We start from the raw sequence: 56,194 nt of genomic DNA, 5'->3' as shown, positions 1-56,194 counted from the left end.
GAAACGCCTGCGTCACAGACGCTGGTGTTGCATGAAAAATGCCGGCTGGTGTTGACGCTGACACAAGGGGGTGACGCCATCACCATGGCCGGGCGCATTGCGCATCTGGAGGGTGCCCACATTGGCGTTGAATGCCAGGAAATTGATATCAACAGCTTGACCCTGTTGCGCCGGTTGATTGAGCTCAACACAGGTGACTCTGCGCGGGTCAATCGCGAGCTCTCCCACATGTTTGCCGGCACCTGGGTGGCCTAGGAGAACAGCATGCCTGAATCGCCCCTTTCACAACGGCTTGAATTGGGGTGGATGACCCGCATGCAATGAATGGCCTGCCGCGTGATGCATCCCCCAAGATCAACGCTCTGCACGCTCATTGCTGAGCGCGCAGGATGAGTAAAGGTGCAGCTCAGCGCATTTGGGTGTAATTGACTGGGATCCACTGGTATGACTTACCTGTGGCGTGCAAATGCCCCAGTCCTGGGAACTGGATGTGGGCTGCGCCAATGAGGGTGCCATTTTTGGCCGCTTGGGTGAACACCCGACTGCGGGCCGTCATCGCTGCTTTGGGGTCGGTGTCGAAGGCGATAGTGACGGCGGGTTTGTCCAGTTGGACGGCCGTCACATGAATCAAATCACCCACCACCATCAGTTTTTGACCCTGGCTTTCGACTAAGTAGGCCGTGTGGCCAGGGGTATGGCCGTGGGTCGGTATGGCGGTGATGCCCTGCATCAAAGAGACGTTGCCCGTGAATGGCCGGTATTCTTGGGCGTCCACATAGGGGTTTAATGAGGCCATTGCCCCTTGGAAAAATCCTTTGCCACCTTCGGGAGCCTTATTCAGCTCGGTTTGGCTGAGCCAGAGGTCCGCGTCGGCTTGATCGGAGCGCACGATGGCGTTCGGGAAAGCGAGTGCGCCGGCGCCGACCATGCCGCCGACGTGATCGGGGTGCATGTGGGTCAGATAGATTTCATCCACTTGGGCAGGCTCGTAGCCTGACGCCTTGAGGTTTTGCGTCAATTTTCCCAACGTAGGGCCAAACAGGCTCCCTGCGCCTGCGTCAATCAGTACCAGTTTGCTCCCGGTGTTGACCAAGTAGGCGTTCACTGATGTCTCCAGCGGGGCCTTGAGAAATGATTTCCCCAGAGCTGCCTTTGTCATGCCTGGTTTTTCGGAGAGCAGCTGGTCCACCGGAAGATCAACAGTGCCATCGCTCAGTGCTGTGACCTCAAAATCGCCCAACATGATTCGAAAGTAGCCGGGGGCTGGGGTTTTTGCCATGGGCGCCGCAGCAAAAACAGCGGAAGTGCCCAGGCTGGCGCAGGTCAGTGTTATTGCCATCGCCAAGGCGCGGGGCAGAGAGGTCAGAGGGGCGGACTTCATGGGATGTCTCCAGGGAAATGAAAAGCGGGATGGGAGAGCGCCTGGTGGGGGGTATTCACGGCGAGTAAGCGCTCCGTCGAGATGGATTGTGGAGTTTTTCATGTGGCGCAACAATAATGAAATATGCAATCTATCTTTGCAAATTTCTCAATAAGGTAGCATGACCAGCATGACCAGCATGACCAGCATGACCAGCATGACCAGCATGACCAGCATGTTGGATGCGATGAAGATGTTTTTGGCGGTCGCGGAATCCGGAACCTTATCAAAGGTGGCCTGGGAACGGACCATGGCCGTCTCTTCGGTCACACGGCGAATTGATGGGCTGGAGGCCGAGTTGGGGGTGCGCCTGTTTCATCGCAGTTCTCGACAGCTCTTGCTGACTGACGCGGGCGAGAAATTTCGGGTCAGTGCCTTGCAAATGGTCAGTGACCTGGAGGGTGTGAAAGCGGAGTTATCGGCGTTGCAAACAGATCCCCATGGCCTGCTGACGGTGACTGCCCCTTCGGGCTTTGGCCGACGCCATGTGGTGCCAGCGGCGATGCGGTTTCTCCAGTTGTACCCTCAAATTCAGCTCAATCTGCACTTAAGTGACGATTTGGTGGATTTGGCCGAGCGCAGGATTGATGTGGCGATTCGCATTGGAAAACTGCCTGACAGCGATCTGGTGGCCACCAAGTTGGCGCAATACAGCCGCCTGGCATGTGCCAGCCCAGATTACCTGGCGCGTGCCGGTTGGCCAGCCACCCCGGAAAATCTGCTGAAACACAATTGCCTGACCATCGCAACCCCGCCGTTGCCAGCCGGTTGGTGGAGCTTTGCAGGCACGCTTGGAGGCTCGCCATTGCCGGTACGTGGCAGCTTTCAGTCGGACGATACTGAAAGTCTTCTGCAAGCTGCGCTGCATGGCATTGGCATTGTTCATCTGGCCAGTTGGCTGGTTGGCTGGTTGGCGAGTTGATCGCCGAGGGCCGTCTGATCTCGCTATTTCCGCAAGCCGCGACTCTGTCACCCAAACAACTGACAGATATTCATGCAGTTCGGCTACCGGGGCGTTCTCACGCCACCCGGGCGAGGCTGTTCATAGACCATTTGAAAACAGAGTTTGACGCTCCGTCGGGTTGGCATCATCGATCAGGGTCTCGTTCCGACGAGCCGGAGTCACCCTCCATCAGCTTGTTTTGATCATCCCTTTGGTCTCAATAAAGGCAATGACCTCGGCCAGCCCTGAATTGGTTTTCAAATTGGTCATGACAAAGGGTTTAAGCCCCTTTGCCGTGGTGCGCATGCGAATGGTGTCGGCTTCCATCACTGCCAAATTGGCACCCACGTGCGGCGCCAGGTCGGTCTTGTTGATGACAAACAGGTCACTCTTGGTGATGCCGGGGCCCCCTTTGCGCGGGATTTTTTCACCCGCTGCCACGTCGATCACGTAAATCGTCAGGTCGCTCAGCTCGGGGCTGAAGGTGGCCGCCAGATTGTCGCCACCGCTCTCCACAAAGACGATGTCGGCGTTGGGGTGCTCCACCAGCATGCGGTCAATGGCTTCCAGGTTGATGGAGCAGTCTTCCCGAATGGCGGTGTGCGGGCAGCCACCGGTTTCCACGCCCATGATGCGATCCGCTTCCAAGGCACCGCTTTCTGTCAGCAGCCGCTGGTCTTCCTTGGTGTAGATGTCGTTGGTGATGGCGACCAGGTCGTACTGTTCGCGCATGGCTTTGCACAGCATCTCCAGCAACGTGGTTTTTCCGGAGCCAACGGGGCCGCCAATGCCCACGCGCAAGGGGGGGAGTTTTTTGGTGCGGTTGGCAATGTGGTGCAGGGCGTTAGTCATGGTGATATTGCTTCTAAATTGATAGCTTCTTGCGCAGACTGTACCGGCGCTAGGACCGGAAAAGACGTGAATACTGCACTTCATGCTGGGCGCTGAGAATCGCCAGCATGGGTGAAAAAGCCTGGCGCTCGTCGTCGGCCAGCGACAGGGCGTGGTCCACGGCGGCGGGAATTTCGGCGGTCAGCGCGGACAAAATGCGTTGACCCGCACTTTGCCCCAGTGGCACGGACTTGATGGCGGCTTGCACCATGTTCTCTGCCCAGCCGAAGGCATAGGTCAGCAGGCAGTCGCGCAGCGGCGCAGCGCAGGCGCTGGCGGCCAGCGAAAACGCCAGCGGGTAGGTGGGTTGCAGGGACGCCAGCGCGCCGATCTGTTCGCCACGCGCCGTGGTGTGGTTGCGCAGCCACTCCAGCAGGGATCGGCCCATTTGCTCGGCCTGGGCGCGCAATTCGCTGCTTTCTCGGGTTTGCAGCACCCATTGGTTGAGTGTTTCCATGCGCGTCATGTCATTCGCTTGCCAAGCGGGAATCGCCTGCGCGACCACCGCCAAGTCACCTCGCGAAAAATTCAAGTGCAACTGGTCAATGAGCCACAACGATGCTTCTTTTTCTGTAGCTACCCGCGCACTTTCTACGGCCGCTTCAAGGCATTCCGAGTATGAAAACCCACCAATCGGCAAGGCCGGTGAGGCCAGCCACATCAGCTGCATCAGGCTGGTGTCCGTGCGGTGCGGGTTGGCCAGGGCGGCCGCGTGGTCAACCATGGTCAGTGGCTGTGTCCGTGGTCATGGCCGCAACCGGGGCCGTGCACATGGGGCGTGCTGGCGGTGGCAATGGGAATGGCGCTGAGTTTGGACTTGGCGGTGCTGGGTAGCTTGACCACCGTGGCCGTGTCATGCGCGTGGCCATGTTCATGGTCGTGCCCACCATGACTGTGGCTGTGGCCAGCCGCGTGGTGACCATAGGCACCGTTTTCTGGCTCAAAAGGCTCGTCCACCGCGTTCACGATCAGGTGCATGGCTCGGAGCATATCGGCCAGCACATGGTCGGGCTCGATTTTCAGATGGTCGGGCTGCAGCTCGATGGGCACATGGCGGTTGCCCAGGTGGTAGGCGGCGCGAATCAAATCAAAGGGCGAGCCATGGTTGGCACAGTGCGTGATTTTGAGCACGGCTTGGGAGGCGGCAATGACCCGAACCAGCGAACCGTCCTCGGCCACCAGCACATCACCGCCGCGCACTGCAGTGCCCCGTGGCAAAAAGACGCCCAGTGCGCGTCCGGTCGAATCCGTCGCATCAAAGCGACTTTTCTGGCGCACGTCCCAGTCCAGCTCGACGGTGGCGGCGCGTTTGAGTAGGACAGGGGAGAGGCCTTGGCCTTGAGAGAGGAGTTTGTTAGCAGTCAGCATATGGCGTTGATTTTTGCTTGAAAAATTGAAAGCTTACATGCACCATTGCATTTGTTGTGTTGATAGCCTTGGAGGGCGTACCGTGAAAAAACTCGAAGTGATTGAAGTCGGGGTTGATCTTGGAGTCATATTTCCTCCTGACCTCCTTAAGCCACTCGATTGCCAGGAGGGTGACACGGTATTCATCACCGAATTGACTAATGGGTTTCATCTGCGTAAATGCACAGCTTCGGAGGCGGAGCAGAGTGATCTGCAACGTATGCCGTAGCGGAACGTGAATATGACACGGGCCGCTTTCTTCGCTTTTCAACCGACGTCGGTTTGGGGAGATCATCAACCCGGATCTCCATCACACTCAAAACAAGAAGTAGCGTTGCGACATGGGCAAGGTGACGGCTGCCTCGCAGGTCAGCAGCTGGCCGTCGGCGCGCACGGTGTAGGTCTGGGCGTCAATCTCCATCTTGGGCAGGTAGTGGTTGTGCACCATGTGTTGCTTGCGCACGCCCCGGATGTTCTTCACGGCACTTAATGTCTTGTGCAAACCAAACTCGTCCTGAATGCCTGCGTTCAAGCCGGCTTGCGAGACAAAGGTGAGCGAACCCCGGGTGAGCGCGCTGCCGTAAGAGCCAAACATGGGGCGGTAATGCACCGGCTGCGGCGTGGGGATGCTGGCGTTGGGGTCGCCCATGGCGGCCATGGCGATGAAGCCGCCTTTCAAAATCAACGCCGGTTTGACGCCGAAGAACGCCGGTTTCCACACCACCAGATCGGCCCACTTGCCGACCTCAATGCTGCCCACCTCATGGCTGATGCCGTGGGCAATGGCCGGGTTGATGGTGTACTTGGCCACATAGCGCTTGGCGCGGAAGTTGTCGTTGCGGGCGTTGTCCTCAGGGAGGGTGCCGCGCTGCTGCTTCATTTTGTGCGCGGTCTGCCAGGTGCGAATGATGACTTCACCCACCCGGCCCATGGCCTGGCTGTCGCTGCTCATCATGGAGATGGCCCCCAGGTCATGCAGGATGTCTTCGGCCGCAATGGTTTCCTTGCGGATGCGGCTCTCGGCAAAGGCCAGGTCTTCGGCAATCGAGGCGTTCAGGTGGTGGCATACCATGAGCATGTCCACATGCTCATCCAGCGTGTTCACCGTGTAAGGCATGGTCGGGTTGGTGGAGGAGGGCAAAAAGTTGGCCTCGCCCACCACGCGCAAGATATCCGGGGCATGGCCGCCGCCCGCGCCTTCGGTGTGAAACGCGCACAACCCTCGCCCTTTGGTGGCCGCAACGGTGTCTTCCACAAAGCCGGACTCGTTGAGCGTGTCCGAGTGCAGGGCCACCTGAATGTCAGTCTCTTCGGCCACGTCCAGGCAGTTGCTGATGGCCGCCGGCGTGCTGCCCCAGTCTTCGTGCAGCTTCAAACCAATCACGCCGGCGTTGATCTGCTCGTGCAGCGCGGCAGGTTGGCTGGCATTGCCTTTGCCAAAGAAGCCCAGGTTCATCGGGAAGGCGTCGGCTGCCTGCAGCATGCGGGCGATGTTCCAGGGCCCTGGTGTGCAGGTGGTGGCAAAGGTGCCGGTGGCGGGGCCGGTGCCACCGCCCATCATGGTGGTGATGCCGCTGGCCTGGGCCTCTTCAATCTGCTGCGGGCAAATGAAGTGAATATGGCAATCAATGCCCCCGGCGGTGACGATGTTGCCCTCGCAGCTGATGACCTCGGTGCCGGGCCCGATGATGATGTCCACGCCGGGCTGGGTGTCGGGGTTGCCGGCTTTGCCAATGGCCACAATGCGCCCGCCTTTGAGGCCAATGTCGGCTTTCACAATACCCCAGTGGTCCAGAATCAGGGCATTGGTCATGACGCAGTCCACGGCGCCTTCAGCGCGTATACGCTGGCTTTGCGCCATGCCGTCGCGAATGGTCTTGCCGCCGCCAAACTTCACTTCTTCGCCGTAACCGCCGGCACCTAACGTGAAGTCTTTTTCGACTTCAATCAGTAAATCGGTGTCGGCCAGGCGCACCCGGTCGCCCACGGTGGGGCCAAATATTTCGGCGTAGGCGCGTCGTCCAATCGTTGCCATCAGAGCTTTCCTTGTATGTGTCCGCGAAAACCAAACACCACGCGGTCCCCGGCGAAGTCCACCAGTTCCACGGTGCGTTGCTGGCCCGGTTCGAACCGCACGGCCAGGCCAGAGGCGATGTTCAGGCGCATGCCTTTTGCGGCGGCGCGGTCAAAGCCCAGCGCGCCATTGGTTTCTGCAAAGTGGTAGTGCGAGCCGACCTGAATGGGCCGGTCGGCCGTGTTCTGCACCACCAGCGTCAGGGTGCGCCGCCCGGGGTTCAGAACGTGGTCCGGGCCGTCGGTGATGAGTTCGCCTGGGATCATGGTGAGTCTTCGTTTTATTTACTTGCCACCACGGCTGAGCCAGATGCCCAGTGCCACCATCGCGCCCAAGGCCACCAGGCCCCAGGCATCGGTGGCGTGGCCATGGGGCCCGGTCAGCCCATGGCCGTCATGGGCCAATACGCTGTTAGCGCCGGTCCACAGCGCGCAAGCTGCTATTGTTTTGATATTTTTCAGGCGAGAGGCTGGCATGGAAGGTCTCCGTTCAATGGGCGGTTAAACAATGGGCTGGTGCACGGTGACCAGTTTGGTGCCGTCAGGGAAGGTGGCTTCGACCTGAATGTCGGGAATCATCTCGGCAATGCCGTCCATGACGTCGGCCCGGGTGAGCAGGGTGCGGCCCTCGCTCATCAACTGCGCCACGGTTTTGCCGTCGCGGGCGCCTTCCATGACCGCTGCGCTGATGAAGGCAATGGCCTCCGGGTAGTTGAGCTTGAGCCCACGCGCCTTGCGGCGCTCCGCCAACAATCCGGCGGTGAAGATGAGCAGCTTGTCTTTTTCACGAGGAGTTAGTTCCATTTCGTTTCGCTTCGCTCAATAGTTAGCTCGTGCGGCCGCAAATGCCGGCCGAGCACGAGGGGTAAGTTCCATACCCTTGTTATGCAAATCCCGTGCCGTGGCATGAAAACTGCACCGTGACTGGGTCATGACCGCCGCCATTCCTCCTGTTTCATCCCCGCACAGCGAACCCGTGCAGCGCATCACCCTGGTGCGGCGGGACTACAACGCCTGGGTGGGCAGCGAGACGATGGAGGACTACGCGCTGCGCTTCACGCCGCAGCGCTTTCGCAAGTGGTCGGAGTGGCGGGTGGCCAACACGGCGTTTGGGGCGGCCTCGTTTCTGATTCTGGAAGCCGTGGGTGCCACGCTGCTGGTGCAATACGGGTTTGCCAATGCCTTCTGGGCCATTCTGGCCACAGGGCTGATCATCTTTTTGGCCGGGCTGCCCATCAGCATCTACGCCGCCCGCTACGGGGTGGATATGGATTTACTCACTCGGGGCGCGGGCTTTGGCTACATCGGCTCCACGCTCACCTCGCTCATTTACGCCTCCTTCACCTTCATCTTCTTCGCGCTGGAGGCTGCAGTGATGGCCTATGCGCTGGAGCTGGCGCTGGGTGTGCCGCCGCGCTGGGGGTATTTGATTTGCGCCTTGGTGGTGATTCCGCTCGTCACCCATGGCGTGTCCACCATCAGCCGCTTGCAGATTTGGACGCAGCCGCTGTGGCTGGTGATGCTGGTGGTGCCGTTTGCCTTTGTGCTGGTGCGCGATCCTGGTGCGTTTTCTGGCGTGGTGCACTACATCGGTGAGAAGTCCAGCACGTCGGAATTCAGTCTGCTTCATTTTGGTGCTTCCCTGACGGTGGGGGTGGCCTTGATGACCCAAATGGGGGAGCAGGCCGATTACCTGCGTTTCATGCCAGCACGCACCCAGTCGAACCAATTGCGCTGGTGGGGAGGGGTGCTGATGGGCGGGCCGGGTTGGGTGTTGTTGGGGGTGCTGAAAATGCTGGGCGGGGCGCTGCTGGCGTTTCTGGCCATCAGCCACGCCGTGCCACCCGATCGGGCAGTGGACCCGAACCAGATGTATTTGGCCGCCTATGAGTATGTGTTTCCCCATTACGGTTGGGCGGTGGCGGCCACGGCGCTGTTTGTGGTGGTGTCGCAACTCAAGATCAATGTCACCAACGCCTACGCAGGCTCGCTGGCCTGGTCCAACTTTTTCTCGCGCCTCACCCACAGCCATCCGGGGCGGGTGGTGTGGGTGGTATTCAACACGCTGATTGCCTTCATGCTCATGGAGATGAACGTGTTTCAGGCGCTGGGTGACGTGCTGGGGCTGTACTCCAACATCGCCATTGCCTGGATGATGGCGGTGGTGGCCGACCTTGTCATCAACAAACCGCTTGGCCTGTCACCCCCGGGCATTGAGTTCAAGCGCGCCCACCTGTATGACATCAACCCGGTCGGCGTGGGGGCTATGGCGCTGGCCTCCGTGCTCTCCATCACCGCGCATCTGGGGGTGTTTGGCCCCTTGGCGCAGGCGTTTTCCGCACTGATTGCGCTGGGCACCGCTCTGGTGACCTCGCCCCTGATCGCCTGGGCCACACAAGGCAAGTACTACATCGCCCGTGAGGCCGCACCCGCGCCCCGTTGTGGCGGCTCGGCTGGCCATGCCTTGCAGCGCTGTGTGATTTGCGAACGCGAATACGAAGGGCCGGACATGGCGCATTGCCCAGCCTACCAGGGCGCCATCTGCTCCCTGTGTTGCACCTTGGACGCGCGTTGCGGTGACTTGTGCAAACCGCACGCCAGCCTGTCCCGTCAGTGGCAGGGTTTGTTGCACTGGCTGCTGCCCCGGCGAAGTTGGCCTTACTTGGATACGGGGCTGGGCGCCTTCATGTTGCTGATGCTGGTGATCGCGCCGGTGCTGGCCAGCGTGTTTGGCCTGCTGTACCGGCAAGAACTCAACGCCTTGTTGGCGCTGGCAACCGATTCCGACTTTCTACAGGCGCCACAAGCGGCCCTGCGTTCCGGCTTTGTGAAAGCCTACATGGCGCTGCTCGTTATTGCCGGCCTGGTGGCATGGTGGGTGGTGCTGGCGCACAAAACCCGTCAGGTGGCGCAGGAGGAGTCCAACCGCCAAACCCATTTGCTCATGCTAGAGATTGAATCTCATCGTCAGACGGACCAGGCCTTGCAAACCGCCAAGCGCGTGGCCGACCAGGCGCGCCACGCCGCTGACCTGGCCAACCAGGCCAAGAGCCGTTACATCAGCGCCATCAGCCACGAGTTGCGCACGCCACTCAACAGCATTCTGGGCTATGCCCAACTCATGGGCGAGGATGCCACCATTCCCGCGCACCGCAAACAGGCGGTCAGCGTCATCAAACGCGGTGGCGAGCATTTGTTGTCGTTGATCGAAGGTACGCTGGACATGGCCCACATTGAGGCTGGCAAGCTTTCGCTTAACGTCAAGCCCATGCACTTTGGCAGCTTCATGCAGGAAATGGCCAGCATGTTCGAGCTGGAAGCCGACGGCAAGGGGCTGGTCTTTCACTATGAAGGAAACGGCACGCTGCCTACGCTCGTGCGGGCGGACGAAAAGCGGGTGCGCCAGATCCTGATCAACCTGCTGGGCAATGCCGTCAAGTTCACCCAAACCGGGCGGGTCGTGTTTCGCCTGCGCTATGCCCGGGAAATGGCTTTCATCGAGATCGAAGACACCGGGCCGGGCTTGTCCACTGACGAGATGGAGCGCATTTTTGAGCCCTTCACCCGTGTCAACACGCCCGGCTCGGCCGTCCCTGGCGCGGGGCTGGGCTTGACCATGGCCAAGATGCTGACTGATTTGATGGGCGGTGAAATTAAGGTGGTCAGCACGCCGGGCCAGGGATCGGTGTTCAAGGTCAAGCTGTTTTTGCCGGAGGTGCATTTGGCGCCCGGTGGAGTCGGACAGAACCTTGTGCCACGAACCAGCCCGCCGCGCCACGGCTATGTGGGGCCACGCCGGAAAATTTTGGTGGTGGACAACGAAGAGGCGGACCGGGAGCTGTTGGTGAAGCTGCTGCAACCATTGGGTTTTGAGCTGCGCACGGCGGCCAGTGGGCACGACTGCCTGGACTTGCTCACGGCTGGCTACCAGCCCGATGTGATCTTCATGGACCTAGCCATGCCCGGTATTGACGGCTGGGAAACCATTCGCCGGCTGCGCGGGCTTACCAAAGACGGCTCGGTGCCGTTGCCTCACATCGCCATCGTCTCCGCCAACGCGTTTGACAAGGGCTTGGACAACGATGTCGCCGTGTCGCCTGATGACTTCATACTCAAACCCGTGCGCCACTCTGAAATGCTTGACTGGCTGGCCAACCGGCTTCAACTGACCTGGCTGGAGGCCCCCGCCGCAGCCACCCTTGTGGCACCGTCCAGTGCAACCGCCACCAGGGTTTGGCCGCCCACGGCCCAACTCGATGCGCTGCGGGAAGTGGTGGCCCTGGGCTATTACCGGGGCATATTGAACAGGCTGGACGACATTGACGCAGCGCAACCCCAGTGCGCTGCCTTGGTGGAGGAGTTGCGCGGGTTGGCCCGGCAGTTTCAGTTTGAAGCCATGTTGAAAAAACTGACTCTGGCAAACAGCCCATGAGCATAAGCAGTTCACTTTCCCGATCCTACGAATGACACAAAAGACGCTCGACAAAACCCTGGACCGCGCCAACAGCGACGTGGTGCTGATCGTGGACGATGTGCCCGACAACTTGGCCGTGTTACATGACGCGCTGGACGAATCCGGCTACACCGTGCTCGTGGCCACCAGTGGAGAGGCCGCTTTGCAGCGCGCCGAGCAAGCCCTGCCGGATATCGTTCTGCTGGACGCCATGATGCCGGGCATGGACGGTTTTGAGGTGGCGCGCCGCCTGAAGGCTGCGCCCACCACGGCGCACATTCCCATCATTTTCATGACCGGGCTCACCGAGACCGAGTACCTAGTGGCGGCACTGGAGGCGGGCGGGGTGGACTATGTGACCAAACCCATCAAGCCCAAAGAGGTGATGGCGCGCATGGGCGTGCACCTGCAGGGCGCGCGCGAAAAGCGCCAGACCCGCAACGCGCTAGACGCCTTTGGCTACGCCAGCATCACCGTGCGGGTGAGCGACGGCAAACTCATGTGGCAAACGCCATTGGCGCGTGACCTGCTGTTGCGCTACTACGGCACGCAAGCGCCGCACATGCCAGAGCCGGTGGTGCTGTGGCTGCGTCGCCATGTGAGCCGTGCCGAGGTCATGGTGGAGCCGCCGCGGCTGAGTATTGAGGCCGGTCCCAAGCGCCTCACATTTCGCCTGCATCAGCAGATTGGCGACAGCGAAGGCGGTGGCGACTGGCTCATCATCATGCAGGAGGTGAGCGACGAAAGCGTGATTGAGGCCATTGCCCTGAGCTTCAAGCTCACGCCCAAAGAGGCCGAGGTGCTGTACTGGGTCATCAAGGGCAAGATCAACCGCGACATTGGCGACATTCTGGGCTCCAGCCCCATGACGGTGAAGAAGCACCTGGAGCGGGTGTTTGCCAAACTGGGTGTGGAGACCCGCACGGCAGCGGCCAGCATGGCCATGAGCCGCATTCGCCAACTCCACCCGCAGTTTAAGGGTTAACCACAAGCCTTTTAGGCCGCTAGCTCTTATCTAGTATGCGGAGGTGGCTATCAATAAGATAGTAATTTGGAGGCCATCAGGCTGACTGACCTGTTGCCTCGTGGTCGCCGTCGCGGCGGCGTTGGGCGCGCTGCACCAGTATGGTTAGCAGCATTATCGCTGCGGCCGAACCCATGAGTGCGGGGGAGTTGCTCAGCACTTGGGTCAGGCCGTTCAACGCTTGCAAGCTCACTTGCTGGACCCGCATTGCCAGGATAATCACGTCGCCGACTTGCACGTTTTGCACCTCTTCAAGCGGCACGTTCATGTCAGCCAAACCGGAGCGAAACCGGTTGTTGGCGAAAATGCCGTTCGCCACGGCCATCAGCGACAGGATGCCCAACGGCTTGATCAGGTGCGCCAGCAAACGGCTGCGCTCAGCCGGGGGCGCCGCCGCATACACCTCGCCCACCAGTTGGGCGATGTTGGTTTCGGTCATGGCGGAGTCCAGTTCACCGGGTGCGGGGGGTGCTTTCGATGGAATTGAATTCAAGGTGGTTTCTCCTGCAACAAGGCACCCGGTTTTCAGGCGCCAAAGCCGCTGTTTATTTGTTATGTCCTGAACGTTCAGGTTAGTTCGGATTGTGCCAATCAAGTGTGTCCAATTGATGTCCAAGTGTGTTGACGTGTAAATCCTTCGCCTTCCAGTGGGGCGTGTTTACCGCTCGGATGCACCCGCCTTTAGCGATTTTTTGAAATGATAGGCGGCCTTGGGGCGCTATTTATGGAGTAGCGGTTCAATTCGCCGGCGCGCTTTACAACTTGCGCCACACACTGGCCAGCCAGGGCTGCTGCTCAACCGGCAAGCCCGCTGGCCGGTAGTAATGGTGCAGCTCGGAAAACCCGGCGGTCGACATGAAATGGCGCCAGCCCGCCAGGTCGTGGTAAGTGCCATAACGGTCCTGGTTCCAGCCCTCGTCGTTGTTGCCGCGCGGGTTGGAGCTGAACAGCACCCCCTGCGGTTTGAGCGTGACGTGCAACTGCGCCAACACCTGTGGCAGTGCCGCGCTGGGCACATGAAACAGGGATGCATTGGCAAACACGCCGTCGAACCGCTTGGCGGGCAAGTCCAGCGTCAGAAAATTCTGGTGCCACACCTCACACCCGCTGTAGGTACGCGCCATCTCGGCAAAGCGCTCAGAGCCGTCCAGGCCCACCGGCTGGTGCCCCAGCGCCTTAAAAGCCTTCAGGTCGCGCCCCGGCCCGCAGCCCACATCCAGAATTGCCAGCGGGGCGGCGCCCTCGATGTACTGCAGCAAGGCGTCCATGTTTTGGCGCACATCGTGGTCTCGCGTGCCTTCAAAAAAATCTTCAGCGCGCTCGTCGTAGTGGGCCACCGTGCGTTGGGCAATATCTGCCAAGGCGGGGTGAGGGGGCGTGGGTTTGGGTTTAGGTTTGGGTTTGGGTTTGGAGGTCATGTGGGTAAGTCCTGAAACGTTTGGGCTAGTTGCTCGGCCAAGGCTCGCACCCGCCTGGGCTGGGCCCGGCTGGGGGGGAACAGCATTTGCAAGGGGGAGGCGGGCTGGGCGTGTTCGGCCAACAATTCGACCAAGTGTCCCGCCCTGATGTCCGGGCCCACACCCAGCTCTGATTTCAGCATGACGCCATAACCCGCCAGGCACCACTGGCGTACCAGTGCGCCGTCGTTGGCAATTCGGTCGCCGCGCACGGTAACGAGCTGCGGCAAGGTGTCGGGGCCAAACCGCCACACGTTGTCCAGATGGGTGCCAAATCGCATGACCAGGCAGTTGTGGCTCTGTAAATCGACCGGCTGATGGGGGGCGCCGTGGCGCTCCCGATAGGCGGGCGCCGCGCAGACCACGCGCCGCCGGGGCGTCAAGGTTCTTACCCGCAAGCTGCTGTCTGTGACGACGCCAAACCGCAAGGCAATATCAATCCCCTGGCCCACCACGTCGACATAACTGTCGGACAGCAGCAGTTCTACCGAGATGGCGGGGTGCAGGGACAGAAAGCGGTTGATCGCGTCCGACACCACCGTGCGACCAATGTCGCTGGGTGCGCTGATCCGTATCGGGCCGGACAGCGCCTGCGCGCCGAGGCGAATACGGGATTCCAGGTCATCGACCTCCGCCAGCACGTCTTTGGCGCCTTCCAGCAGGGTCCGACCCTCGTCGGTCAAGCTAATGGCGCGGGTCGTGCGGTTCAAAAGCACCACCCCAAAGTGCGCCTCCAGTGCCGACAGTCGCTCGGACACCGTGGTGGGCGAGAGCCCAGCCTCCCGCCCGGCGGCGGTCAGGCTGCCCTTTTCGACGATTTGCAGAAACAGGGCGATGTTGTTGAGTAGCAATGTACGGTCTTTCCGGATTATCTATTTAACTTAAGGTAGTTTATTCGGTTTATCCAATCAAATAAAGTCTCCCCATCAGCAACCCGGAGCAACCCACATGACCCAATTGACCATCGACGCCAACATCCACGCCAATCCCGTTCAAATCGATCTGGTCAAAGTGGAGCCGAAAAAACTGGTGTCCATCACCCGCGCTGAAAAAGGCTGCCTGCAGTACGACTTGCACCGCGACAACAGCAACCCCGTTCATTTCATGTTTTTTGAAAACTGGGAGTCCTGCGAGCTGAGGCAGACCCACATGGGCGCGTCTCATTTGGCCGCCTACATGAAAGCCATCTACGGCGCCGTGGCGCAATTCATCTTGAATGAAATGACCCAGATCCTTTGATCAGCAGGCCAACCTCTGCCAGCACCTCTACAAAGAAAGAAGTCCATGAAAGCCGTCGCCCTGACCCATTACCTGCCCGTCTCCAATCCCAACGCCTTTTTGGATGTGAACTTGCCCACGCCAACTGCCTTGGGTCGTGACCTTCTGGTCGCGGTCAAAGCCGTGTCGATCAACCCGGTCGATACCAAAGTGCGCAGTCCCAAAGACACGGTGGAAAAAACGCCCCGTGTGCTGGGTTGGGATGCCAGCGGCGTGGTTGAAGCGGTCGGCCCGGACGTGACCTTTTTCAAGGTCGGTGATGAGGTGTATTACGCAGGTGACATCACGCGCTCGGGTTCCAATGCACAGTTCCAACTGGTGGACGAGCGCATTGTCGGAGGCAAACCCAAGTCGCTCAGCTTTGCCGAAGCGGCCGCACTGCCGCTGACCACTATCACCGCCTATGAGGCCTTCTTTGACCGCTTGGGCATTGACCGCAATGGCGCCAACAAGGGCGAGTCGGTGCTGATCATTGGGGCCGGCGGTGGGGTGGACTCCATTGGCATTCAGCTGGCTAAGGGGGCGGGTCTGGTGGTCATTGCCACGGCGTTGCGCCCCGAAACAGAGGCATGTGTCAAGGCGCTGGGGGCAGACTATGTCGTCAATCACCGTCAACCCATGGTGGAGCAGGTGCGCGCGCTGGGGTTCCAGCATGTGGACCACATCGCCATCTTCAATGACATGACCCATTGGGACGCCGCGGTGGAGCTGATTCGTCCGCAAGGCGGCATTGTCACCATCGACGACACCGACAAGCCCATGCCGATGGAGGGCATGAAGATGAAGTCGGCCAGCCTGCATTGGGAATTCATGTTTGCCCGCGCCATGCACCAAACGCCGGACATGATCGAACAGCTCAAGCTGTTGAGCTATGTGGCTGGTGAAATTGACGCTGGGCGCATCAGAACCACCTTGGACCAAGTGTTGAGCCCGATCAATGCTGCCAATCTGCGCGCCGCCCATGCGCAGATTGAGACGGGACAAGCAAAGGGCAAGATCGTCGTTGAAGGCTTCTGAGGCGTTTGGTGTGAAGTTGGCTCAGGGCCGGCGAAAGGCAATTTGCTGGCGGGACCAGTAGCTGGAATCCAACCGGTCCAGCCGGACCACGCCACCCGTGGACGGGGCGTGAACAAACCGGCCATTGCCCACGTAGATGCCCGCGTGAGTGGCTTGGTTGCGTGGGGAAAACAGGACCAAGTCGCCGGTGCGGATGCTGTTGTTGGGAACCGATTGACCCCAGTCTTGCAACTGGGCGACGGTGCGCGGCGGCTGCACGCCCGCGCGGGCACGATACACATGGCCAATCAGGCCACTGCAGTCAAATCCCGAGTCGGGCGTGTTGCCGCCATAACGGTAAGGCGTGCCGACGAGACCCATGGCGTAAATAGTGACGTCGGTGGATTGCTCTGGCGACACCCGCGAGGGCACATCGACACTGCTGTAATCGGGCAATGCGCTGTAGCGCGGGGGGGCGGTGCCGCAAGCGCTCAGTAGGGCGGCGGCCAGGATCACAGTGGTTATGCCAAAGGGCTTATCAAGGGTCATGGCAACAATCGGGTCATGATGGCTTTCAATAAAACACAGGTCACGCCTTGCGTCAAGTCGAGGGTTTTCAGTGGGATTGCGAAATCATCCCGTTAGTTCCATCTGACGTAAACCCACACACTAAGCGCACTACCCAAGACCCACAAGAGCCAAGTCTGTGAAACGCCATAGGGGTAGAGCATCAAGGCCAGGCCCGACCAGGTGAGTGCTGGGAGCGCATTTTTCCGACCCCGGCGGAAGGCCACATAGCCCAGAATTCCGAACAGAATAGCGCCTGCCAGATAAGCCGTTCTGGGTAGGGTCAGGCCAAGGGACTCTAACTGTTGGATTTCATTCATGGGGCATCCTAAACGGTTTACTGGGCGAGCAAGCGATAACACTGGTGGATGCCGGTGGCAGCGCGGCATCACCCTTGCTAAGGCAGACATTGCTTTGTAAATTTGCTGGGTTTTTCCAGTGCAAGCACCATGCAAGATGCTGGCATCAATTACATTTTTGAGCGGGGTGGTTCAGCCGTTCTGTTGCGCCCGCGGGTCTCTGGTCAAATAGGCGGCCCTTTTTCAATCAGGAACCCCATGTATCAACCTCTGCGTTCTCGCGATGCGGCCATGCCTTTCATCATGCTCACCGTGTTGATCGACATGCTGGCGATTGGCTTGATCATTCCTGTGTTGCCCGCGTTGGTCGGGCAGTTTTCCGACAATCCGGCGGATCAGGCGTACTGGTACGGTCTGGTGGCGTTCAGTTTTGGTATTGCCAATTTTCTGGCCTCGCCCGTGCTGGGAGCCTTGTCTGACCGGTTTGGTCGTCGACCCGTGTTGTTGCTGGGCTTTCTGGGCCTGGGCTTGAGCTTTTTTGGCACGGCACTGACGCCCACTTTATGGGGTTTGGTGTTGGTGCGCACGCTGGGTGGCGCGATGCAAGCCAACGCTGCGATTGCCAACGCTTATGTGGCTGACATTACCGCGCCCGAGCTGCGCGCCAAGCGTTTTGGTTTGCTGGGCGCCATGATGGGGGTCGGTTTCATCATCGGGCCCGTCATGGGCGGCTTGCTGGGGGCGGTGAGCCTGCGTCTGCCCTTTTTTGCAGCCGGTGCACTGGCCATGGCCAATCTGTTGTATGGCTATTTTGTGTTGCCTGAGTCGTTGCCGCTGAGCCAGCGCAAGCCATTTTCATGGCGAGCGGCACACCCTGTGACCGCCCTGCGTTCCTTGGGTCAACTCAAAGGCGTGGGCGCTTTGGTGGGCGTGGTGGCCTTCAGCGGCTTGGCGCAGTTTGTTCTGTACACCAGTTGGGTGCTCTACACCACCTTCAAATTCGGCTGGGGTCCGCTGGAAAATGGCTGGTCGCTGGCGGCGGTTGGCGTGGTGTCGGTGGTGGTTCAGGGTTTCTTAATGGGACGGTTGCTCCAATGGTTTAAGCCACAGAAACTGGCCATTTTGGGTTTAATCTCATCTGCGACCGCCTACGCGATGTGGGGTGCTGCCACACAGGGCTGGATGATGTTTGCCATCATTGGGGTCAATTTGTTGGGAGGTACGGTGGCGGCATCGGTTAACAGCCTGATCTCGTCGGCCGCCGACAGCCGCAGCCAAGGCCAGACGCTGGGCGCCGTCAACTCACTCACGAGTCTCACCGCTGTTTTTGCGCCCATGGTGGCGGCGCCCTTGTTGGCCATGGTGTCGCATCTGCCTCAAGGGGATTGGCGCATCGGGGCACCGTTCTACTTTTGTGCCCTGTTGCAGATTGGCTCTTTGTGCATGGCGGTATTGCACCTCAGGCATCACCAGCAATCTGGTTCGGGCAAGCAGGCGTCTTAAGTCGAGGGCGGGGCGGAGGGCCTATTGGGAGAGCGGGTTGTTGCCGCTGACGCGCTGTCCGGCTTGAGTCAACTCAGCAATCAGGGCGTCGACTTCGGTGATGAAGGTTTCGCGGTTGGTATGGGGATGTTGGTTGAACAAATCCATGGAGTGTTGCGCCAACGCCGGCTCTCCTGCCACCCGTGCCCAGCGCCGAACCTCACAGTAGGCGAGCAAGGCAAGCCGACCCAAATCGTCACTTCGACGGGCAAACTTCAAATCTCCAAGAAGATCTTCAAGTCCGGTTTGCAGGGATGGATTGGATGTGGACATGTTGCAGTGCAGCATTATACGTTTTACTGACTTCAAACTTACAAACTGTGTCGAAGGACGATTTCTTATAGGCACATCTCGCTAGAGAGAGCCGCTTTTGGAGGCACGCAAAAAGGGGTCATGGGCAGTGTCATGCCCATAAAAAGTTGCGCGTGGGCTGACATGGCGTGTCACCATTGCGTCACCGAAAGTGAATACGATAGCCATTTTTAGCTGGGTTGAACCCCAGTACCACCAGGAGCTTTATTTGATGCGTCCCTTGTCCTTCTCCGTCACGCTATCCGCGGTGCTGCTCGCCTGCAGTCTGCCTTCCCTGGCGCAAAGCCCGCCGACCATGACCCAGGCGCAGCTGGGGCCGCGGCCCTTCTTTTTGGTGGAGGATATGAGCGAGGGGCCGCTCAAGGCGAAGCTGCAGAGCTGCAGCAACGGGCCGTTTACCAAGACCAGTTTTTCGATCGGTCACCGAGGGGCTGCCATGATGTTCCCCGAGCACACCAAAGAGTCCTACGAGGCGGCAGTTCGCATGGGCGCGGACATTGTGGAATGCGACGTCACTTTCACCAAAGACAAGGAGTTGGTCTGCCGTCACGCGCAAAACGACTTGCACACAACCACCAACATTCTGGCCACACCCTTGGCCGCCAAGTGCACCAAGCCGTTCACTCCTTTTAACGCTGAGAAAAACACCCCGGCCAGCGCCGAGTGCCGCACCAGCGATATCACCTTGGCTGAGTTTAAAACTCTGCGCGGCAAGATGGATGCATCCAACCCCAAAGCCGCCACGGCGGACGAGTTCATGGGCGGCACCGCCGCCTGGCGCACCGACCTGTACAGCGGCCCCACCAGCGGCACGTTAATGACGCACCAGGACAGCATTGCGCTGTTCAAAAAACTGGGCGTGAAGATGACGCCTGAGTTAAAAGCCGCCAGCGTGACTATGCCGTTTGACGGCTTCAGCCAGACGCAGTATGCGCAAAAGATGATTGACGAATACAAGGCCGCCGGCGTCTCCGCTAGCCAGGTGTTTGCGCAATCCTTCAGCAAAGACGACATTCTGTACTGGGTGAAGAACGAAGCCGCCTTTGGTCAACAAGCCGTGTTTCTGGATGGGGCGGACAAACCGGCTGACTTGCCTTCGCTGGCAACGCTGCAAGGCTATAAGCAAGCTGGCATTCAAATCGTCGCGCCACCCATCTTTGCTTTGCTGGAAGCCAAAGACGGTCAATTTGCCGCATCCACCTACGCCAAGAATGCCAAGCAAGCTGGCTTGGGCATCATTGCTTGGAGCTTGGAGCGCGCCGGCCCTGTGGCCAGCGGCAAAGGCGGCTGGTATTACCAGACCGTGAACCCCGTCTTTAAGCGCGAAGGCGATGTGATGCAGGTACTGGACGTGCTGGCCAAAGACGTCGGCATCATGGGCATCTTCTCTGACTGGCCCGCTACCGTAACCTATTACGCCAACTGCATGGGATTGTGATGGCGCGGCTGGAGTTACTTGTATATGGAGTAAGTGGCTCTAGCCCTTCTGTATGCTGCGCAATCAGCTATGAATAACGCAGCGTTTTAAAGCAAGGGGTCCACCGTGGGTGGACCCCTTGCTTTCATTAAAAGTAGATGTTGCCGAAGATGATGACCAGGCCCAGCGACAGTTGACCGACCTTGATGGGAAGGCGAGAGGGCGCAATCAAGCCGTAAGAGATCAGGCCCAGTCCTAGGGTCATGCGGGCAAACGCAAACAGGGCCGACACCGGATGGGTGGTAAGTTCCAGCAGGGCCGGGTTGGCAATCATGCCCAGCGGCACGATGTACAAACCCACGCCCAAGGCCATGGAGGTAAACGCCACCTTGAGCCAGTTTTCCTGCACCATGCCGGCGGCGATGTACACGGCACCGCACACCGGTGGCGTGATGGTCGAGATGAGTGCAAACCAGAACACAAACAAATGCGCCTGCAAAGGCTCCAATCCGAGTTGGATGAGCGCTGGGCCGGCTACAGAGACACAAATCACATAGGCCGCCGTGGTGGGCACCTCCATGCCCAGTACCAGGCAGGCCAAGGCCGTCAGACCCAGTGAGGGCCACAAGAGGCCACCCGAGCCGGACAGAATCACGGACGTGATCTTGACGCCCAGCCCGGTGATGGACAGCACGCCAATGATGATCGTGGCGCACAAAATAATGGCGGCAATCATGGCCACTTGCGAACCGGCCGCCACCAAGGCGGCTTCAAAGCGTTTCAGCGTTCTCTTCAGGTTGATGCTCAGGCGGGCGTCGATGACCAGCATCAGTGCCCCGGCAATGATGGCCAAACAGGCCGAGTACTCCGGCGTGTACTCCACCACAAACATGCCCCACATCAGCACAGAAAATGGCACCAAAAAGAAAGACGAGGTGATCAGCACGTCACGCATCAGGGGTTTGTCTTCGGCCGCAATGCCTTTCAGGTCATGGCGCCGGCTGTAGGCGTTGATGCCAATCCACACCGTCACAAAATACAGCACGGCCGGCAGAATGGCAGCAGCCATGATGCCGGTGTAGGGCACGCCAGTCAGCTCCACCATCACAAAGGCTCCGGCCCCCATGAGCGGCGGCATGATTTGCCCACCCGATGACGCCACAGCCTCCACGGCAGCGGCCAGACGTTTTGGGTAGCCCAGTTTCACCATGGCGGGCAGGGTGATGGCGCCAGTCGACGCCACGTTGGCCGACGCCGATCCCGAGATGGACCCGAACAGGGCGGAGGAAATGACGGAAACTTTGGCGGCGCCGCCCGTGAGACGACCGGCTGCTGCTGCGGCAATGTTCATGAAGCCTTGGCCGGCCTCGCCCGCGTTCAGTACCGCACCAAAGATGACAAAAATGGCCACCACGCCTACCGAGGTGCCCGTCAGGCTGCCCCAGATGCCGCCTTCGGCGATGGTCAGTGTGCCCAGAAAGCTATTCAGCGGCGTGCCAGAGTGGCCAAACTCACCCGGCAGGTGCTGGCCAAACAGGCCGTAAAGCAGCGTGAGCAGCGCCATCAACGGCAATGGCCAGCCGATGGCACGGCGTGCACCTTCCATCACCACGGTCAGCAGTGCTACCGCGATGCTTAACTGCAGTGGGCCTTCCAAAAATCCATATTGATCACCGAGAGCCTCTTGCGACAGGGCCACCCACAGGCAGCACGCCAGTCCAATCAGCGTGAACCCCCAGCCGGAAAGACGAGCAAAGCGGTTTTTGGCGGCAAAGATAAAAATCCACGGCAACGCCAGCGCCATGTGCAGCGGGCGACTCACCAAGTTGGGAACCAGACCGTAGAAGATCAGCCCTAGGTGAAAAAAGACGCTCAAGGCGCCCCAGGCAGCCCAAGCGGGGCGAAAGGATGTGGTTTCCATCAGGAAGCTCGTGAAGTGAAAGGGCAAAAAACAGCGTGCCCAGGCTCCCGTGCTGGGAACCGTCAGGCACGCCGCAGGATTTTTACTGTTGCGCCGCGGTCAGCTTGAAGCCGGCTTCCTTGTAATAGCGCACGGCGCCCGGGTGCAGCTTGCCGGTGATGGTGGCCATCAGTGACTGATCCACACCGGTCCACCAGGCAGCGCCCGAGCTCATGGCGGATTTTTGGTCCCAATAGGTTTTGGTGAGGGTGTAGGCCGTGTCGTCGCTCATGGCGGTGGTGCTGTAGGCCACCACGGGCAAGGACGTTGTTTTGACCGCTGTTTTTTGACCGGTGTAAGTGCCTGCGGGAATGGTCAAGCTGTCGCGCTCGGTGGCGGCAATTTGCTCGTCACTCAGGGACAGCAGCGTGATGGGGGTTGATGCCGAGGCTTCAATGACATTGGGCGCAGGCCAGGAGCCGGCTGTCACAAAAGCGTCGATCTGGCCGTTTTTCAGTGCAGGCACGGCGTTGGACAGTTCGCCGTTGGCCAGCGTCACTTTACCTTCCAGCCCAAACAGTTTGAGGTATTTCTCGCCCTCGGTGGAACCAAAGGAGCCTTTGCCCAGCAACAGTGTTTTTCCTGCCAGGTCGGCCATGCTGTTGATGCCCCGGTCGCTGCGCGCGACAAAGTGCATGGTCAGCGATGGAATGGGAAACAGGGCGCGGATGTTGGAAAATTTGGCGTCGCCCTTGTCTTTGAATGGACCTTTGGCGCCCTGCGCCATGTCAACCAGTGCGGGTGGTGTGGTGAAAACGTAGTCGGCGCCGCGTGCCCGCACCTCCATCACGTTCTGTGTTGAGCCCTGGCTTTCTTCCAGCGTCACGACGATGGCGCCCTTGGTGCCGGCCTTCATGGCCTCGGCAATCTGAACGCCCATTTGGTAATAGGACGAGCCCGTTTTGGCGGATTTGAACGTAACGCGGGTTTGCGCCTGCGCGGGCAACGCGCTCAACAGGCTGACGGCGGCGGCCAAGGCCAGCACTTTGAATGATGTTTGCATAGTGTCTCCATGATTTGAACGAGGTTGTCTTGAGGTCGCTCAAGGCATGGAAAGATTATGCATTGCCACAAATGCGACGCCGTGGTGGAAAACCCTGTCTGCACGCTATAAAAACATGCCGCCCGAGGCTTCGATGCGTTGCGCGTTGATCCAGCGGTTGGGCTCGGACAGCAGCGATGCAATCACGCCGCCAATGTCGTCAGGTTGTCCGACCCGACCCAGCGCGGTTTGGCCGCTTAGAAAAGCGTTCATCTGTGCGTTGTCGCGCACGGCGCCACCGCCAAAGTCGGTTTCTATCGCGCCGGGGGCGACCACATTGACGGCAATGCCGCGCGGTCCCAGTTCCTTGGCCATGTAGCGGGTCAGCACCTCCACCGCGCCTTTCATGGCCGCATAGGCGGCAAATCCGGGCAGTGCAAAGCGGGTGAGCCCGGTGGATACGTTCACAATGCGACCGCCATCCGCCATCAGCGGCAGCAAGGTTTGGGTCAGAAAAAAGACGCCTTTCAGGTGTCCGTTCATCAGCGTGTCGAACTGGGCCTCGGTGGTGTCCATCAGGCTGGCGTTCACCCCGGTTCCGGCGTTGTTCACCAGATAGTTGAAGTCGCGGCGTTGCCAGTTTTTCGCCAACGCATCGCGAACCTGCTCGCCAAAGTTGGCAAAGCCCGGCGAGTTGGCCACATCCAGCGGCAAAGCCACTGCGTGGCGTCCCAGCGCGGTGATCTCTGCGACCACGGCCTGCGCGGCTTGCGCATGGTCGCGGTAGGTCAGGATCACATCCACCCCTTGTTTTGCCAGGTGCAGCGCGGTATTCTTTCCCAGTCCACGGCTGCCGCCGGTGATCAGGGCAATGGGGATGGGGAGTGGGTGGCTTGTGGTCATGGGGTCTCTCTTGTTTGTAGGTTAGAAGATGGATGAATCTTATTGACTTTCTTTGGTGGGATAAAGTGCAAAAATTTGATTTGATTGTTTGTAATAATTGAACAATGAATCCAATCGAGCGCATGCAGGCCTTCACCCGGGTGGCGGAGTTGGCCAGCTTTACCCAGGCAGCCGAGGCCTTGGGCTGGCCCAAAGCCACGGTGTCCACGGCGGTGAGGCAACTGGAGGAGGAAGTGGGAGCCCGCCTGCTGCACCGCACCACTCGTCGGGTCTCGACCACGCAGGACGGACAGGCGTTTTACGCGCGCTGCAAGGACTTGCTGGCCGACATGGATGAGCTACAAACCATGTTTCAATCGCCCGGCGCACAGCCTCTTCGTGGTCGGGTCCGACTGGACATGTCCACCGGGCTGGCCCGCCATGCGGTAATTCCCCGTTTGCCCTCCCTGCTGCGACTTCATCCGCAACTGGAGATTGAGCTGAGCAGCACTGAGCGTCGGGTGGACTTGGTCCGAGAAGGGTTTGACTGCGTGTTGAGGGCCGGCAGTGTGACGGACACCAGTCTGGTGGCGCGCCCCATGGGGCCTTTGCATATGGTGAACTGTGCCAGCCCCGCCTATTTGGAGGCGAATGGCACGCCGATCGGTCTGGCTGATCTGGCGCATCACCAGTTAGTGCACTTCGTCAACACGCTGGGCGCCCGGTCCGGCGGGTTTGAATACCAGCTTGATGGCAAGGACACCAGTTTGCCCATGGCAGGGGCCGTGACGGTGAACAACGCTGGTGGGTTTGAAGCAGCCTGCCTGGCGGGCCTGGGCATCATTCAGGTCCCGCTGGTGGCCGTCAAAACACATTTTCAATCTGGCGATCTCGTCGAGGTGTTGCCCGACTTGCGGGCGAAACCCATGCCCCTCGTGCTGCTTTATGCGAACCGCCGCAATCTTTCCAAACGCGTCCGCGTGGTCATGGACTGGCTGACAGGCGTTGTGGCCGACTATTGCCAATAGCAACCATAGCAATCAGTTCTCTACGCACCGTTGGATGTTTCCAATGTGGAACAGCGGTCAGTTGACCATGGCACCGGGCCGACCGCTGTTGAACCAATCAGAGTCGGTCGCGAATGGGCCGTTTGGAGTATTGAATTCTGTCTCTACTGGGCAGCCGGTTTCCTAACCTTTGGAGTGGGTTTCCGGGACGATGGAGGTATTGCCACTTGGCAGTTGCACACACATTTCAGTGCAACTGGAAGCGAAAAGCCACGTCCCCCCCCCCCGACTTTGGACCGCAATGGACGTCAGCGCCACAACCACAGCTGACTAAATGACGCAATGGCGCCAATCTCCATTTGTGAGCACGCACCCATCCAGGCGACATATTGACTATGAAAGGCTGCCTCGGCAAATGCGTCGATCATTCTGACAAATTTGTAATCCAGCCGTCATGGGCCTGACGGGTTCTCTTCCTATAGTTCTGGCAAACGGCAAAACAGTCATAGAAGCCCGACGAGACGACACGCAGTGGAGACGCACCCAGAATCATGAATATCAAACTTGCAAAAGCCGCACTAGGTGTCGCCGTTGGACTTCCGGCAGAAAATGACGGGCCTAGTGAGAGGATGAATGCTCCAAGCTTTTTAGCGTTGGCTTAAACAAACTTTCGGGAACCCGAGCCTCGTGCAATTCATCAATTTTTTGGGTGTTGGCCCTCTGTCAGCTTGCCGCCACTGCCGCGCGCACCGTTGATCAGCCAAAGTCGTTCAACTATGCACCGTCGACTTGTCGCAATCATTCTGCTGGCAGCCATTTCATGGCCCTTCTTGTCAGTGCTTACGCCGATGAGCAAGGCCGGGCAAGTTATTGAATTGGCGAACTTGATAATTCACGTTCAAGGGGGCGACCATCATCATGGCGACCAGTCACTTCACATAGATGAGACAAGTGGAGCGTCCAAGCATGTACATGCCGATGGTGAACTGAACTCAATAGGGTTTTTGATGCTCGTTAGCGTCGCGCTGGCACCTATCGGGTCCGTGACACCTCGAATGGACGTAGGAACTTTTAGCCCAGGCGTCAATCTCGAAGGGCCCCGTCGTCCGCCCAGGCTTAGTTCCTAGGTTCTTGGCTTTCCAGTCTCCAGAAAGCTAGCTCTTTCCCACATTACTTAGATAGTTCGTAGGCCGCTCCTCCGGGCCTATCCACCAATTCCGCCCGACAGTCCACGCCTGATTCCTGAAGGTCTTGGTGCGGGAATTCCTCGGTGGTTGGTTGGCGCAGACGGTGTTTTTCGTCGCGCCCATGCTCTGAGGCTGGACGAAAAATCTTCGATTGATCAATCGTGATTCGCTTCTATCAATTTTTTGGCATCTATAGATCTGGTTTCCGTTTTCGAAACTGGTACTTTTTCCCGAAGGTGTTTGATGAGCTCCTCAATGAACGGGTGGCGTCCTACGCCAACACATTCAAACCACGTTGCCCTGTCAATCGTGGTCCCTTTTTTCAATGAACGCGCGGTACTTCCCTTGCTATATCGCCGATTGAGGAGCGTATTGGATAAGCTGGAAATTAGCTATGAAATCGTTCTAGTTGATGACGGTAGTCGGGATGGCAGCGAACACGACCTGCGTGAGTTGGCTATCAGTAGCTCGGTCGTGAAACTTGTCCGTCTGAGTCGAAATTTCGGCAAGGAAGCCGCGTTGACGGCCGGACTGGATCAAACCAGCGGTGATGCAGTAGTCATTTTGGATGCAGATTTACAAGATCCGCCAGAACTCATCTCACAAATGCTGGCCGCGTTTCACGACGGATCCGATATTGTTTATATGAAGCGACGTTCCCGCACTGGAGAGACATGGGGGAAACAGTTAAGCGCGCATCTTTTCTATCGCTTGCTGAATCGCATAAGTAGCGTCGCCATTCCTGAAGATACAGGCGACTTTCGGTTGATGAGCAGGCGTGCGGTCAATGCTTTGCAACGACTACCTGAGAGAAATCGATACATGAAAGGACTGTTCGCCTGGGTGGGTTTTCCGACCCATGTGATTGAGTATGACCGGGAGGCCCGTGCGGCGGGTACCACCAAGTGGAATGTACTGAGCCTTTTTGGGCCGGCGCTTGAAGGCATCACCTCATTTTCCGTGGCGCCACTGAGGTGGGCGACCGCAGCAGGTTTGCTGGCCGCGCTAATTGGCATTTCGTTCGGTCTATACGTAGTGCTTAAAACACTGGTTTTCGGTGACCCCATTGGGGGATACCCCTCACTTATCGCCGTGATCACCTTTATGTGCGGTATCCAACTGCTGTCCATCGGTCTGGTCGGTGAATATGTCGGAAAAACGTATTTTGAAACGAAACAACGCCCCCTGTACGTCATCCTTGACGTCATTGAGACTCCTGCGACATCTTCCTGTACTACCGCGCGTGCCGAACCCAAAATTCATATCGTATCGAATTAACCTTGTGTGGATGGCACTAGGGGCCATCCTGGGTCTGCGTTTGCTGGGAATGATTTGGCTTCCGTTCTCAGGCACAACAGAGCCTCGCTATGCAGAAATTTCCCGTTTGATGGCGGTCAGTGGCGACTGGATCACGCCATGGTTTGCCCCTGGCACGCCTTTCTGGGGAAAACCACCGCTCGCATTCTGGAGCGAGGCGCTCTCGTTCAAATTACTGGTTACCAACGAGTTCGCGGCGAGATTGCCGTCCTTGCTTGCAACGGCAGGATCATTGGCTTTGATTCACACCTATGCTCGCTCACTTTTCTGCAGCAGCACCGCCAAGTGGGCGCTTCTTGTCTACAGCACGTGCGCATTGGTGTACGTCGTCGCTGGCGCCGTTCTCACTGACCCTTTCCTGGCGCTGGGAACCACCTGGGCCATGGTTGCTTTCGGTATGGCGTGGCGTCATCCGACGTGGCAATGGCGTTATGGTTTTTTTGTGGCGTTGGCTTTGGGCCTGCTGGCCAAGGGGCCGCTGGCGCTCGTTCTGGTGGGGGGGCCTTTGCTTCCCTGGCTGGTATTGCATCGCCACGCTCGGGAGGCATTCAAAAAACTACCCTGGCTCGGCGGGTTGGCGTTGATGCTGCTTTTGAGCCTACCGTGGTTCATTCTGGCGGAACTAAAGACGCCGGGGTTCTTGCAATACTTTATTGTCGGAGAGCACTTCCTGCGATTCATTGACTCGGGATGGAGCAGAGATCTTTACGGTACCGCTCACGAACGAATGAAGGGTGCGATTTGGAAAGATGTACTTGTGGCGTCCTTTCCATGGGGACTTTTGGGGCTGGGGTTGCTGCTCCGACAAATCGTCAATTCGGCGGGCCGGCATGCGCTCAAAAAAGCGCTGCAAGATTCGAAAGTAACCTACTTGCTCGCTTGGACGTTGTTTACACCTGTCCTATTTACGTTCGCGGGCAATATCTTGTGGACCTACGTGCTTCCCGCGTTGGCGGCGTTCAGCATCCTACTTGCAGTTGAGCTGGAAAAAATTCAGCAAAAAAGCATTTTCAGTAGGCGAATTTTGTACGCGCTGACAAGTCTCATCCCGCTACTTTTGTCTGGCTATCTGGCTATCTGGCTATCTGGTTTTGGTCACTATTCAGCCTCAGCGGCTCAAGACAGAAAAGTCGCTCGTCGCCTTTGCTATGGAAAACATGAAGCCTGGAGAGTCTTTGTATTTTGTGGGACCTGCGTCATTTTCCGCCGTGTACTACTCTAGAGGGCGAGTCAAATCTGTCACATGGAAGGACCTCATCGACAAAGGGAGTCCTCCGAAGGCAGGTTTCCTTGCGATTGCAAAAAGTGAAATTGATGAGGTGAGTCAAGCTTCGCGTGTTTCGTTTTCCAAAGTGTTCGAGAGTAAAGAGTATGTTTTGACGACGATTTCTGTTGAACCGGACTCCTGAAAGGCACGTCCTGCTCTGGAAAGGCCGCCCACACTTTATGCAACTTCATGGGTGATCTCCTTTCGTCTGGAATCGAAGAGTGCCTAGTGGGCGGACTCGCGTCCACGACCAATTCAGTTGTTGCCAAAGCCTGGACCATTGATGTTTTCGAGGGGAACTCCCGGAAAAATCTCAAACTTTGCGTGACAGCGGGTCAATTTCAGAGGGGTGGTTTCGACCCATCCCGTTCTTCCCCATTGTTTGTGTCAGCGGCAAGGTGATGCCGATTGGCCCATCTGATGGGGTGAGTCGATTTTCTATTCCCCAAAATTCATTTGGAAACAACTTCGACGAACAAGTGTCCCGGTTGTAACCCGCCGGTCATGCAATTGACGGGACCCGCCTTCTACATTTAATCCAACGAGGCAACGATTGCTTCGCCGGCCCTCGGTATCAACCTTGGGTGGTATTCATCAATTTTGAAGGAAATATTGTCATGTCAACTCGTACAACCGTTATTGCTTTAAGTCTTGGCTTGTCAGCCCTGTCGGCATTCGCCGCGGATCAAAGCAGCGTAGAGAAGTCAATCTTGTTTAAAGACGGCTCGACCGTGCACCAATTTAAGGGTGGAAAAATGGCGATGGAAAAAAAATTTGGTCGAGCGGTTCGCATGGACAGTGGCACTAGCATGCAGACCGCAGACGGAAAATCCATTGTGATGGTCGGCGACGAAGTGGCGAGGTTGGACATCGCCCTCAAGACACATCAACGTCGCTAGTCAAGTTCTCCCCGCGAGGTGCTTTGTTTGCGAAAATTTTGTCAATGCGCGAAAAGGTGGGATTCAGATTCGCCCTGGGCGCAGTGACAGAATCTTGAATTGTGATCAATTGCATCACAATCTCCCGCGGTAATAGGAGATTCGATGTGTCATGAGGAATGGCCATTTTAATTGGGTGTCCCAGCGCTCTAGAACTCATTTCTCACCGCACACAAGGTCAAGACGATCGCATTTGGGCATTGAGTCGCTATCCGGACTTCCCGCGGATGCCGCGGCATCCGAGATTCGGATTCTTGGGCTGCCTTTCAGTTCGACCATAGGATGAAAACTGACATTTTTGTAATCTTTAGGACATCTTGCTGACAGTCTGCCAATTGCAAAATAGATCTTGACTGTTAACTATCAAAAGGAAGTGAAATGGTGATCTTCAATTTAACCCCGCAACTGACATGGCGTGCCTTGGTGCTTGCCATGGCGGTTGCTCCGTTGGCTTTGTCAGCCCAAACTGTGGAACCCACTGCGCCGCAAGACTGGCGCAGCGCCAACGATACGGTAGGGCTCTTAAAACGTGGTCACATGGATGTGCTCAAGTGGGAGAGCGCGAATCCCACTCTGGAAATTTCGGCGCCCCTCGCCCGTCAACCCGTGATATCTCTGCTGACAAGTGATGAGGTCATCCGCCAAGCATGGCGTGCACACCTTGATTTGGCCCGTCCGCTGTCTCAATTTGGCTCGGCAAACGTATCCCTTGTTGCGACCGGCCAATGGGACAAGCTGGATCCGAGTCTCCAACGTCGAATCGATGATGCTGGGGAGGTTCTAGAAGTAGCGACTCAGGCTCGAAAGGCCTGGATTCAGGCCATTGCTGCGAGTCAGTCGCTAGCACCGTTCCGCGCTGCGCTGGACTCTGCCGAAGCCGCCACCGAGCTTGGACAACGCATGGTTAATGTAGGCAATTGGAGCAAGCTCAAGCTTGCCCCATTGCAGCTCGCTCAAGCAACGGCCAAGATGAATTGGGTGCGCGCGCAATATGCCGCCGCCCAAGCGCAGGCCAGTTTGATTAAAGCGTTGGGTCTTAAAGGGCAGTACGCCAGCGTGGCGCTGCCTGACCGGTTGCCCGATTTGCCCTCCAAACCCGTGTCTGAAGAATCTTGGAGGTCGAGAGCTTTGCTGATTCAGGATCAACTGCCGCGCGCCAACAGCCAGCGTAGCCAAACGAACACCGACATGGCGTTGGACGCCTATCAGGCCAGCCACGCGTTGTATCAGGCGAATCTTGATGTTCTAAAGGTGCGTGATTTCATCGGAGAAGAAACCGTACTCCACTACAACGGAATGCTGAGCAGCACGTGGGATCTTTTGAGCGAGGCCAGCAACAAATCCCAAGCTGTGATTGATGCCATTGGCGCCCAACGCGATTATTGGTTGGCTGAGAGTGACCTGCAATGGGTTCTCCAAGGAGGCCAACCCGACAGTTTTATGTCTTTTGGTGGTGGCGGTGAAGCCGCTGCATCGGCTGCGCATTAATAGGAATACATATGAATCTCAACTCTCGTCGAAATTTTTTCGCAGGTGCGGCGGCATCAGTGGCCGGATTAGCTGTGGCGCGCTCTGCTCTAGCAGGCTTGCCTGAGGCTGTGATCCAGACGTCGGTGGAAACTGCCCCGCCCCTAGTCCCGACCACGGGCAGGCCTTATAACCCGGTGGTCACACTCAACGGCTGGACCCTGCCTTGGCGAATGAACAATGGTGTCAAAGAATTTCACCTAGTGGCCGAGCCCGTGGTGCGTGAAGTTGCACCTGGCTTCAAGGTCAACATGTGGGGCTACAACGGGCAGAGCCCAGGGCCGACCATTGAAGTGGTTGAGGGAGACCGAGTTCGCATCTTTGTCACCAATAAATTGCCCGAGCACACCTCGGTGCACTGGCATGGCCAACGGTTGCCTTGCGGCATGGACGGGGTCAGTGGTCTCAATCAGCCCGCCATTCCGGTGGGTAAGACTTTTGTGTACGAATTTGAGGCGCGCCGACCGGGCACGTTCATGTACCACCCGCACGCCGACGAAATGGTGCAAATGGCGATGGGCATGATGGGCATGTGGGTGACCCACCCCAAAACCAAGCACCCCCACATCAGTGACGTCGATCGGGATTTCTGCTTTTTGCTGAATGCCTTTGATGTTGAGCCTGGCAGCAAGACGCCCAAGGTCAACACCATGCTGGACTTCAATATCTGGTGCTTTAATAGCCGTGTTTTCCCGGCGATTGATACTTTGAACGTGCGGCTGAATGATCGGGTTCGCCTTCGGGTCGGCAACCTGACCATGACGAATCATCCGATTCATTTGCACGGCCATGAATTTCTGGTTACCGGCACCGATGGCGGGCCGACTCCTCCGAGCACACGCTGGCATGAGGTCACCACCGATGTGGCGGTGGGGCAAATGCGCCAGATTGAGCTCATTGCCGACGAGGAGGGCGATTGGGCCATGCACTGCCACAAGAGCCATCACACCATGAATGCCATGGGCCATGATGTTCCGACAATGATCGGCGTCGACCACCGCGGTCTTGTCAACAAGATTCAAAAGGTTGCGCCAGACTACATGCTGATGGGCGAGCGTGGCATGGCCGACATGGGAGAGATGCAAATGCCAATTCCGGACAACACCGTTCCCATGATGACGGGAACCGGGCAGTTTGGCTCTCTGGAAATGGGGGGTATGTTCAGTGTGTTTAAAGTCCGCAAGGACCAAAAGCCGGGCGACTATAGCGATCCAGGGCCTTACAAGTTTCCGAAAGGCACTGTCGCCTACGAATGGACCGGCACCACGCCTCAGGCCGCACGCCCCGCCGGCAGCGCCGACGCCAAACCGGCTGTGGCCTCGGTGGTCAAGCCCAGTGGTATGGGCGGCATGTCGCATTGAGTCCCCAAACTCGCTAATCTGTAAACTGACTACGAAGGAATATCTGTGAAAATTTCAAACCTAACTTTGTCCAAGCGTTCTGCCTTGTTTTTTGCCACTGTTGTCGTGGCGTCTTCTGCCGCTCTGGCGTCTGGCAGTCATTCAGGGGGCCATGATGAGTCGCCCATCGGAAAACCCGGCGTGCTTGCCAAGGTCAACCGTACTATCACAGTCGATATGGCGGACAACATGCGCTACACCCCGTCGGACATCAAGGTCAAGAAAGGTGAGACCATTCGTTTCGTCGTGAAAAATTCAGGCCAAGTTCCTCACGAACTGAGCATGGGCACTCAAGAAGAACTGATGGCGCATTTGGAAGAAATGAAGAAATTCCCAGGCATGGAGCATGACGAGCCCAGTAAATTGACCCTGGCCCCGGGGAAACAGGGTGAAATCATCTGGCAATTCACCAAAGCCGGACCGGTCAATTTTGCATGCCTGATGCCTAGTCACTATGAGGCTGGCATGAAGGGGCAAGTGCTGGTGGGCACCAAGTAAAGTAAGCAAACCGTACGACACCCAAAACACTTCAAATTTAAGGAAAATCACATGAAAAACACAAGCCAACTGCTAGCAGCTACTGCTGTCGCCCTGTCTTCTTTTTTGTCCGCTCCAGTCTTTGCGCAGGCCGCTGCGGAGCAGCCCAAGATGGAGATGGCCAGCGCGCCGAGTCTGACCGACGGAGAGGTGCGAAAAATTGACAAGGAATTGGGCAAAATTACCATCAAGCATGGTGCTATCAAGCACATGGATATGCCTGGCATGACCATGGTGTTCCTTGCTCAGGACAAGACCATGCTGGACAAAGTTCAAGCCGGTGACAAGATCCGCTTCATGGTGGCCTACGTGAGTGGAAAAATGACCGTGACTGATCTTCAATCTGCAAATTGACAGCCATGATTCCAGGCCATATTTAAATTCGTTGGGCGATTGGCGCGGCGGTTTTGGGCTTGGCTTGTGTCGCTACCACTGCCAATGCCCAAGCAGTGCCCGCCCCCAGCGCAGGATTGATGCCCAACCCGGCCAAAGGCAAAGGCCTGTACGCACAAAACTGCGCCAGTTGCCACGGGGTCGACCTCAAAGGCCGTGATTCAGGTAGCGACAAAGGGCCGCCGTTTCTGAACCGTGTTTACGAACCCTCACATCATGGTGACGCGGCGTTCCAACGAGCGGCGGCCCTCGGTGCCAAAGCGCACCACTGGAAGTTTGGCGACATGCCTCCAGTGAAAGGTTTGACGCCCGACGACGTGGCGCACATCACGGCCTACATTCGCATGGTGCAGCGCAAAGCTGGCATTAATTGAGGTGGGCCTAGGATGAATTTATGCCCTCTTGTCCTGCAATGTTCGCAGGGACTTGAGGGCAATGGGAAGACTAGCCAGTTTTCAACCGCCATGCTTGTAAGGTAGAAAAACTATTTCCCGGAGTTTCCAAGCCTCGGCAAGGTTTGCCGCCTCCTTCGTTCAGCGCAGTCATCGGACTAACTCTTGCAGTCACGGCTCGTACGGAAATCGGCGCACCAAGCAAAATAGGTGCCGCAGACGGAGATGGCTAGCCTGCATGTCGTGGCGAGGGCGCGGGCTTCGGGCAAACTACTTGGCGGGAAAAATCCTAAAAAAGTAATTTTTCGCCTCGAACACCACAAGACAATCCTTTTAAGGGGTTTTGTCGAGAACCCGTTTTCTTGCCTCAAGGCAGTGACACGCCATATAAAAGTGGGTGGGTGTCCAATTGGCAGATTTATATGGAGAATGCCCATGAGAATCCTCATTGTCGAGGACGAACCAAAAACTGGTGACTACCTAAAACAAGGGTTGGAGGAGGTCGGGTTTGTTGTCAATTTGATTCGTGATGGAAAAGATGGTTTGCATCATGCCCTCACCGAGTCAATTGACCTGGCCATATTGGATGTAATGCTTCCAGGGCTGGATGGGTGGGGCATCTTGAGTGGCATCCGACGCGCGGGAAAAGATATACCGGTTCTCTTCTTGAGCGCACACGACGGCGTCGATGATAGGGTGAAGGGTCTGGAACTCGGTGCGGACGACTATCTAGTGAAACCATTCGCATTTTCCGAGTTGCTGGCGCGGGTAAGAACCCTTTTGCGCCGAGGAGCAAAGCTTTCCGGGAGCGAGTTCATGCGCGTGGCTGATCTGGAGTTAAACCTTCTCCGACGGCGCGTGACGCGCGCAGGCAAGCGAATTGATTTGACAGCCAAAGAATTTGCTTTGCTTGAGCTATTGCTTCGGCGACAGGGTGAGGTACTGCCTCGCTCCCTCATCGCATCTCAAGTTTGGGATATGAATTTCGATTCGGACACCAATGTCATTGATGTTGCCATGCGTCGTCTTCGTGTCAAGCTGGACGATCCATTTGAATCAAAATTGATTCGTACAGTGCGGGGCATGGGTTATGTCCTGGAGAATCCAAATTGATGCTTGTTGGTCCTACTTCCATGATCGCGCGCTTGACAACGCTGTTTGTACTCGTCTCATCGCTCGTACTGATGACCCTGGGGCTCGTCATCGCCGCGTCGGTGGAGAAACATTTCGAAGATCAGGATATGGATGTGCTGACTGGAAAAATGGCACTCGCCCAGCACACCCTCGAGAAGCTGGGTCCAATGAACGATATGGGGGCTGTGATGCAGTCACTGGACAACTCACTGGTTGGCCATCATGGACTTGAGTTGATGGTGATTGGCTCAAACCAACAGATCTTATTCTCGAACACCATGCAAACGTTTTCCATCTCGACCATCACTGACAGTGCGCGACACAGCCCTTCGAAGCCGGCAATCTGGGAAAGCAACGGCCAGAGCTATCGAGGCATTGCCGCGCAGGTAACTGTTGGGCCGCCAAATTCCGCTCAAGTGCCAGTGACAGTGACTGTGGCGGTGGCGATTGCCATCGTTCATCATCAAGTATTCATGGCCTCCTTTCTGAAAACGCTATGGGCATTCGTTTTCGCGGCAGCCTTGCTGGCCGGTGTATTAGGCTGGGCCGTGGCGCGGCATGGGTTAGCGCCATTGCACACGATGCGTGAACAAACGAAGGCTGTGACTGCGCGGCATTTGAGTTACCGACTGCCTGTTGACGCCATGCCCATCGAGCTGGGGAACCTTGCTCAGTCCCTGAATGAAATGCTCAGCCGATTGGAGGACGCTTTTGTGCGCCTGACGGACTTCTCATCCGACATTGCCCATGAATTGCGCACACCAGTGAGCAACCTCATGATGGAAACTCAGGTCACCCTGTCGCGTGAACGCAGTGAGTCTGAGTACAAAAGTATTTTGGAGTCCAATGTCGAGGAATTCGAACACTTGGCTCGAATGATTTCCGACATGCTGCTCCTTGCAAAGGCGGATAACGGCCTTTTCGTTCCCCATCTCGAAACAATTCATCTTGCCGCCGAGGTTCAAGCGCTGCTCGAGTATTACGACGCTGTGGCAGATGAAAAAGAGGTTCACTTTTCGGTCAGCGGTGACGGCGCTGTCGCGGCGGACCGGCTCATGCTTCGCCGCGCACTAGGGAACTTGCTTTCCAATGCGATTCGTCACGCCACGCCAAACACCAGCGTGGGTGTCGTTATTCAGGAGATGCCAGATGATTTTGAGATTCGAGTGGAAAACACAGGTGACGTTATTCAGCCCGAGTACTTGCAGCGGGTATTTGAGCGCTTCTTCAGGGCCGATCCTTCGCGCCAGCATCGTAGCGAAGGCACTGGGTTGGGTTTAGCCATTACCAAGTCCATCATTGTGGCTCACGGTGGATCGATCTCGGTGACCTCTGATAGCCGGACAACTGCGTTTTCAATCAAGTTACCACGGAAATCCTGAGTCGCATGGCCTGCAGTTTGACGAGCATATGTCGCACGAACAAGCCGCCCGACGGGTACCCAAAATTTGGGCACCGTTCTTGCAAGCTATAGCTTCTGTTTGAGATGACCTGAGGCTTGGCCGCCCAGGGCCGTACTTTTCCCTGCTGATTGATTGACCTGCATCAAGGGCGATGCCTCGATTGAGGTCCATCATCCACGCCATGGGTCACCTATTCCTATGAGCTATCCAGCGAACAACCGAAAAAGACACCGCACCGTTTTCACGGTGTTGTTGGTGTGGGTGTTCGCCTTGGGTGTCAGTTGGGCGAACGCCTGCCAGCTTCAGCAGCGCGAAGATCCAGTTCATCAGATATTAGGCAGTGCGTTGCTGAACGCCGGCCCACCGGGCACTGCAATGGATCACCCGGGCGGAGACTCTGACTATGAGACCGACTCCTGCCCGAAGGTTTTTGACGAAGGCGCAAACGCCATCGTCAAACTGCCGTCGAGTCTCGATCCGTCGCTGGCCGTGATGGGGCCTCCCATGGCGTTCCACTGGGCGTCGAAATGGGCTGCGTCAACAGCAGTTGATGCCCTGCCCGCGGTGCCGACCCCCGGTCCACACCTGCCCTTGCGCACGCGCTTCTCACGATTGACGTTGTAGCCCAGCAGCTCAGGTAGCGCGCCTTGCGCTTTGCCGCCATCGCGCTCGCGCTCGCTCCAATCAGCTTGCCTCTGTATCAGAGGTGCGGGCCAACCTAAAAACCGTCTAGACAACGTTCGCCACCGCAAGGGCGGTGACCCCATTTCTCGGCAATCTTGCCGCTTCCATCAGGAGTTCCAAATGACACTCGCTCGCACACTTTCCTCCATCGCCGCACTGACCCTGACGACCATGACCACCTCCACCTGGGCCGCCTCCGATGCCCAGCACGACAGCCACCATCCGGTCCCAACAACTGCGGTGCTAATGGCACATGCGGAGACCACAACTCCCGCCCCCGGCATGGGCAATATGTGTCCCATGGCCGGGATGCCAGGTAGGGAGGCGCAGTTGAAGTCCATGCGCGACATGCACGACAAGATGTTGGCGGCCAAGACCCCCGAAGAACGCAACGCGCTCATGACCGAGAAAATGGGCGTCATGCAGAACGGCATGAACATGATGGGTGGAATGGGCCCTGGCGCGATGATGGGCAAGCCCGGCGACAGCGCCACTCGCCAGAGCATGGTGGAGCAACGCATGGAGATGATGCAATCCATGATGCAGATGATGATGGATCGCACTCAATCACCCCCGATGACGAAGTAAGGAGCCGTCCATGAACCACCTACCTCAAACCAACTCGGCGGCAGCGACTACCGCTTACGGCTTTCATTGCGAGATCGACGGCAAAGACTTTGCGAAGGCCGTCGAGCGCGTCATCGACGCACTGAAGGTCGAGGGCTTCGGCGTGCTCACCGACATAGATGTTCAGGCCACGATGAAGGCCAAGCTCGATATTGACGGGCGCCCGTACCGAATACTCGGCGCCTGCAACCCATCGCTTGCGCACGCCGCCCTGCAGGCCGAAGCCGACATTGGCTTGCTTCTGCCCTGCAACGTGGTCGTGCGCGAAGAGGCTGATGGTCGCCTCGTCGTCGCCTTTATGGACCCGGTGGCTGTGCTGCAGATGACCCCCAATGCCGAGGTCGCGCGCGTTGCTCACGACGTGCGAGAGCGACTCGAACGGGTGAAGTTGGCGCTGGCCAGTCGTGCGGCCACTGCGGCCGGGGCCTGAAGGAGATGCATATGTTCTATGACAACGGCTTTTTCATGGGTGGCATGCATGGCATTTGGTGGATTTTCTGGCTGGTACTGATTGGTGTGATCGTGTTTTACGGATGGGGAAGGTCGAGTGAACGGCGTCGCGGCTCACGCGAAACGCCGCACGAGGTGCTTCGCCGCCGGTTGGCAAGCGGTGAGATCACGACCGAACAGTACGAGCAGCGCAAGTCACTGCTCGATCGCGACGGTGGCGGCCAAGCCTGACTCGGGCGGATGGCTGAATAAAGACGGGTAGGGCTTGACCTTCACACGGTGTCAAGGTTTACCATTCAGTTTGAGGCGAGTGCCATTGGCACCGTCTTCCCCAAAAAAGGAACCATCCAAATGACGACACACCACGAAACGCCAGCGACACCGCAGCGCATACCTGCAATGAATCGTTCGCTCAAAACCGCCCTTTGGATGGTCGTGGCCTTTGGCGGCTTCTACTTGCTGCGCGAACAGGGGAGCCACGTCGCCAACAACTGGATTTACCTGTTGCTGCTGGCCTGCCCGCTGATGCACCTCTTTCATGGCCATGGCGGGCATTCCAACCATTCCCATAAATCCAACAAGAACGAGGAGTAAGCGGCCATGGACATGAAACCTACCCACACCACCGACCACACCCACGCGGGCCACGACCACGGCCCTGCATCGGCTCCCGGCGCTGAAGGCCTGAAAGATCCGGTGTGCGGCATGCCCGTGACCGCTCAGTCCGAGCACCACACTGAGCACAACGGCAAGCCCTATTACTTCTGCAGTGCGAAGTGCCACACAAAATTCACCGCCGACCCCGCTCGCTATGCGAGCGGCGACAAGGCATCGGTTGCGCCCGCGACTGAACCGCAAATCGCCGGCACGGTCTACACCTGCCCGATGCACCCCGAGATCAGGCAAGACCAACCGGGCAGTTGCCCCAAGTGCGGTATGGCACTTGAGCCCATGATGCCATCGCTGGAAGATGACGAAAACCCTGAACTGGTCGACTTCACCCGTCGCTTCTGGTGGACTTTGCCGTTTTCCGCCGCGGTCATGGTGCTGGCCATGGCCGGCCACAGCCTGGGCTGGTTCGCGCCTCGCACGCAGACGTGGATTGAGTTGGTGCTGTCGCTCCCGGTGGCACTGTGGGCGGGCTGGCCGTTCTACGTGCGCGGTGTGCAGTCGCTGATCAACCGCAGTCCCAATATGTGGACGCTGATTGGCACGGGCACCAGCGTGGCCTTTGTCTACAGTGTTGTCGCAACCATTGCGCCGCAGATCTTCCCGGCGGCTTTCGTGAGCAATGGCGTCGTGGCGGTGTACTTCGAGGCCGCCGCCGTCATCATTTCGTTGACGCTGTTTGGTCAGATACTGGAGTTGAAAGCGCGCTCGCAGACTTCAGCCGCCATCAAGTCACTGCTGGGCTTGGCGCCCAAAACGGCGCGTCGCATCGCAGAAGACGGCTCCGAAGAAGATGTGCCGCTGTCCCATGTGCACGTCGGAGACCGGTTGCGCGTGCGACCCGGTGAGAAAGTTCCTGTAGACGGCATCGTGGTCGAGGGCTCCAGTGCGCTGGACGAGTCCATGCTCACCGGCGAACCCCTGCCAGTCACCAAGCGCACGGGCGACAAGCTGATCGGCGCCACCATGAACACCAGTGGTGCCTTGGTGATGCGCTCCGAGCACGTGGGCTCGGCCACCGTGCTCTCGCAAATTGTGCAAATGGTGGCGCAGGCCCAGCGCTCGCGCGCCCCGATGCAGCGCATGGCCGACCTCGTGGCGGGCTACTTTGTGGTCACCGTGGTGGCGATCGCCTTGCTCACCTTTTTCGCCTGGGGCCTGTTCGGTCCGGAACAGGGGTGGGTGTTTGGCCTGATCAATGCCGTGGCGGTGCTGATCATCGCTTGCCCCTGTGCGCTCGGTTTGGCGACGCCCATGTCCATCATGGTGGCCACCGGCAAAGGTGCGGCAAGTGGTGTGCTGTTTCGTGATGCGGCGGCCATCGAGAACCTGCGCAAGATTGACACTTTGATTGTGGACAAGACCGGCACCCTCACCGAGGGGCGCCCTGTCTTTGAGAAGTCCGTGGCGGCCGAAGGCTTTTCAGAGGCGGAGGTGTTGCGCCTGGCCGCCAGCCTGGATCAGGGCAGCGAGCATCCCCTGGCCGCAGCCATCGTCAACGCGGCACGCGAACAAAACCTGAACCTCTCCAAGCCCGAAAAGTTCGATTCCGAGTCAGGCATCGGCGTGCGTGGAAATGTCGATGGCAAAGCGCTGTCGCTGGGCAACACGGCATTGATGGACCAACTCGGTGTGTCAGTGGCTGCCCTGAAGGCGCAAGCCGAGGAGCTTCGCAGTCAAGGCGCCAGCGTGATGCATCTGGTGGTTGACGGTCAGCTGGCTGGCCTGCTGGCCGTGTCCGACCCTGTCAAATCGACCACGCCCTACGCGATCGCTGCGCTGCGCAAGTCGGGCATGCGCATCATCATGGCCACCGGTGACGGTCTGACCACGGCGCGCGCTGTCGGCAAGCGCCTGGGCATCGACGAGGTGCACGGCGAAGTCAAGCCGGCCGACAAACTGGCGCTCGTGGAGAAGCTGCAAAAGGAGGGGCGTATTGTGGCCATGGCAGGCGACGGCATCAACGATGCGCCAGCACTGGCCAGGGCCGATGTGGGCATCGCCATGGGCACCGGCACCGACGTGGCCATGAACAGCGCTCAGCTCACCCTGGTCAAGGGCGACCTTCGCGGTATCGCGACCGCGCGGGCCCTGTCGGAGGCCACGGTGGCCAACATGAAACAGAACCTGGGCTTTGCGTTCATCTACAACTCCCTGGGCGTGCCACTGGCCGCCGGCGTTCTCTTCCCCTTCACTGGCTGGCTGCTGTCGCCGATGATCGCGGCGCTGGCGATGAGCCTGAGTTCGGCGTCCGTGATATCCAACGCACTGCGTCTGCGAAGGACCAAGCTCGATCAGAACGATTGACGTTGAGAACACATGGACCTACTTGCGCCTACCCTGTGGGCTGGAGCGGGCGTTGCGCTGCTGAGTCGGCTCAGGCCAATCACGACCCGCGTGGCGGTGAGCACGATGGTTTTGGCGGCCTTACCTGATGTTTTTCAGATGCTGCCGGTGCTGCTTTGGGCGCTATTGGGTGGCGGGTCCGTTGAGGCGATTCAAGCGTTCGCTATTTCCATTCCGGGTCGGGAGCCGTCGCTGCCGCCCTTGGTTTTTCTCATTTCGCATACCTTGCATTGCGCCAGCCACAGTGCCCTGTTCGCCGGCTTGGTCACGCTGGTGGCTTGGCGCTTCAAGCCGGCGCTGTTGATTCCCTTGCTGGGTTGGTGGTCACACATCGTGATCGATGCATTGACTCACTCGGCTGACTATTACGCGTCGCCGGTGCTGTACCCCATCACCGAGCGTGGCTTTGATGGCATCGCGTGGATCACGCCCTGGTTCATGGTGGTCAACTACTTGGCGCTAGGGCTGGTCGGCCTGCTGCTTCTCCGCTCGAAACAAAAAAGTGCAGATTTCGCTAGCGGAGATCGTGGTTGACGGTGCCTCCGCTTTTCCGCCCACGAGTTAATGTTGATTGGCGTTGATTTCCCAGATCGCGATGACGACTGTGGGTTGTCGGCGGAAACAGGGGATATGATTTTTAACCATCAGACATTGAGTTTGACGCCTGCCATGGCTGTCCAACGTTTCATTCTGATGGGCTCAAACCAGTCGCGCCAGCCTAAAGGCCGGATGGCAGCTCGCAGGCTCGCAGGCTCGCACCGTGAGTCGAGTTGAAGGTCCCAGGCCCTCCGATAATCTCGGCGTCCGGGCGTGTGGAACGCCGGCGTAGAACTTCTGTTCCTGCCCGGTCTCGGTCATGGGGCATCGGCAGGGGGACGCACGCGGCACAATAGGTAGCCTTGTCTCTCGACGCAACGCGAATGCACGCAATAGCTATGAATAATCTCAGTGATTTCGGTCTGATTGGCCTGGCCGTGATGGGCCAAAACTTGGTGCTCAACGTGGAAAGCCGAGGCTTCCAGGTGAGCGTTTACAACCGCACCGGTGACGCCACCGACGCGTTCGTGGCCGCCCACGCCGACAAAAAGCTGGTGCCCACGCACACCGTGGCCGAGTTTGTGCAAAGCCTGTCCAAGCCCCGCCGGGTGATGCTGATGGTGAAGGCCGGCGCGGCGGTGGACGCAGTCATCGAGCAATTGATTCCGCTGCTGGACGCCAACGACATCGTCATCGATGGCGGCAACAGCCTTTTTACCGACACCGAACGGCGCGATGCGTGGCTCACCGCCAAGGGTTTTCGCTTCATCGGTGCGGGTGTGTCGGGCGGCGAAGAAGGCGCGCGCAAGGGCCCGTCCATCATGCCCGGCGGGCCAGCGTCTAGCTGGGAGGCCATGCGCCCGATTTTCGAGAGCATTGCGGCCAAGGTGGACGGCGCGCCCTGCGTGATGCACATCGGCCCGGGCGGCGCCGGCCACTATGTGAAGATGATCCACAACGGCATCGAATACGGCGACATGCAACTGATTTGCGAGGCCTACAGCCTGTTCAAGGCCGCCGGCATGACCGCCGATGAAATGGCCGACGTGTTTGACGCCTGGAACGAAGGCGATCTGCATAGTTACCTGATTCAGATCACCGGCAAGGCGTTGCGCCAGCGCGACCCCGAAACCGGGCAACCCATGGTTGACCTGATTCTGGACAAAGCCGGTCAAAAAGGCACCGGCCAATGGACGCTGATGAACGCCGCCGACAACGCGGTGGTGGTGAGCACCATCAACGCGGCGGTAGAAGCCCGGGTGCTGTCATCCATGAAGGCGCTGCGCGTGGCCGCCAGCAGCCAACTGAGCGGGCCCGAGGCCACACTGGAGGTCGACCGTCAACAGTTGATCGCGCAGGTGCACGACGCCTTGTACGCTTCCAAAGTTTTGAGCTACGCGCAGGGCCTGGACCTGATGCGCACGATGAGCGACAAGAAAGACTGGGCGCTTGACCTGGGCGGTATTGCCTCCATCTGGCGCGGTGGTTGCATCATCCGCGCGCGCTTCCTCAATCACATCACTGAGGCCTACCGAGCCGACCCGACGTTGCCCCACCTGATGCTGGCGCCCTTTTTCAAAAACCTGCTCAACACCAACCAGCAGGCCTGGCGCGAAGTGGTGGCGCTGGCCGCCAGCCACGGTATTCCGGTGCCGGCCTTTAGCGCGTCGTTGAGCTACTTTGATAGCCTGCGAACCGAGCGCTTGAGCGCCAACCTGCTGCAGGCGCAGCGCGACTTCTTTGGTGCGCACACCTATGAGCGTGTGGACAAGCCCGCCGGGCAATGGTTTCATACCGCATGGCCAGAAGTGATCGAGTGATTGGCTGATCTTCTGGCGCTAGGGCTGCCACCCGGCAGCACGGTAAACGCCGCGTTGACCGGGTCCAGCCCATCGCCCGTGGGGCTATCAAACTATCATCAATTAAATATTCGAGCCGTCGAGGGAAACTTCTCGTCTTCACGGCGGCCCCTAACGATCAATGTTGTTGATAGTCTTGGCGCCAAGACTGGCTCCGAGCACAATCAGTCCATGACCTCTTTGATGAACTATTTTCAGACCGCGGCGCCCCTGTTGGTCACCCTTGCGGGTGTCGCCCTGGTGTTGACGCTGGCCCATCGCTTCCTGCTGGGCCGCCACCGGGACATGGGGAATGAGCGCAGGTTTCCGCGCCAGTTTTTCATGTTGGGCTTGACGGTGGCCAGCGCGGTGGCCGTGGCCATTGCCTTGCCGGTCAGTGACAGCACCCGCAATCAGGTGATCGGTCTGGTGGGCATTCTGGTGTCCGGTGCGCTTGCATTTTCGTCCACCACAGTATTGGCTAATCTGATGGCTGGGGTGGTGCTGCGGATGACCCAGTCCTTTCACACGGGAGACTTTGTGCGCGTAGGTGATCACTTTGGTCGGGTGGCCGAGCGCGGTATTTTTGACGTCGAAATCCAGACCGAGCAACGCGAACTGGTGTCACTGTCCAATTCTTACTTGATGGCCAACCCGATCACGGTGGTTCGTTCGTCTGGCGCCATTGTGTCGGCCACACTCTCGCTGGGCTACGACGTGCACCACGCCAAGGTGGAGCCCTTGCTATTGCAGGCCGCCACGGAGATTGGGTTGGAGGACCCGTTCAGTCAGGTGCTGGAGTTGGGCAATTTTTCAATCACCTACCGGGTCAGCGGTTTGCTGCTGGAAGTGGGCAATATGCTGAGCGCGCGTTCCCGGCTCAACCGCCAGGTCCTTGACGTGCTGCACGGCGCAGGAATAGAAATCATGTCGCCGACCTTCATGGCCCAGCGCGTGGTGCCAGAGGGGCGTGCGGTATTGCCTGAACCAATGAGCAAGTCCGCGCCTGCCTCAGAGGAGTCAAAAGCCGAGCAGGTCGTTTTTGACAAAGCCGAGGAGGCCGGGCAACGAGCCAAAGCACGCCGTGACCTCAAGGCGATGCAGCAAAGCCTGGAAACTCAGATGGAGGCTGCTGACAGTGAGGAGGCCGCGAGCCTGTCCACCGCACTGGACCAACTCAAGGTTCAAATAGCCGACCTGGAGATTGAGTCACCACCGGGCTGACCCCGCATCTGAACGGGCTGAGCTCGCTTCAGGCCGGCTTGTACGCCACACGGCGTATTTCCCAAAACGGTGTGCTCCCCTAAAGTTGACCCATCGTGTCCCCCAATCTGTCCGACCAGGCGGTGACGGTGGCACGAAACAGGCTCATCAACTCAGGAAGGTCCCCATGTCAAGTTCCCATTCACGTCGTTTTACGCTCAAGGCACTCACTGCGGCGGTTGCGCTCAGCGGATTGTCGGCAGTCCCCGCGTTTGCCGCAGACACCATCAAGGTCGGCATCTTGCACAGCCTCTCGGGCACCATGGCCATTTCCGAGACGGTGTTGAAAGACACCGTGCTCATGGCCATTGAAGAGATCAACGCCAAGGGCGGCCTGCTAGGCAAAAAGCTGGAGCCGGTCATCGTTGACCCTGCCTCCAACTGGCCGCTGTTTGCCGAGAAAACCAAGCAATTGCTCACCCAGGACAAGGTCGATGTGATTTTTGGCTGCTGGACCAGCGTCTCCCGCAAGTCCGTGTTGCCGGTGCTGGAAGAGCTCAACGGCTTGTTGTTCTACCCCGTGCAGTACGAGGGTGAAGAGTTATCCAAAAACGTGTTTTACACCGGTGCGGCGCCCAATCAGCAAGCCATTCCTGCGGTGGACTACCTGATGAGCAAAGACGGCGGCGGCGCCAAGCGCTGGGTCTTGCTGGGCACCGACTATGTCTACCCCCGCACCACCAACAAGATTCTGCGCGCCTACCTGAAGAGCAAAGGGGTGGCCGACAAGGACATCGAAGAGAAATACACCCCGTTTGGCCACTCTGATTACCAGACCATCGTGGCTGACATCAAGAAGTTCTCCGCGGGTGGCAAGACGGCCGTGGTGTCCACCATCAATGGCGACTCCAACGTGCCGTTCTACAAAGAACTGGGCAACGCTGGCCTGAAAGCCAAAGACGTGCCAGTGGTTGCCTTCAGCGTAGGTGAAGAAGAGTTACGCGGTGTCGACACCAAGCCTTTAGTGGGCCATTTGGCGGCATGGAACTATTTCCAGTCGATCAAAAACCCAGCCAATACCGAGTTCATCGCCAAATGGTCGGCCTACGCCAAAGCCAAAAATCTGCCCGGCGCCGACAAGCCTTTGACCAATGACCCCATGGAAGCCACCTACATCGGCATCAACATGTGGAAGCAAGCGGTTGAAAAAGCCAAGTCCACCGACGTGGACAAGGTCATTGCCGCCATGGCCGGTCAAACCTTCAAGGCGCCGAGCGGCATTGTGAGCAAGATGGACGAGAAGAACCACCACCTGCACAAGTCGGTGTTCATTGGCGAGATTCGTGCGGACGGCCAGTTCAATGTGGTCTGGAAGACACCGGGCCCCGTCAAGGCCAAGCCTTGGAGTCCGTACATCGAAGGCAATGCTGGCAAGCCTGACGAGCCTGTGAAGAAATAAAAAAGTAAGTCGAACACTGTCACACCCTGGCTGCCACCCCCACCCCGGTGCGGGTGGCAGCTTTCTCGATGGATGCCTCTGCATCCCAACCCCAACCTGAGTCTGTCGATGCTTCAACGATTGATCCGATTGACGGCTATTGCTATGCTTTTAATAGCTGGCTCTGCATATTCGATAACGGCTGAGGAGGCAAAAGCCTTGTCAGTCGGTGATTCTGATGCCCGCATTGCGGCCTTGAACCAGGCCGTGGCGTCCGCCGACGAATCCACCGCCACCTTTTTACAGGCCTTGTCCGACGACGCCGTGAAGGTCGCAGGCGACAAGGTCTTCATCGTTCGCGACGACAAGGGGGTTGACCCCGTCAGCGGGCAGGAAGTCACCGTGCCCGGTGGCGCCGAAGATGTGATGAACAACAACCGCATGCGCGGCGAGTTGGACTCCGCCCTGGCCGCGCTCAAGCTGTTCTCCAAAGACGAAGCCACCCGGCGCGCCGCCATTGCCCAGATGCAAAGCGACGCTGACGACAGCAAGCTTCCCCTCATTGAAAAGGCCTACGCCGCTGAGAAGAACGCCAGCCTGAAAGAAGCGCTGGGTCTGGTGCGCGCCGCTGCGCTCTTGAACAGTGCCGACAAAGTTAAACGCCTGGCCGCAGCCAAACTACTGGCCGATAGCGGAGAGGCCGCCACCAAGACGGTGTTGTTAAACCGGATGAAGGTTGAGACCGATGCCGACGTCAAAGCCGCGTTGAAAGTCTCCCTGGGCGACGTAGAGCGCACCCTGGCCCTGGGCGACTGGCTGGGCGTGGTCTTCAGTGGCATCAGCCTGGGCAGCATTTTGCTATTGGTGGCGCTGGGGCTGGCCATCACCTATGGTCTCATGGGTGTCATCAACATGGCCCATGGCGAGTTGATGATGATTGGCGCCTACGCTACCTACGTGGTGCAGGGCGTGTTTCAGCGCTACCTGCCCGGCTACTTTGACTGGTACTTGCCTGCCGCCCTGCCGGTGGCCTTTCTGGCCGCGGCGCTGATGGGCGTGCTGCTGGAGCGCACCGTGATTCGGTTTTTGTACGGTCGCCCGCTTGAAACCCTGCTGGCTACCTGGGGCATCAGCCTGATGCTGATGCAGTTCGTGCGCACGCTGTTCGGTGCGCAAAACGTGGGGGTTGAAAACCCATCTTGGATGAGCGGCGGCATTCAGGTGATGGGCAATTTGTCCTTGCCCTACAACCGCCTCGTCATCATTGCCTTTGCCTTTCTGGTGCTGGGCGGCGTGGCCTGGCTGATCAGTCAAACGCGACTGGGCTTGTTTGTGCGCGGTGTAACACAAAACCGCCCCATTGCCGCTTGCATGGGGGTGAACACGGCCCGCATTGACACCTACGCCTTCGCCCTGGGTTCCGGCATTGCCGGCCTGGCAGGGTGCGCCTTGAGCCAAGTGGGCAACGTGGGGCCTGACTTGGGCCAAGGCTACATCGTGGATTCGTTCATGGTCGTGGTGCTAGGCGGTGTGGGGCAACTTGCCGGCACGGTCTACGCCGGCCTGGGCCTGGGCTTGCTGAATAAATTTCTGGAAGGCTGGACCGGCGCTGTGCTGGCCAAGATTGCCGTGTTGGTGTTCATCATTATTTTTATTCAGAAACGTCCTCAAGGCATCTTTGCCATGAAGGGCCGGAGCGCAGAAGCATGAGCACGAACACACCTTTCCTGGTCTTGCCCTCCAAAAGCCCGGTGCTGACCGGTCGGGGCTGGACGACTTTTGTGGTGGCTTTGCTGCTGGTGTGCGCGGTCGCCCCGGTGCTGAACCTGTGGGTGCCAGAGACCAGCGCACTGCACTTGAGCAGCTATATGGTGGGGCTGCTGGGCAAGATCATGTGCTACGCCATTCTGGCGCTGGCCATGGACTTGATCTGGGGTTACACAGGCATTCTGAGTCTCGGACACGGCGTGTTTTTTGCATTGGGCGGCTACGCCATGGGCATGTATTTGATGCGCCAGATTGGGCTGGAGGGGAACTACAAAAGCGAGTTGCCTGACTTCATGGTGTTTCTCGACTGGAAAGAGCTGCCCTGGCACTGGACCTTCAGCGACAGCTTTTTAGCCACCCTGTTTCTGGTGGTGGCGGTGCCGGGGCTGGTGGCCTTTGTGTTTGGCTACTTTGCCTTTCGCTCGCGCATCAAAGGGGTGTACTTTTCTATCATCACCCAGGCCATGACCTTTGCGGCCATGCTGCTGTTCTTTCGCAATGAAACCGGCTTTGGCGGCAACAACGGCTTTACCGATTTCAAGCGGATTCTGAATATTCCGATTGCCACGCCCGAGATGCGCATGACGCTGTTTGTGATGACCGGGGTCACCTTGTTGGGCTTCTTCCTGATGGCGCGTTGGCTGGTCAACAGCAAGTTTGGCCGGGTGCTGCAAGCCGTGCGCGACGCCGAAACCCGTGTCATGTTCTCGGGCTACAACCCGCTGGGCTTCAAGCTCACTATCTGGGTCATCTCGGCCATGATGTGCGGCGTGGCGGGGGCCTTGTATGTACCGCAGGTCGGCATCATCAATCCCAGTGAAATGAGCCCGGCCAATTCAATTGAGATCGCCATCTGGGCCGCCGTGGGCGGGCGGGCCTCCCTGATTGGGCCGATTGTGGGGGCCTTCATCGTGAACGGTGCCAAAAGCTGGCTCACCGTGGCCTACCCGGAATTCTGGTTGTATTTCTTGGGTGCCTTGTTCGTTGGAGTGACGCTCTTTCTGCCCAACGGGGTGGTGGGACTGGTTAAAAAGCTGAAAGGAGCCCGCCATGACGCCTGATTTGATGGAAGAGGGCGCCCGCCGCGCCGAGGCCCGTGCCGCTCACGTGGCACAGGGTAAGACCGAGTCCGGTGGTCGCAACGCGGGTTTTTCCCGCATTGCCACTCCGGGCGAAGTGGACACTACCCACGGCCGCATTCTGTATCTGGAGGATGTGTGTGTGAGCTTTGACGGCTTCAAGGCCATCAACAAGCTGTCGCTGGACATTGCGCCCGGTGAGTTGCGCTGCATCATTGGCCCCAACGGGGCGGGCAAGACCACCATGATGGACATCATCACCGGCAAAACCCGGCCTGATTCGGGCACCGTGTTTTTTGGCAGCACGATTGACTTGCTGCGCTACAAAGAAGCCGAGATTGCTCAGCTGGGCATTGGCCGAAAGTTTCAGAAACCGACGGTGTTTGAACAACTCACGGTGTTTGAAAACCTGGAGCTGGCGCTCAAAACCGACAAGCGGGTGAAACCGTCCATGTTTTTCAAGCTCGACTCCTTGCAGGGCGACCGCCTGGCCGAGATTTTGCACACCATCCATCTGGCTGACAGTGTGGGTGCACTGGCTGGCAATTTGAGCCACGGCCAGAAGCAGTGGCTGGAGATTGGCATGTTGCTCATGCAAGACCCCAAACTGCTGTTGCTGGACGAGCCCGTGGCCGGCATGACCGATGAGGAAACCGAGCGCACGGCCGAGCTGTTTTTGAAGCTCAAAGGCAAGCACTCGCTGATGGTGGTGGAGCATGACATGAGCTTCATCAACACCATCTCCGACATCGTGACCGTGCTGTGCGACGGCTCGGTGCTGGCGCAGGGCACCTTGGCCCAGGTTCAGGCCGATGAGCGGGTCATTGAAGTTTATTTGGGTCGCTAAGCGAACTACAGCATGTTGAACGTCAAAAACATCAATCAATACTATGGCGGCTCGCACATTCTGCGGGACGTGAATCTCACTGCGAATCTGGGAGAGGTCACCGTGATTTTGGGCCGCAACGGCGTGGGCAAGACCACGCTGCTGAAAAGCCTGATGGGCCTGGTGCCCATCAAAACCGGCACCATCGAGTTGGATGGAAAGGCCATTCACAAGGCCACGTCTTATGACCGGGCCCGCGCCGGCATTGGCTTTGTGCCGCAAGGCCGGGAAATCTTTGCCCGCCTGACGGTGGAAGAAAACCTTCGCATGGGGCTGGCCTACAAAAGCGCCAGCACGCCGATTCCGCCGGAGTTGTTTGAGCTGTTTCCGGTGCTGCACCAAATGCGCCAGCGTCGGGGCGGCGATTTGTCAGGCGGGCAGCAACAGCAGTTGGCCATTGCCCGGGCACTGGCCGCTGGCCCCAAGTTATTGATTTTGGATGAACCCACGGAGGGCATTCAGCCGAGCATCATCAAGGACATTGGCCGCGTCATTCGCATGCTGGCCGACCGGGGCGACATGGCTATTGTGCTGGTGGAGCAGTACTATGACTTTGCCCAGGAATTGGCCGACGCCTATGTGGTGATGGAGCGCGGTTCGGTGTTGGCGCAAGGAAAAGGCGCCAATATGGAGGCCGATGGCGTGCGCAATATGGTCGCCATTTAAGGCGGTTTCGACTGAGCCTGGCCACTACCCGTTCGCAGCGTCAGGCCACCGGCTTGCCGTTGCTGTCCACCCAAGGTTGGCCGGCTGCTGCCCGCTGCAAAGCAGGTTCGCATGTCTTGCACAATTTCCTTCATGCTCTGGGCATCGTCGATTTTCTCGGCATAGCGATTCAAAACCAGGAAGGCGTTTCCGATCAATTTTCCATTTAACGTGGCGTTGCTGTGAAAAATCAGATTCTTGACAGCCGCTTTTGGGTCACCACCCATGCTGAGCTGCATGGCCTGTTCATTGATTTTGAGAATCTTGGCGCTGGCGGTACGAATGCGGTCGGCATAGAGGGGGTAGGTGTTGGCGGTACCGACAAGCAACTCGGTCATCGCCCGGTTATTGCAGTAGCGCATGCCAATGGTGTCGACCACAGAGTCAACTTCATTGAGTTGAATGTCCTTGCTCGCCAGTTGCACCATCAACGCCAGCAAATTTGAGGCGGACTCGAAATCGAACTCCGGTGACTTCACGGTCTTGCACATCGCACGAACGGCGTCTACCGCAGGCGCGTACTGGTGCTGATGAATGAGATGGAGCGCTTCAACAATGTCTGCAAGCCTTTGATGGCGCAGGCTGTCAGGGTTGCGCTCATTCAGGCGCACAAAGTCGTCGCGACAGCGTTGAAGTCCTTTCCGGTCACCACTTTGGAGCCGCATAAAGGCCAGCAATACCAATGTTTGACAATCGAACATTTTGGAGTCAAGCCCAAGACGGGTTGTCTTGTCCAGCAGCTTTTCGGCTTCTTCATGTGAGCCAGAATAGTAGGTAAGCAAGCCCAGGTTTTGAAGTCGCGTGATGGAAGCTGGTGTCAATTCACTGGCCATTTTGTAAGTGGCCAACGCCTCGTCAAACTTCCCGGTTTCAAACTGCGCTCGCCCCATGACATCGTAGGCATCGGTGTAAGTGGGGTCTTCGCTGATCAGGTTGCTCAGTGTGCTGGTGGCCTTGGCGACCTGCCCGTCATCAAGCTGTGAGCGCGCAACGCCCAGTTTTGCCCAAGGCAAGGTTTTGGCGGCGACCACGGCCTCGTACAACGCCTGAGCCTGCGTGGGTTTTCCGATGCGCAGCAACAGCTCCGCACCGACCCGCGCTGCATAGAGCCAAAAAAGTCCGCGGGACTCGAAACGCTCCATGCACAGTGTTGCCGCTCGTTCAAAATCTTCCGATTCGATGGCGGTGAAGATCTCCTGCAAGGAGGCTTTTCGGATGCGGGCTTGTCGCAAGCGGTCGCCGAGTTGATTGGCTTTTTGTGGTTTGAGCAAATACCCGTCAAGGGAGGATTCAGCCGCTTCGGCGACCTTGGCGTAAGTGGCCTCTCCGGTGACCATGATGAATACGGTCGAAAACGGCAGCAATTGGTTGCGTCGCAGGTCGTCCAGCAAATCCTGGCCAGAAGCGGTTTCACCAGCAAAATGGTGTTCGCACAAAACGACATCAAACTTGCGGTATTCAAGCTGCCGGCGGGAGTCTGCCAAGCGGGCGCACTGCACCACGCTGCCCATGCCGAAGTCACGCAATTGCGACACCAGCACCGATCGGGAGGTGGGGTTGCTGTCAACGACCAGTGCACTGGACGAGGAAAGATCGTCTGCCGTCCCAGCCATCAGCGGGCCAATGTGACGATTAGCGGTTCCAACAACGTTTTGACCATGGGGCATCTCTCATTGTTTTGCCCAAAATAATAGCACTAGGTGGCCCACAAGCGCGGCGTTTCTTGACCGCATTGCCACAGCTGCGCGCGCCATGCGCCCCAGATTTGGCGCAACAGGCCCATGGCGGGCTCGACCACGGGCGACAAACAGCGCACGACCAGCACCTGAGGATTCGGGCTGGTGGCGCCTGCTGTTGCGAGCAGGGGATGAGCCGCGATCAAATCTCGTGCCAGCTCTAGCGCTTGGTCTCGGCGGGTTTTGTCCAATTTGCTGCCGGCCACAAAAAAGAGCGAGGCCATGCAACGTGCCCCGGCCAAGCCGAGCGGGCCGTTCATCAGGCGCGAGTCATCGGCCTTGAGCTGACCACGTTCCAGCCAGACACCGGGCACTTCAATGTGCTGCAGAAACTGGCCTTGTTCGAACGGCTGATTCGCCAGTGGCAGTCCAAAGGCGGTGACGTCCCAGCCCATGAATTCGGCCTGCGACCCCAGCTCGACGGTGAGGTGGTTTTCAGCCAGGCAGTCGTTGTAACAAATGGCCTCCATGGGCAGCCATTCCAGTCGGGCTTGGTCGCTTAATCGGATGTGGGTGCGCTGGACGGCCCGTTTGCCGCTGGAGCGGTAAAAGCGGGTGGCACCCGGTGTGGTGATCAGTCCGTGAGCGCCGCTTTGGGCGGTGATGTGGAGGTCTAGCGTGTCGCCGCCCACCAGTCCGCCCGGCGGGTGTACCAGCACGTTATGACACAGGGCCTCACCCTCGGGGTAAAGGCTTTTCAGCAAGCGCAACGGGCCTTCATGCTGGTGACTGGCGACTGTGCGGGCGCCCTCAAGGCGGTAATCAAGTTGAAGTTGGGCGTGCCATGACATGGCGAGAGTTTAGGGTGTGGCTCAGCGCTTGAGATCAGTGGTTCTGGGAGCCCCGGTGCGCCCAGCCGGTGGTGCGCTTTTCAATGGCGTTGAATAGTTCGTACATGATCATGGCCATGGCTCCCACGACCACCAAGCCCGCAAATGCCAGACCCATTTGCATGGCAGACCCGGCGGAGATCAGCAGGTAGCCAATGCCTTCATTGGCGGCGGTCATCTCCGACACCGTGGTGCCGACAAAGGCGAGGGTAATAGCGACTTTGAGGGAGCCATAAAAGTAAGGCATGGAGCGGGGCAGGCCCACCTTGATCAGCACATCCCAGCGCTTGGCGCCCAGCACCCGCAGTACGTCTTCCAGCTCAGGCTCCAGCGTGGCCAGGCCGGTCGCGATATTGACCATGATGGGGAAGAAGCTAATGAGAAACGCGGTGAGGATGGCCGGGCCGGCGCCAATGCCGAACCAGACCACCAGGATGGGCACGAATGCCGCTTTGGGCAGCGCATTGAAAGCGGTCATTAAGGGGTACACGGCGGCATACGCCAGACGTGAGCTGCCAATGACAAAACCCAGCAGCACTCCCACCACAATGGCGAGGCCAAACCCAGCCATGGTCACCCAATAGGTGCGCCAGGCATGGCCCGCGATGATGGTTTTGTAATCCCAGAACTGGGTCCAGATCCGCCAGGGGCTGGGGAAAATGAACTCAGACACATCAAAGACCGAGCAGATGACCTGCCAGATCAGCAAGATTACGGTCAGCAAAATCCACGGTGACCAGATTTCGACTTGTTTCTTGTTCATGGTGCGGTTTCAGGTGGAGGCGAGCGGTGATGGATTGGCTGCAGTGGTTTGGCGCTGCGCGCCAATGTGGCCGCGCAGCTCATGCACGATGTCAGTGAACTCGCGGGTATAGGTGATCTCAAGATCACGGGGACGCGGCAAGTCAATGTTCTTTTTGACGACAAAGCGGCCCGGGGATTTACTCATCACATACACCGTGTCGGCCAGGAAGACCGATTCACGCAAGTCGTGGGTGACCAGAATGACATTGAAGCGCTGCTCGGTCCACAGGTCCCGCAGGGTGCACCAGAGGTCTTCGCGGGTGAATGCGTCCAGCGCGCCAAAGGGCTCGTCCAGCAGCAGCATCTTGGGTTCGTGAATCAGGGCACGGCAAATGCTGGCGCGCTGCTGCATGCCGCCCGACAGTTCCCACGGGAACTTTTTTTCATAACCACCCAGGCCCACTTTGGCCAGCAATGCACGGGCGCGTTCCTCGTACTCCTTGCGTTTGGCTTTGAACTGGCTGCGGTAGGGCTCAACAATTTCCAGCGGCAGCAACACGTTGTCCAGCGTGGTTCGCCACGGCAGCAAGGACGAGGCCTGAAACGCCATGCCCGAGATTTTCAGTGGGCCGGTAACCGGTTGGCCGTCAATGCGGATCTTGCCGATGGACGGCATTTTGAGCCCGGTGGCCAGCTTCATGAAGGTGGACTTGCCGCAACCCGAGGGCCCGACGATGGCGATGAATTCACCTTGTCGAACATTCAGATCGATCGCTTCCACCGCAAATTGGTTTTGCCGGTGCAATTCCTCGTTGTAGGCGAGCCAAACGTCTTGAAACTCAACAAACCAGGGGCTGGAGGGTACGGTGCTGTCAATAACCATGAAAAAGGCCTTTGGCCGTCGTGTTTGTTGCGTGAAGAGCTATTAATAATGAAGCGTATTCGAGGTCGGCGCGTGGCTTACTTCTTGGGTAAAACGTTCAGCGCTGCTTTGGAAGGCAGGTAGTCGCTGCTCCACACCGCATCCGCATTGACGCGGCTCTTGGTGTTAAAAGCGTCTGACACTTGTGACGCCATGAGCGTCAGGCGCGGGCCGCTGACTTGACCAAAGCCTTCGACATGGGCGTTGGGGGTGTTGATGACCGTGTCAATCGCGAGTTGCAGGCGGCGAGTTTCCAGTTCGGCATTGATGATGCCGTCGCGCTCTTTCACGTCGGCAATCGCCGCTTTGGGGTTGGCAACCACGTCCTTCACGCCTTTGGCGAAAGCCATGAGAAACGCTTTCACGGCTTCCGGGTTGTCCTTGAGTAATTTGGGCGATGCGATGATGGCGTTGCCGTACAACTTCACACCGTAGGCGGGGTAGGGCAAGACCACCACGTCAGCGGCCTTCACGCCACGCGCTTCCAGGTTCAGCAGGGAGGTGAAGGTGAAGCCGGTGATGGCGTCCAGGTCGCCACGCACCAGCATGGTTTCGCGCAGGGGTGGGTCCATCGAGATCCATTGCACATCACTGACCTTGTTGGCTTTGGCAAAAATCGGGAAGGCACGGCGTCCGGCATCAAACACGGGGGCGCCCAACTTTTTGCCGCTGAGGTCCGCCGGGGTTTTGATGCCGGATTTTTTCAACGCCATGACAGACGCGGGCGTGTCGTTGTAAACCATCATCACGGCCACCGGCTTGTTGGGGGCGTCCGGGTTGTTGGCGTGGAATTCCATCAAGGCAGCCAAGTCTGCAAAGCCCATGTCGTAAGCACCTGAGGCCACGCGGTTAACAGCCGCGCCTGAACCATTGCCCGCGTCCACCGTCACGTCCAGCTTGGCGTCCTTGAAGTAGCCTTTGGCCAGCGGTGTGAGGAACAGGGCTGATGGGCCTTCAAAGCGCCAGTCCAGTTGGAATTTGATGGGCGTCGTCTGCGCATGGGCCACACCCAGTGTGCTGGCAAGGGCCAGGGCGGTCGTCAGCTTGAGAAGATGGCGTTTGTGCATGAGGTCTCCAGTCAGTGATGAGAAAGTTCGAAATTGATGCAAATAACAAGCAATTTAAGTGCCAATTTTCTGATCATGGGGTCAGAAAAAAGCTCGGTCAATGGGGTTTGACCGGGCTTGCAGGACCTTGGCTTCAGGGTTTAGGGTTTGCCTCTGGCGAAATGCACCGCGTTTGCGGCCGCCAATGCCGTCATGTTCACGACGCGCCGCACCGTGGACGATGGCGTCAGGATGTGCGCTGATGCCGCAGAGCCCAGCAAA

Annotated in this window: 58 protein-coding genes (2 of these 58 cut by a window edge); 34 read left to right on the top strand and 24 right to left on the bottom strand. The window is 58.3% G+C overall.

Annotated elements, in window-relative coordinates:
* Positions 1–255 carry the 3' portion of a PilZ domain-containing protein gene (locus J8G15_RS10165; RefSeq protein ID WP_210547350.1) on the top strand. The gene continues 132 nt to the left of window position 1, outside the view, so 255 of the gene's 387 nt are visible here — the last part of the coding sequence; its start codon lies off the left edge, out of view; its stop codon occupies positions 253–255.
* Positions 256–406: 151 nt separating this feature from the next.
* On the opposite strand, the gene J8G15_RS10160 is transcribed toward J8G15_RS10165, so the two are convergent.
* A complete protein-coding gene (locus J8G15_RS10160) occupies positions 407–1,381 on the bottom strand; it encodes an MBL fold metallo-hydrolase (RefSeq protein ID WP_240538514.1) in 975 nt (324 codons plus the stop codon).
* A gap of 147 nt (positions 1,382–1,528) precedes the next feature.
* A complete protein-coding gene (locus tag J8G15_RS21540) occupies positions 1,529–1,672 on the bottom strand; it encodes a hypothetical protein (RefSeq protein WP_240538599.1) in 144 nt (47 codons plus the stop codon).
* Between J8G15_RS21540 and J8G15_RS10155 the strand changes: the two genes are divergently transcribed.
* The gene (locus J8G15_RS10155; RefSeq protein ID WP_370627545.1) at positions 1,608–2,342 is read left to right on the top strand and encodes a LysR substrate-binding domain-containing protein; all 735 of its coding nucleotides are present in this window, start codon (positions 1,608–1,610) and stop codon (positions 2,340–2,342) included. The genes J8G15_RS21540 and J8G15_RS10155 overlap by 65 nt on opposite strands.
* Positions 2,343–2,552: 210 nt before the next feature.
* Here the strand turns inward: J8G15_RS10155 and ureG are convergent, their stop codons facing one another.
* Genes ureG through ureE form a run of 3 tightly spaced genes read right to left on the bottom strand, consistent with a single transcriptional unit; the run spans position 2,553 to position 4,622 of the window.
* A complete protein-coding gene (ureG, locus tag J8G15_RS10150) occupies positions 2,553–3,215 on the bottom strand; it encodes an urease accessory protein UreG (protein ID WP_210547348.1) in 663 nt (220 codons plus the stop codon).
* Positions 3,216–3,264: 49 nt separating this feature from the next.
* The gene (locus J8G15_RS10145; RefSeq protein WP_210547347.1) at positions 3,265–3,978 is read right to left on the bottom strand and encodes an urease accessory protein UreF; all 714 of its coding nucleotides are present in this window, start codon (positions 3,976–3,978) and stop codon (positions 3,265–3,267) included.
* Positions 3,979–3,980: 2 nt separating this feature from the next.
* Positions 3,981–4,622, bottom strand: coding sequence for an urease accessory protein UreE (ureE, locus tag J8G15_RS10140; protein WP_210547346.1), 642 nt, complete (start codon positions 4,620–4,622; stop codon positions 3,981–3,983).
* 82 nt (positions 4,623–4,704) lie between these two features.
* Here ureE and J8G15_RS10135 point away from each other — a divergent pair, with 82 nt between their 5' ends.
* Positions 4,705–4,890, top strand: coding sequence for a hypothetical protein (locus J8G15_RS10135; protein WP_210547345.1), 186 nt, complete (start codon positions 4,705–4,707; stop codon positions 4,888–4,890).
* An 87-nt stretch (positions 4,891–4,977) separates the two neighbouring features.
* Here J8G15_RS10135 and ureC read toward each other — a convergent pair whose 3' ends face one another.
* From ureC to ureA, 4 genes are read right to left on the bottom strand one after another with little or no spacing between them, the layout of a single operon-like run.
* On the bottom strand, positions 4,978–6,696 hold the full coding sequence (gene ureC, locus J8G15_RS10130) for an urease subunit alpha (protein ID WP_210547344.1): 1,719 nt from the start codon (positions 6,694–6,696) through the stop codon (positions 4,978–4,980).
* Positions 6,696–7,001, bottom strand: a complete 306-nt coding sequence (locus tag J8G15_RS10125) for an urease subunit beta (RefSeq protein ID WP_210547343.1) — start codon at positions 6,999–7,001, stop codon at positions 6,696–6,698. The genes ureC and J8G15_RS10125 overlap by 1 nt, the downstream gene beginning before the upstream one ends.
* An 18-nt stretch (positions 7,002–7,019) precedes the next feature.
* Complete coding sequence (locus tag J8G15_RS10120; RefSeq protein WP_210547342.1) at positions 7,020–7,211, bottom strand: hypothetical protein; 192 nt, start codon at positions 7,209–7,211, stop codon at positions 7,020–7,022.
* 24 nt (positions 7,212–7,235) lie between these two features.
* On the bottom strand, positions 7,236–7,538 hold the full coding sequence (ureA, locus tag J8G15_RS10115) for an urease subunit gamma (protein ID WP_210547341.1): 303 nt from the start codon (positions 7,536–7,538) through the stop codon (positions 7,236–7,238).
* 127 nt (positions 7,539–7,665) lie between these two features.
* Between ureA and J8G15_RS10110 the strand changes: the two genes are divergently transcribed.
* On the top strand, positions 7,666–11,166 hold the full coding sequence (locus J8G15_RS10110; protein WP_210547340.1) for an ATP-binding protein: 3,501 nt from the start codon (positions 7,666–7,668) through the stop codon (positions 11,164–11,166).
* 31 nt (positions 11,167–11,197) lie between these two features.
* Positions 11,198–12,172 (top strand): response regulator transcription factor, encoded by a 975-nt coding sequence (locus tag J8G15_RS10105; protein WP_210547339.1) that lies wholly within the window; start codon positions 11,198–11,200, stop codon positions 12,170–12,172.
* A gap of 76 nt (positions 12,173–12,248) precedes the next feature.
* On the opposite strand, the gene J8G15_RS10100 is transcribed toward J8G15_RS10105, so the two are convergent.
* The 3 genes from J8G15_RS10100 to J8G15_RS10090 all read right to left on the bottom strand — a co-directional run bounded on the left by J8G15_RS10100 (position 12,249) and on the right by J8G15_RS10090 (position 14,519).
* Positions 12,249–12,704 carry a hypothetical protein gene (locus J8G15_RS10100; RefSeq protein ID WP_210547338.1) on the bottom strand — a complete coding sequence of 152 codons (456 nt, stop codon included), beginning with the start codon at positions 12,702–12,704 and terminating at the stop codon, positions 12,249–12,251.
* A 262-nt stretch (positions 12,705–12,966) separates the two neighbouring features.
* Entirely contained in the window at positions 12,967–13,629 is a 663-nt protein-coding gene (locus J8G15_RS10095) for a bifunctional 2-polyprenyl-6-hydroxyphenol methylase/3-demethylubiquinol 3-O-methyltransferase UbiG (RefSeq protein ID WP_210547337.1), read from the bottom strand.
* Complete coding sequence (locus J8G15_RS10090; protein ID WP_210547336.1) at positions 13,626–14,519, bottom strand: LysR family transcriptional regulator; 894 nt, start codon at positions 14,517–14,519, stop codon at positions 13,626–13,628. Before J8G15_RS10090 ends, J8G15_RS10095 begins: the two co-directional genes overlap by 4 nt.
* 97 nt (positions 14,520–14,616) lie before the next feature.
* On the opposite strand from J8G15_RS10090, the gene J8G15_RS10085 reads away from it, so the two are divergent.
* Together J8G15_RS10085 and J8G15_RS10080 are read left to right on the top strand one after the other, a co-directional pair.
* The gene (locus tag J8G15_RS10085) at positions 14,617–14,907 is read left to right on the top strand and encodes a putative quinol monooxygenase (protein WP_210547335.1); all 291 of its coding nucleotides are present in this window, start codon (positions 14,617–14,619) and stop codon (positions 14,905–14,907) included.
* 45 nt (positions 14,908–14,952) lie between these two features.
* Positions 14,953–15,963, top strand: a complete 1,011-nt coding sequence (locus tag J8G15_RS10080; RefSeq protein ID WP_210547334.1) for a zinc-binding alcohol dehydrogenase family protein — start codon at positions 14,953–14,955, stop codon at positions 15,961–15,963.
* Between the two features lie 21 nt (positions 15,964–15,984).
* On the opposite strand, the gene J8G15_RS10075 is transcribed toward J8G15_RS10080, so the two are convergent.
* Both J8G15_RS10075 and J8G15_RS10070 read right to left on the bottom strand, forming a co-directional pair.
* Complete coding sequence (locus J8G15_RS10075; protein WP_210547333.1) at positions 15,985–16,491, bottom strand: C40 family peptidase; 507 nt, start codon at positions 16,489–16,491, stop codon at positions 15,985–15,987.
* A gap of 92 nt (positions 16,492–16,583) precedes the next feature.
* Positions 16,584–16,829 (bottom strand): hypothetical protein, encoded by a 246-nt coding sequence (locus J8G15_RS10070; RefSeq protein WP_210547332.1) that lies wholly within the window; start codon positions 16,827–16,829, stop codon positions 16,584–16,586.
* Positions 16,830–17,066: 237 nt separating this feature from the next.
* On the opposite strand from J8G15_RS10070, the gene J8G15_RS10065 reads away from it, so the two are divergent.
* Positions 17,067–18,311, top strand: a complete 1,245-nt coding sequence (locus J8G15_RS10065) for an MFS transporter (protein ID WP_210547331.1) — start codon at positions 17,067–17,069, stop codon at positions 18,309–18,311.
* A gap of 21 nt (positions 18,312–18,332) precedes the next feature.
* On the opposite strand, the gene J8G15_RS10060 is transcribed toward J8G15_RS10065, so the two are convergent.
* The gene (locus J8G15_RS10060; protein WP_210547330.1) at positions 18,333–18,623 is read right to left on the bottom strand and encodes a hypothetical protein; all 291 of its coding nucleotides are present in this window, start codon (positions 18,621–18,623) and stop codon (positions 18,333–18,335) included.
* Between the two features lie 250 nt (positions 18,624–18,873).
* Here J8G15_RS10060 and J8G15_RS10055 point away from each other — a divergent pair, with 250 nt between their 5' ends.
* Positions 18,874–20,100 carry a glycerophosphodiester phosphodiesterase family protein gene (locus J8G15_RS10055; protein ID WP_210547329.1) on the top strand — a complete coding sequence of 409 codons (1,227 nt, stop codon included), beginning with the start codon at positions 18,874–18,876 and terminating at the stop codon, positions 20,098–20,100.
* A 127-nt stretch (positions 20,101–20,227) separates the two neighbouring features.
* Here the strand turns inward: J8G15_RS10055 and J8G15_RS10050 are convergent, their stop codons facing one another.
* From J8G15_RS10050 to J8G15_RS10040, 3 genes are all read right to left on the bottom strand, one after another.
* Positions 20,228–22,000, bottom strand: a complete 1,773-nt coding sequence (locus J8G15_RS10050; protein WP_210547328.1) for a TRAP transporter fused permease subunit — start codon at positions 21,998–22,000, stop codon at positions 20,228–20,230.
* Between the two features lie 82 nt (positions 22,001–22,082).
* A complete protein-coding gene (locus tag J8G15_RS10045) occupies positions 22,083–23,042 on the bottom strand; it encodes a TAXI family TRAP transporter solute-binding subunit (RefSeq protein ID WP_210547327.1) in 960 nt (319 codons plus the stop codon).
* Positions 23,043–23,147: 105 nt separating this feature from the next.
* The gene (locus J8G15_RS10040) at positions 23,148–23,924 is read right to left on the bottom strand and encodes an SDR family NAD(P)-dependent oxidoreductase (protein ID WP_210547326.1); all 777 of its coding nucleotides are present in this window, start codon (positions 23,922–23,924) and stop codon (positions 23,148–23,150) included.
* Between the two features lie 104 nt (positions 23,925–24,028).
* Between J8G15_RS10040 and J8G15_RS10035 the strand changes: the two genes are divergently transcribed.
* From J8G15_RS10035 to urtE, 25 genes are all read left to right on the top strand, one after another.
* Positions 24,029–24,931: a LysR family transcriptional regulator gene (locus J8G15_RS10035; RefSeq protein ID WP_210547325.1), complete on the top strand. Its 903-nt coding sequence runs from the start codon at positions 24,029–24,031 to the stop codon at positions 24,929–24,931.
* Positions 24,932–26,340: 1,409 nt separating this feature from the next.
* Positions 26,341–27,375, top strand: a complete 1,035-nt coding sequence (locus J8G15_RS10030) for a glycosyltransferase family 2 protein (RefSeq protein WP_210547324.1) — start codon at positions 26,341–26,343, stop codon at positions 27,373–27,375.
* Positions 27,376–27,424: 49 nt separating this feature from the next.
* The gene (locus J8G15_RS10025; RefSeq protein WP_240538554.1) at positions 27,425–28,636 is read left to right on the top strand and encodes a glycosyltransferase family 39 protein; all 1,212 of its coding nucleotides are present in this window, start codon (positions 27,425–27,427) and stop codon (positions 28,634–28,636) included.
* 662 nt (positions 28,637–29,298) lie between these two features.
* Positions 29,299–29,580 carry a CopK family periplasmic copper-binding protein gene (locus J8G15_RS10020; protein WP_210547322.1) on the top strand — a complete coding sequence of 94 codons (282 nt, stop codon included), beginning with the start codon at positions 29,299–29,301 and terminating at the stop codon, positions 29,578–29,580.
* A 417-nt stretch (positions 29,581–29,997) separates the two neighbouring features.
* Complete coding sequence (locus tag J8G15_RS10015) at positions 29,998–31,107, top strand: TolC family protein (protein ID WP_210547321.1); 1,110 nt, start codon at positions 29,998–30,000, stop codon at positions 31,105–31,107.
* A gap of 11 nt (positions 31,108–31,118) precedes the next feature.
* Positions 31,119–32,507 carry a multicopper oxidase family protein gene (locus J8G15_RS10010; protein ID WP_210547320.1) on the top strand — a complete coding sequence of 463 codons (1,389 nt, stop codon included), beginning with the start codon at positions 31,119–31,121 and terminating at the stop codon, positions 32,505–32,507.
* 45 nt (positions 32,508–32,552) lie between these two features.
* Positions 32,553–33,044 carry a plastocyanin/azurin family copper-binding protein gene (locus J8G15_RS10005; RefSeq protein ID WP_210547319.1) on the top strand — a complete coding sequence of 164 codons (492 nt, stop codon included), beginning with the start codon at positions 32,553–32,555 and terminating at the stop codon, positions 33,042–33,044.
* 51 nt (positions 33,045–33,095) lie between these two features.
* Entirely contained in the window at positions 33,096–33,437 is a 342-nt protein-coding gene (locus J8G15_RS10000) for a copper-binding protein (RefSeq protein WP_210547318.1), read from the top strand.
* Positions 33,438–33,532: 95 nt separating this feature from the next.
* A complete protein-coding gene (locus J8G15_RS09995; RefSeq protein WP_210547317.1) occupies positions 33,533–33,850 on the top strand; it encodes a cytochrome c in 318 nt (105 codons plus the stop codon).
* A gap of 453 nt (positions 33,851–34,303) precedes the next feature.
* The gene (locus tag J8G15_RS09990) at positions 34,304–34,981 is read left to right on the top strand and encodes a heavy metal response regulator transcription factor (protein ID WP_210547316.1); all 678 of its coding nucleotides are present in this window, start codon (positions 34,304–34,306) and stop codon (positions 34,979–34,981) included.
* A complete protein-coding gene (locus J8G15_RS09985) occupies positions 34,981–36,384 on the top strand; it encodes a heavy metal sensor histidine kinase (protein ID WP_210547315.1) in 1,404 nt (467 codons plus the stop codon). Before J8G15_RS09990 ends, J8G15_RS09985 begins: the two co-directional genes overlap by 1 nt.
* Positions 36,385–36,603: 219 nt before the next feature.
* Positions 36,604–37,029 (top strand): hypothetical protein, encoded by a 426-nt coding sequence (locus tag J8G15_RS09980; RefSeq protein ID WP_210547314.1) that lies wholly within the window; start codon positions 36,604–36,606, stop codon positions 37,027–37,029.
* A 180-nt stretch (positions 37,030–37,209) separates the two neighbouring features.
* Complete coding sequence (locus J8G15_RS09975) at positions 37,210–37,677, top strand: hypothetical protein (protein WP_240538513.1); 468 nt, start codon at positions 37,210–37,212, stop codon at positions 37,675–37,677.
* 10 nt (positions 37,678–37,687) lie between these two features.
* A complete protein-coding gene (locus tag J8G15_RS09970; RefSeq protein ID WP_210547313.1) occupies positions 37,688–38,146 on the top strand; it encodes a DUF302 domain-containing protein in 459 nt (152 codons plus the stop codon).
* Between the two features lie 11 nt (positions 38,147–38,157).
* Entirely contained in the window at positions 38,158–38,397 is a 240-nt protein-coding gene (locus J8G15_RS09965) for an SHOCT domain-containing protein (RefSeq protein WP_240538512.1), read from the top strand.
* Between the two features lie 120 nt (positions 38,398–38,517).
* Positions 38,518–38,760, top strand: coding sequence for a DUF2933 domain-containing protein (locus J8G15_RS09960; protein WP_370627531.1), 243 nt, complete (start codon positions 38,518–38,520; stop codon positions 38,758–38,760).
* Positions 38,761–38,766: 6 nt separating this feature from the next.
* Complete coding sequence (locus J8G15_RS09955; protein WP_370627530.1) at positions 38,767–41,142, top strand: heavy metal translocating P-type ATPase; 2,376 nt, start codon at positions 38,767–38,769, stop codon at positions 41,140–41,142.
* A 12-nt stretch (positions 41,143–41,154) separates the two neighbouring features.
* On the top strand, positions 41,155–41,715 hold the full coding sequence (locus J8G15_RS09950; RefSeq protein ID WP_210547312.1) for a hypothetical protein: 561 nt from the start codon (positions 41,155–41,157) through the stop codon (positions 41,713–41,715).
* Positions 41,716–42,116: 401 nt separating this feature from the next.
* On the top strand, positions 42,117–43,538 hold the full coding sequence (gene gndA / locus J8G15_RS09945; protein WP_240538511.1) for an NADP-dependent phosphogluconate dehydrogenase: 1,422 nt from the start codon (positions 42,117–42,119) through the stop codon (positions 43,536–43,538).
* A gap of 210 nt (positions 43,539–43,748) precedes the next feature.
* Entirely contained in the window at positions 43,749–44,780 is a 1,032-nt protein-coding gene (locus tag J8G15_RS09940; protein ID WP_210547310.1) for a mechanosensitive ion channel domain-containing protein, read from the top strand.
* A 166-nt stretch (positions 44,781–44,946) separates the two neighbouring features.
* Positions 44,947–46,218: an urea ABC transporter substrate-binding protein gene (urtA, locus tag J8G15_RS09935; RefSeq protein ID WP_210547309.1), complete on the top strand. Its 1,272-nt coding sequence runs from the start codon at positions 44,947–44,949 to the stop codon at positions 46,216–46,218.
* Between the two features lie 108 nt (positions 46,219–46,326).
* On the top strand, positions 46,327–47,907 hold the full coding sequence (gene urtB / locus J8G15_RS09930; RefSeq protein WP_210547308.1) for an urea ABC transporter permease subunit UrtB: 1,581 nt from the start codon (positions 46,327–46,329) through the stop codon (positions 47,905–47,907).
* Positions 47,904–49,025: an urea ABC transporter permease subunit UrtC gene (gene urtC, locus J8G15_RS09925; protein WP_210547307.1), complete on the top strand. Its 1,122-nt coding sequence runs from the start codon at positions 47,904–47,906 to the stop codon at positions 49,023–49,025. The genes urtB and urtC overlap by 4 nt, the downstream gene beginning before the upstream one ends.
* Positions 49,015–49,890 (top strand): urea ABC transporter ATP-binding protein UrtD, encoded by an 876-nt coding sequence (gene urtD, locus J8G15_RS09920; protein ID WP_210547306.1) that lies wholly within the window; start codon positions 49,015–49,017, stop codon positions 49,888–49,890. Before urtC ends, urtD begins: the two co-directional genes overlap by 11 nt.
* A gap of 12 nt (positions 49,891–49,902) precedes the next feature.
* Entirely contained in the window at positions 49,903–50,595 is a 693-nt protein-coding gene (gene urtE / locus J8G15_RS09915; protein ID WP_210547305.1) for an urea ABC transporter ATP-binding subunit UrtE, read from the top strand.
* On the opposite strand, the gene J8G15_RS09910 is transcribed toward urtE, so the two are convergent.
* The 6 genes from J8G15_RS09910 to J8G15_RS09885 all read right to left on the bottom strand — a co-directional run.
* Entirely contained in the window at positions 50,592–52,301 is a 1,710-nt protein-coding gene (locus J8G15_RS09910) for a response regulator (RefSeq protein WP_240538510.1), read from the bottom strand. The genes urtE and J8G15_RS09910 overlap by 4 nt on opposite strands.
* Positions 52,302–52,330: 29 nt before the next feature.
* Positions 52,331–53,161, bottom strand: a complete 831-nt coding sequence (locus J8G15_RS09905) for an urease accessory protein UreD (protein WP_210547304.1) — start codon at positions 53,159–53,161, stop codon at positions 52,331–52,333.
* 34 nt (positions 53,162–53,195) lie between these two features.
* Positions 53,196–53,963 (bottom strand): ABC transporter permease, encoded by a 768-nt coding sequence (locus J8G15_RS09900; RefSeq protein ID WP_210547303.1) that lies wholly within the window; start codon positions 53,961–53,963, stop codon positions 53,196–53,198.
* A gap of 9 nt (positions 53,964–53,972) precedes the next feature.
* Positions 53,973–54,827 carry an ABC transporter ATP-binding protein gene (locus J8G15_RS09895; RefSeq protein WP_210547302.1) on the bottom strand — a complete coding sequence of 285 codons (855 nt, stop codon included), beginning with the start codon at positions 54,825–54,827 and terminating at the stop codon, positions 53,973–53,975.
* A 77-nt stretch (positions 54,828–54,904) separates the two neighbouring features.
* The gene (locus tag J8G15_RS09890; RefSeq protein ID WP_210547301.1) at positions 54,905–55,933 is read right to left on the bottom strand and encodes an ABC transporter substrate-binding protein; all 1,029 of its coding nucleotides are present in this window, start codon (positions 55,931–55,933) and stop codon (positions 54,905–54,907) included.
* A gap of 140 nt (positions 55,934–56,073) precedes the next feature.
* Positions 56,074–56,194 carry the end of an NADP-dependent malic enzyme gene (locus J8G15_RS09885; RefSeq protein ID WP_210547300.1) on the bottom strand. It continues 2,195 nt past the right edge of the window, so the window shows 121 of its 2,316 coding nt (coding positions 2,196–2,316); its start codon lies beyond the right edge, outside the window; its stop codon occupies positions 56,074–56,076.

Source organism: Rhodoferax sp. PAMC 29310, assembly GCF_017948265.1.
Classification (GTDB): Bacteria; Pseudomonadota; Gammaproteobacteria; order Burkholderiales; family Burkholderiaceae_C; genus Rhodoferax.
Note: the sequence above shows the minus strand (reverse complement) of the source record. Positions and strands in the feature narration are given on the sequence as shown.

Coding starts and splice junctions, on each gene's coding strand:
- J8G15_RS10155 (WP_370627545.1), top strand. CDS start 1,608: ATGAAGATGTTTTTGGCGGTCGCGGAATCCGGAACCTTATCAAAGGTG.
- J8G15_RS10125 (WP_210547343.1), bottom strand. CDS start 7,001: ATGATCCCAGGCGAACTCATCACCGACGGCCCGGACCACGTTCTGAAC.
- ureG (WP_210547348.1), bottom strand. CDS start 3,215: ATGACTAACGCCCTGCACCACATTGCCAACCGCACCAAAAAACTCCCC.
- J8G15_RS10055 (WP_210547329.1), top strand. CDS start 18,874: ATGCGTCCCTTGTCCTTCTCCGTCACGCTATCCGCGGTGCTGCTCGCC.
- J8G15_RS09905 (WP_210547304.1), bottom strand. CDS start 53,161: ATGTCATGGCACGCCCAACTTCAACTTGATTACCGCCTTGAGGGCGCC.
- J8G15_RS10095 (WP_210547337.1), bottom strand. CDS start 13,629: ATGACCTCCAAACCCAAACCCAAACCTAAACCCAAACCCACGCCCCCT.
- J8G15_RS10075 (WP_210547333.1), bottom strand. CDS start 16,491: ATGACCCTTGATAAGCCCTTTGGCATAACCACTGTGATCCTGGCCGCC.
- J8G15_RS09940 (WP_210547310.1), top strand. CDS start 43,749: ATGACCTCTTTGATGAACTATTTTCAGACCGCGGCGCCCCTGTTGGTC.
- J8G15_RS10040 (WP_210547326.1), bottom strand. CDS start 23,924: ATGACCACAAGCCACCCACTCCCCATCCCCATTGCCCTGATCACCGGC.
- J8G15_RS10085 (WP_210547335.1), top strand. CDS start 14,617: ATGACCCAATTGACCATCGACGCCAACATCCACGCCAATCCCGTTCAA.
- ureA (WP_210547341.1), bottom strand. CDS start 7,538: ATGGAACTAACTCCTCGTGAAAAAGACAAGCTGCTCATCTTCACCGCC.
- J8G15_RS09985 (WP_210547315.1), top strand. CDS start 34,981: ATGCTTGTTGGTCCTACTTCCATGATCGCGCGCTTGACAACGCTGTTT.
- J8G15_RS09970 (WP_210547313.1), top strand. CDS start 37,688: ATGAACCACCTACCTCAAACCAACTCGGCGGCAGCGACTACCGCTTAC.
- J8G15_RS10030 (WP_210547324.1), top strand. CDS start 26,341: ATGAGCTCCTCAATGAACGGGTGGCGTCCTACGCCAACACATTCAAAC.
- J8G15_RS09900 (WP_210547303.1), bottom strand. CDS start 53,963: ATGAACAAGAAACAAGTCGAAATCTGGTCACCGTGGATTTTGCTGACC.
- ureC (WP_210547344.1), bottom strand. CDS start 6,696: ATGGCAACGATTGGACGACGCGCCTACGCCGAAATATTTGGCCCCACC.
- J8G15_RS09975 (WP_240538513.1), top strand. CDS start 37,210: ATGACACTCGCTCGCACACTTTCCTCCATCGCCGCACTGACCCTGACG.
- J8G15_RS10010 (WP_210547320.1), top strand. CDS start 31,119: ATGAATCTCAACTCTCGTCGAAATTTTTTCGCAGGTGCGGCGGCATCA.
- ureE (WP_210547346.1), bottom strand. CDS start 4,622: ATGCTGACTGCTAACAAACTCCTCTCTCAAGGCCAAGGCCTCTCCCCT.
- J8G15_RS10145 (WP_210547347.1), bottom strand. CDS start 3,978: ATGGTTGACCACGCGGCCGCCCTGGCCAACCCGCACCGCACGGACACC.
- J8G15_RS10080 (WP_210547334.1), top strand. CDS start 14,953: ATGAAAGCCGTCGCCCTGACCCATTACCTGCCCGTCTCCAATCCCAAC.
- J8G15_RS10025 (WP_240538554.1), top strand. CDS start 27,425: ATGATTTGGCTTCCGTTCTCAGGCACAACAGAGCCTCGCTATGCAGAA.
- J8G15_RS10000 (WP_210547318.1), top strand. CDS start 33,096: ATGAAAAACACAAGCCAACTGCTAGCAGCTACTGCTGTCGCCCTGTCT.
- J8G15_RS10120 (WP_210547342.1), bottom strand. CDS start 7,211: ATGCCAGCCTCTCGCCTGAAAAATATCAAAACAATAGCAGCTTGCGCG.
- urtB (WP_210547308.1), top strand. CDS start 46,327: ATGCTTCAACGATTGATCCGATTGACGGCTATTGCTATGCTTTTAATA.
- J8G15_RS10105 (WP_210547339.1), top strand. CDS start 11,198: ATGACACAAAAGACGCTCGACAAAACCCTGGACCGCGCCAACAGCGAC.
- J8G15_RS10065 (WP_210547331.1), top strand. CDS start 17,067: ATGTATCAACCTCTGCGTTCTCGCGATGCGGCCATGCCTTTCATCATG.
- J8G15_RS09980 (WP_210547314.1), top strand. CDS start 36,604: ATGAGCTATCCAGCGAACAACCGAAAAAGACACCGCACCGTTTTCACG.
- J8G15_RS09990 (WP_210547316.1), top strand. CDS start 34,304: ATGAGAATCCTCATTGTCGAGGACGAACCAAAAACTGGTGACTACCTA.
- urtA (WP_210547309.1), top strand. CDS start 44,947: ATGTCAAGTTCCCATTCACGTCGTTTTACGCTCAAGGCACTCACTGCG.
- J8G15_RS10110 (WP_210547340.1), top strand. CDS start 7,666: ATGACCGCCGCCATTCCTCCTGTTTCATCCCCGCACAGCGAACCCGTG.
- J8G15_RS09955 (WP_370627530.1), top strand. CDS start 38,767: ATGGACATGAAACCTACCCACACCACCGACCACACCCACGCGGGCCAC.
- urtD (WP_210547306.1), top strand. CDS start 49,015: ATGACGCCTGATTTGATGGAAGAGGGCGCCCGCCGCGCCGAGGCCCGT.
- J8G15_RS10060 (WP_210547330.1), bottom strand. CDS start 18,623: ATGTCCACATCCAATCCATCCCTGCAAACCGGACTTGAAGATCTTCTT.
- J8G15_RS09965 (WP_240538512.1), top strand. CDS start 38,158: ATGTTCTATGACAACGGCTTTTTCATGGGTGGCATGCATGGCATTTGG.
- J8G15_RS10045 (WP_210547327.1), bottom strand. CDS start 23,042: ATGCAAACATCATTCAAAGTGCTGGCCTTGGCCGCCGCCGTCAGCCTG.
- J8G15_RS21540 (WP_240538599.1), bottom strand. CDS start 1,672: ATGGTCCGTTCCCAGGCCACCTTTGATAAGGTTCCGGATTCCGCGACC.
- J8G15_RS09960 (WP_370627531.1), top strand. CDS start 38,518: ATGACGACACACCACGAAACGCCAGCGACACCGCAGCGCATACCTGCA.
- J8G15_RS09890 (WP_210547301.1), bottom strand. CDS start 55,933: ATGCACAAACGCCATCTTCTCAAGCTGACGACCGCCCTGGCCCTTGCC.
- J8G15_RS10070 (WP_210547332.1), bottom strand. CDS start 16,829: ATGAATGAAATCCAACAGTTAGAGTCCCTTGGCCTGACCCTACCCAGA.
- J8G15_RS09895 (WP_210547302.1), bottom strand. CDS start 54,827: ATGGTTATTGACAGCACCGTACCCTCCAGCCCCTGGTTTGTTGAGTTT.
- J8G15_RS10160 (WP_240538514.1), bottom strand. CDS start 1,381: ATGAAGTCCGCCCCTCTGACCTCTCTGCCCCGCGCCTTGGCGATGGCA.
- urtC (WP_210547307.1), top strand. CDS start 47,904: ATGAGCACGAACACACCTTTCCTGGTCTTGCCCTCCAAAAGCCCGGTG.
- J8G15_RS09950 (WP_210547312.1), top strand. CDS start 41,155: ATGGACCTACTTGCGCCTACCCTGTGGGCTGGAGCGGGCGTTGCGCTG.
- J8G15_RS09910 (WP_240538510.1), bottom strand. CDS start 52,301: ATGCCCCATGGTCAAAACGTTGTTGGAACCGCTAATCGTCACATTGGC.
- J8G15_RS10035 (WP_210547325.1), top strand. CDS start 24,029: ATGAATCCAATCGAGCGCATGCAGGCCTTCACCCGGGTGGCGGAGTTG.
- gndA (WP_240538511.1), top strand. CDS start 42,117: ATGAATAATCTCAGTGATTTCGGTCTGATTGGCCTGGCCGTGATGGGC.
- J8G15_RS10050 (WP_210547328.1), bottom strand. CDS start 22,000: ATGGAAACCACATCCTTTCGCCCCGCTTGGGCTGCCTGGGGCGCCTTG.
- J8G15_RS10015 (WP_210547321.1), top strand. CDS start 29,998: ATGGTGATCTTCAATTTAACCCCGCAACTGACATGGCGTGCCTTGGTG.
- J8G15_RS10020 (WP_210547322.1), top strand. CDS start 29,299: ATGTCAACTCGTACAACCGTTATTGCTTTAAGTCTTGGCTTGTCAGCC.
- urtE (WP_210547305.1), top strand. CDS start 49,903: ATGTTGAACGTCAAAAACATCAATCAATACTATGGCGGCTCGCACATT.